Source organism: Delftia sp. WSY_16 (assembly GCF_043104415.1).
GTDB lineage: Bacteria > Pseudomonadota > Gammaproteobacteria > Burkholderiales > Burkholderiaceae_C > Comamonas > Comamonas tsuruhatensis.
In genome coordinates this window covers 1-54,845 of sequence record NZ_JBICKS010000005.1, presented here as the reverse complement: position 1 = coordinate 54,845, position 54,845 = coordinate 1, and the positions used below count along the sequence as shown (strand labels likewise).

At 63.9% G+C, this 54,845-nt stretch carries 59 protein-coding genes and 2 tRNA genes (1 of these 61 running past the window's edge); 21 read left to right on the top strand and 40 right to left on the bottom strand.

The annotated features are described in order from the left end of the window. The 4 genes from ACF8O7_RS03370 to ACF8O7_RS03355 all read left to right on the top strand — a co-directional run. Positions 1-161, top strand: partial view of a DUF3334 family protein gene (locus ACF8O7_RS03370; RefSeq protein WP_016445168.1) — the 3' portion only. It extends 526 nt beyond the left edge of the window; the window shows 161 of its 687 coding nt (coding positions 527-687); its start codon lies off the left edge, out of view; it ends in the stop codon at positions 159-161. Positions 162-277: 116 nt separating this feature from the next. Continuing rightward, positions 278-787: a MarR family winged helix-turn-helix transcriptional regulator gene (locus tag ACF8O7_RS03365; RefSeq protein ID WP_016453094.1), complete on the top strand. Its 510-nt coding sequence runs from the start codon at positions 278-280 to the stop codon at positions 785-787. A 1-nt stretch (position 788) separates the two neighbouring features. After that, the gene (locus ACF8O7_RS03360) at positions 789-2,015 is read left to right on the top strand and encodes a multidrug effflux MFS transporter (protein ID WP_016445166.1); all 1,227 of its coding nucleotides are present in this window, start codon (positions 789-791) and stop codon (positions 2,013-2,015) included. Positions 2,016-2,146: 131 nt separating this feature from the next. After that, entirely contained in the window at positions 2,147-3,046 is a 900-nt protein-coding gene (locus tag ACF8O7_RS03355; RefSeq protein ID WP_043789617.1) for an alpha/beta hydrolase family protein, read from the top strand. A 64-nt stretch (positions 3,047-3,110) separates the two neighbouring features. Here the strand turns inward: ACF8O7_RS03355 and fumC are convergent, their stop codons facing one another. Then, positions 3,111-4,502, bottom strand: a complete 1,392-nt coding sequence (gene fumC / locus ACF8O7_RS03350; protein WP_016445164.1) for a class II fumarate hydratase — start codon at positions 4,500-4,502, stop codon at positions 3,111-3,113. Between the two features lie 313 nt (positions 4,503-4,815). Here fumC and ACF8O7_RS03345 point away from each other — a divergent pair, with 313 nt between their 5' ends. From ACF8O7_RS03345 to murI, 4 genes are all read left to right on the top strand, one after another. Further along, on the top strand, positions 4,816-6,369 hold the full coding sequence (locus ACF8O7_RS03345) for a fumarate hydratase (RefSeq protein WP_013803260.1): 1,554 nt from the start codon (positions 4,816-4,818) through the stop codon (positions 6,367-6,369). A 100-nt stretch (positions 6,370-6,469) separates the two neighbouring features. Then, on the top strand, positions 6,470-7,102 hold the full coding sequence (locus ACF8O7_RS03340) for a class I SAM-dependent methyltransferase (RefSeq protein ID WP_126311845.1): 633 nt from the start codon (positions 6,470-6,472) through the stop codon (positions 7,100-7,102). Further along, entirely contained in the window at positions 7,099-7,686 is a 588-nt protein-coding gene (locus ACF8O7_RS03335; RefSeq protein ID WP_126311846.1) for a GNAT family N-acetyltransferase, read from the top strand. Before ACF8O7_RS03340 ends, ACF8O7_RS03335 begins: the two co-directional genes overlap by 4 nt. A 58-nt stretch (positions 7,687-7,744) precedes the next feature. Further along, positions 7,745-8,635: a glutamate racemase gene (gene murI, locus ACF8O7_RS03330; RefSeq protein ID WP_061287684.1), complete on the top strand. Its 891-nt coding sequence runs from the start codon at positions 7,745-7,747 to the stop codon at positions 8,633-8,635. A 1-nt stretch (position 8,636) separates the two neighbouring features. Here the strand turns inward: murI and ACF8O7_RS03325 are convergent, their stop codons facing one another. The 20 genes from ACF8O7_RS03325 to ACF8O7_RS03230 all read right to left on the bottom strand — a co-directional run bounded on the left by ACF8O7_RS03325 (position 8,637) and on the right by ACF8O7_RS03230 (position 30,280). Beyond that, positions 8,637-9,248 (bottom strand): M48 family metallopeptidase, encoded by a 612-nt coding sequence (locus tag ACF8O7_RS03325; protein WP_126311847.1) that lies wholly within the window; start codon positions 9,246-9,248, stop codon positions 8,637-8,639. A gap of 32 nt (positions 9,249-9,280) precedes the next feature. Beyond that, entirely contained in the window at positions 9,281-9,907 is a 627-nt protein-coding gene (locus ACF8O7_RS03320) for a DUF6806 family protein (RefSeq protein WP_013803265.1), read from the bottom strand. Between the two features lie 328 nt (positions 9,908-10,235). After that, positions 10,236-10,326, bottom strand: a tRNA-Leu gene (locus ACF8O7_RS03315). Positions 10,327-10,425: 99 nt separating this feature from the next. Then, positions 10,426-10,501 (bottom strand) — tRNA-Gly (locus ACF8O7_RS03310). 139 nt (positions 10,502-10,640) lie between these two features. Continuing rightward, on the bottom strand, positions 10,641-11,405 hold the full coding sequence (locus ACF8O7_RS03305; RefSeq protein WP_016445158.1) for a M48 family metalloprotease: 765 nt from the start codon (positions 11,403-11,405) through the stop codon (positions 10,641-10,643). Between the two features lie 482 nt (positions 11,406-11,887). After that, entirely contained in the window at positions 11,888-12,850 is a 963-nt protein-coding gene (locus ACF8O7_RS03300) for a Bro-N domain-containing protein (protein WP_392442347.1), read from the bottom strand. Beyond that, positions 12,843-13,127 carry a hypothetical protein gene (locus ACF8O7_RS03295; protein ID WP_392442344.1) on the bottom strand — a complete coding sequence of 95 codons (285 nt, stop codon included), beginning with the start codon at positions 13,125-13,127 and terminating at the stop codon, positions 12,843-12,845. Before ACF8O7_RS03295 ends, ACF8O7_RS03300 begins: the two co-directional genes overlap by 8 nt. A 1,064-nt stretch (positions 13,128-14,191) precedes the next feature. After that, complete coding sequence (locus tag ACF8O7_RS03290; RefSeq protein ID WP_392442342.1) at positions 14,192-15,040, bottom strand: hypothetical protein; 849 nt, start codon at positions 15,038-15,040, stop codon at positions 14,192-14,194. Beyond that, positions 15,030-16,100: a DGQHR domain-containing protein gene (locus ACF8O7_RS03285; RefSeq protein ID WP_392442340.1), complete on the bottom strand. Its 1,071-nt coding sequence runs from the start codon at positions 16,098-16,100 to the stop codon at positions 15,030-15,032. The genes ACF8O7_RS03290 and ACF8O7_RS03285 overlap by 11 nt, the downstream gene beginning before the upstream one ends. Positions 16,101-16,438: 338 nt before the next feature. Further along, positions 16,439-16,957, bottom strand: coding sequence for a hypothetical protein (locus ACF8O7_RS03280; protein WP_392442338.1), 519 nt, complete (start codon positions 16,955-16,957; stop codon positions 16,439-16,441). Positions 16,958-16,959: 2 nt separating this feature from the next. After that, positions 16,960-17,955 (bottom strand): hypothetical protein, encoded by a 996-nt coding sequence (locus ACF8O7_RS03275; RefSeq protein ID WP_392442336.1) that lies wholly within the window; start codon positions 17,953-17,955, stop codon positions 16,960-16,962. Positions 17,956-18,033: 78 nt separating this feature from the next. Continuing rightward, positions 18,034-18,264, bottom strand: coding sequence for a hypothetical protein (locus tag ACF8O7_RS03270; protein WP_392442333.1), 231 nt, complete (start codon positions 18,262-18,264; stop codon positions 18,034-18,036). Next, positions 18,261-20,156, bottom strand: coding sequence for a hypothetical protein (locus ACF8O7_RS03265; protein ID WP_392442330.1), 1,896 nt, complete (start codon positions 20,154-20,156; stop codon positions 18,261-18,263). Before ACF8O7_RS03265 ends, ACF8O7_RS03270 begins: the two co-directional genes overlap by 4 nt. Before the next feature lie 3 nt (positions 20,157-20,159). Beyond that, positions 20,160-20,579, bottom strand: coding sequence for a hypothetical protein (locus ACF8O7_RS03260; RefSeq protein WP_392442328.1), 420 nt, complete (start codon positions 20,577-20,579; stop codon positions 20,160-20,162). Continuing rightward, positions 20,576-20,971, bottom strand: a complete 396-nt coding sequence (locus ACF8O7_RS03255) for a hypothetical protein (RefSeq protein ID WP_392442326.1) — start codon at positions 20,969-20,971, stop codon at positions 20,576-20,578. Before ACF8O7_RS03255 ends, ACF8O7_RS03260 begins: the two co-directional genes overlap by 4 nt. Positions 20,972-20,976: 5 nt before the next feature. Beyond that, complete coding sequence (locus ACF8O7_RS03250; RefSeq protein WP_392442323.1) at positions 20,977-22,161, bottom strand: hypothetical protein; 1,185 nt, start codon at positions 22,159-22,161, stop codon at positions 20,977-20,979. A gap of 17 nt (positions 22,162-22,178) precedes the next feature. Next, positions 22,179-24,068 carry a hypothetical protein gene (locus ACF8O7_RS03245; protein WP_392442321.1) on the bottom strand — a complete coding sequence of 630 codons (1,890 nt, stop codon included), beginning with the start codon at positions 24,066-24,068 and terminating at the stop codon, positions 22,179-22,181. Positions 24,069-24,088: 20 nt separating this feature from the next. Next, positions 24,089-25,951, bottom strand: coding sequence for a hypothetical protein (locus ACF8O7_RS03240; RefSeq protein ID WP_392442318.1), 1,863 nt, complete (start codon positions 25,949-25,951; stop codon positions 24,089-24,091). After that, positions 25,948-26,367, bottom strand: coding sequence for a hypothetical protein (locus ACF8O7_RS03235; protein ID WP_392442316.1), 420 nt, complete (start codon positions 26,365-26,367; stop codon positions 25,948-25,950). Before ACF8O7_RS03235 ends, ACF8O7_RS03240 begins: the two co-directional genes overlap by 4 nt. Positions 26,368-26,371: 4 nt before the next feature. Then, positions 26,372-30,280 (bottom strand): tape measure protein, encoded by a 3,909-nt coding sequence (locus ACF8O7_RS03230; protein WP_392442313.1) that lies wholly within the window; start codon positions 30,278-30,280, stop codon positions 26,372-26,374. Positions 30,281-30,303: 23 nt separating this feature from the next. Here ACF8O7_RS03230 and ACF8O7_RS03225 point away from each other — a divergent pair, with 23 nt between their 5' ends. Next, positions 30,304-30,486 carry a hypothetical protein gene (locus tag ACF8O7_RS03225; RefSeq protein ID WP_016445138.1) on the top strand — a complete coding sequence of 61 codons (183 nt, stop codon included), beginning with the start codon at positions 30,304-30,306 and terminating at the stop codon, positions 30,484-30,486. On the opposite strand, the gene ACF8O7_RS03220 is transcribed toward ACF8O7_RS03225, so the two are convergent. The 18 genes from ACF8O7_RS03220 to ACF8O7_RS03135 form a co-directional block, all read right to left on the bottom strand. Next, entirely contained in the window at positions 30,487-31,263 is a 777-nt protein-coding gene (locus ACF8O7_RS03220; protein ID WP_392442311.1) for a hypothetical protein, read from the bottom strand. Positions 31,264-31,328: 65 nt separating this feature from the next. Then, positions 31,329-31,790: a hypothetical protein gene (locus ACF8O7_RS03215; protein ID WP_016445136.1), complete on the bottom strand. Its 462-nt coding sequence runs from the start codon at positions 31,788-31,790 to the stop codon at positions 31,329-31,331. Next, positions 31,787-32,122 carry a hypothetical protein gene (locus ACF8O7_RS03210; protein WP_392442308.1) on the bottom strand — a complete coding sequence of 112 codons (336 nt, stop codon included), beginning with the start codon at positions 32,120-32,122 and terminating at the stop codon, positions 31,787-31,789. Before ACF8O7_RS03210 ends, ACF8O7_RS03215 begins: the two co-directional genes overlap by 4 nt. Before the next feature lie 2 nt (positions 32,123-32,124). Further along, entirely contained in the window at positions 32,125-32,514 is a 390-nt protein-coding gene (locus tag ACF8O7_RS03205) for a hypothetical protein (RefSeq protein ID WP_392442306.1), read from the bottom strand. A 5-nt stretch (positions 32,515-32,519) separates the two neighbouring features. After that, entirely contained in the window at positions 32,520-33,458 is a 939-nt protein-coding gene (locus ACF8O7_RS03200) for a hypothetical protein (protein WP_392442304.1), read from the bottom strand. A gap of 36 nt (positions 33,459-33,494) precedes the next feature. After that, positions 33,495-33,866, bottom strand: a complete 372-nt coding sequence (locus ACF8O7_RS03195; RefSeq protein WP_392442302.1) for a capsid cement protein — start codon at positions 33,864-33,866, stop codon at positions 33,495-33,497. Between the two features lie 37 nt (positions 33,867-33,903). After that, a complete protein-coding gene (locus ACF8O7_RS03190; protein ID WP_392442299.1) occupies positions 33,904-35,256 on the bottom strand; it encodes a S49 family peptidase in 1,353 nt (450 codons plus the stop codon). 4 nt (positions 35,257-35,260) lie between these two features. Beyond that, the gene (locus tag ACF8O7_RS03185) at positions 35,261-35,575 is read right to left on the bottom strand and encodes a hypothetical protein (protein WP_128422739.1); all 315 of its coding nucleotides are present in this window, start codon (positions 35,573-35,575) and stop codon (positions 35,261-35,263) included. Further along, on the bottom strand, positions 35,572-37,173 hold the full coding sequence (locus ACF8O7_RS03180; RefSeq protein WP_392442296.1) for a phage portal protein: 1,602 nt from the start codon (positions 37,171-37,173) through the stop codon (positions 35,572-35,574). Before ACF8O7_RS03180 ends, ACF8O7_RS03185 begins: the two co-directional genes overlap by 4 nt. 6 nt (positions 37,174-37,179) lie before the next feature. After that, on the bottom strand, positions 37,180-37,422 hold the full coding sequence (locus ACF8O7_RS03175) for a DUF6148 family protein (RefSeq protein WP_392442293.1): 243 nt from the start codon (positions 37,420-37,422) through the stop codon (positions 37,180-37,182). Next, on the bottom strand, positions 37,422-38,174 hold the full coding sequence (locus ACF8O7_RS03170) for a hypothetical protein (RefSeq protein ID WP_392442291.1): 753 nt from the start codon (positions 38,172-38,174) through the stop codon (positions 37,422-37,424). The genes ACF8O7_RS03175 and ACF8O7_RS03170 overlap by 1 nt, the downstream gene beginning before the upstream one ends. Before the next feature lie 254 nt (positions 38,175-38,428). Then, positions 38,429-38,869, bottom strand: coding sequence for a DUF4124 domain-containing protein (locus ACF8O7_RS03165; protein WP_392442288.1), 441 nt, complete (start codon positions 38,867-38,869; stop codon positions 38,429-38,431). A 22-nt stretch (positions 38,870-38,891) separates the two neighbouring features. Continuing rightward, the gene (locus ACF8O7_RS03160; RefSeq protein ID WP_392442285.1) at positions 38,892-39,362 is read right to left on the bottom strand and encodes a hypothetical protein; all 471 of its coding nucleotides are present in this window, start codon (positions 39,360-39,362) and stop codon (positions 38,892-38,894) included. Continuing rightward, positions 39,359-41,443, bottom strand: coding sequence for a phage terminase large subunit family protein (locus tag ACF8O7_RS03155; RefSeq protein ID WP_392442283.1), 2,085 nt, complete (start codon positions 41,441-41,443; stop codon positions 39,359-39,361). The genes ACF8O7_RS03160 and ACF8O7_RS03155 overlap by 4 nt, the downstream gene beginning before the upstream one ends. Continuing rightward, entirely contained in the window at positions 41,440-42,003 is a 564-nt protein-coding gene (locus ACF8O7_RS03150) for a hypothetical protein (protein ID WP_392442280.1), read from the bottom strand. The genes ACF8O7_RS03155 and ACF8O7_RS03150 overlap by 4 nt, the downstream gene beginning before the upstream one ends. A 437-nt stretch (positions 42,004-42,440) precedes the next feature. Further along, positions 42,441-43,811, bottom strand: a complete 1,371-nt coding sequence (locus ACF8O7_RS03145) for a primase-helicase family protein (protein WP_392442277.1) — start codon at positions 43,809-43,811, stop codon at positions 42,441-42,443. Positions 43,812-44,082: 271 nt separating this feature from the next. Next, positions 44,083-45,153: a toprim domain-containing protein gene (locus tag ACF8O7_RS03140; RefSeq protein WP_392442274.1), complete on the bottom strand. Its 1,071-nt coding sequence runs from the start codon at positions 45,151-45,153 to the stop codon at positions 44,083-44,085. After that, complete coding sequence (locus ACF8O7_RS03135) at positions 45,153-45,536, bottom strand: hypothetical protein (protein ID WP_071954906.1); 384 nt, start codon at positions 45,534-45,536, stop codon at positions 45,153-45,155. Before ACF8O7_RS03135 ends, ACF8O7_RS03140 begins: the two co-directional genes overlap by 1 nt. Positions 45,537-45,904: 368 nt before the next feature. Here ACF8O7_RS03135 and ACF8O7_RS03130 point away from each other — a divergent pair, with 368 nt between their 5' ends. After that, complete coding sequence (locus ACF8O7_RS03130) at positions 45,905-46,132, top strand: hypothetical protein (RefSeq protein ID WP_349613023.1); 228 nt, start codon at positions 45,905-45,907, stop codon at positions 46,130-46,132. Positions 46,133-46,182: 50 nt separating this feature from the next. Here ACF8O7_RS03130 and ACF8O7_RS03125 read toward each other — a convergent pair whose 3' ends face one another. After that, on the bottom strand, positions 46,183-46,422 hold the full coding sequence (locus ACF8O7_RS03125; protein WP_392442270.1) for a hypothetical protein: 240 nt from the start codon (positions 46,420-46,422) through the stop codon (positions 46,183-46,185). A 462-nt stretch (positions 46,423-46,884) separates the two neighbouring features. On the opposite strand from ACF8O7_RS03125, the gene ACF8O7_RS03120 reads away from it, so the two are divergent. The 11 genes from ACF8O7_RS03120 to ACF8O7_RS03070 all read left to right on the top strand — a co-directional run bounded on the left by ACF8O7_RS03120 (position 46,885) and on the right by ACF8O7_RS03070 (position 54,820). Further along, positions 46,885-47,367, top strand: coding sequence for a helix-turn-helix domain-containing protein (locus tag ACF8O7_RS03120; protein ID WP_392442268.1), 483 nt, complete (start codon positions 46,885-46,887; stop codon positions 47,365-47,367). A gap of 501 nt (positions 47,368-47,868) precedes the next feature. Beyond that, entirely contained in the window at positions 47,869-48,099 is a 231-nt protein-coding gene (locus ACF8O7_RS03115) for a hypothetical protein (RefSeq protein ID WP_244386457.1), read from the top strand. Beyond that, positions 48,096-49,133, top strand: a complete 1,038-nt coding sequence (locus ACF8O7_RS03110) for a DUF5906 domain-containing protein (protein ID WP_392442266.1) — start codon at positions 48,096-48,098, stop codon at positions 49,131-49,133. The genes ACF8O7_RS03115 and ACF8O7_RS03110 overlap by 4 nt, the downstream gene beginning before the upstream one ends. After that, positions 49,124-49,261 (top strand): hypothetical protein, encoded by a 138-nt coding sequence (locus ACF8O7_RS03105; protein WP_156897949.1) that lies wholly within the window; start codon positions 49,124-49,126, stop codon positions 49,259-49,261. The genes ACF8O7_RS03110 and ACF8O7_RS03105 overlap by 10 nt, the downstream gene beginning before the upstream one ends. Continuing rightward, on the top strand, positions 49,258-49,419 hold the full coding sequence (locus tag ACF8O7_RS03100; protein WP_333907137.1) for a hypothetical protein: 162 nt from the start codon (positions 49,258-49,260) through the stop codon (positions 49,417-49,419). Before ACF8O7_RS03105 ends, ACF8O7_RS03100 begins: the two co-directional genes overlap by 4 nt. Continuing rightward, a complete protein-coding gene (locus ACF8O7_RS03095) occupies positions 49,416-49,721 on the top strand; it encodes a hypothetical protein (protein ID WP_392442262.1) in 306 nt (101 codons plus the stop codon). The genes ACF8O7_RS03100 and ACF8O7_RS03095 overlap by 4 nt, the downstream gene beginning before the upstream one ends. Beyond that, complete coding sequence (locus ACF8O7_RS03090) at positions 49,718-50,008, top strand: hypothetical protein (RefSeq protein ID WP_392442259.1); 291 nt, start codon at positions 49,718-49,720, stop codon at positions 50,006-50,008. The genes ACF8O7_RS03095 and ACF8O7_RS03090 overlap by 4 nt, the downstream gene beginning before the upstream one ends. After that, entirely contained in the window at positions 50,005-50,238 is a 234-nt protein-coding gene (locus tag ACF8O7_RS03085; protein ID WP_392442256.1) for a hypothetical protein, read from the top strand. The genes ACF8O7_RS03090 and ACF8O7_RS03085 overlap by 4 nt, the downstream gene beginning before the upstream one ends. Continuing rightward, a complete protein-coding gene (locus tag ACF8O7_RS03080) occupies positions 50,238-52,400 on the top strand; it encodes a ParB/RepB/Spo0J family partition protein (protein ID WP_392442253.1) in 2,163 nt (720 codons plus the stop codon). Before ACF8O7_RS03085 ends, ACF8O7_RS03080 begins: the two co-directional genes overlap by 1 nt. 219 nt (positions 52,401-52,619) lie before the next feature. Beyond that, positions 52,620-52,994 (top strand): helix-turn-helix domain-containing protein, encoded by a 375-nt coding sequence (locus ACF8O7_RS03075; protein WP_392442250.1) that lies wholly within the window; start codon positions 52,620-52,622, stop codon positions 52,992-52,994. Between the two features lie 119 nt (positions 52,995-53,113). Further along, a complete protein-coding gene (locus ACF8O7_RS03070; protein ID WP_392442248.1) occupies positions 53,114-54,820 on the top strand; it encodes an AIPR family protein in 1,707 nt (568 codons plus the stop codon). Positions 54,821-54,845: the final 25 nt, after the last annotated feature.

Here is a 54,845-nt window from a genome sequence, read left to right as displayed (position 1 = left end):
TGGACCGCACGGAGTTCATCAAGGTGGTGGATTTCGAACCGCAGGAGCGCCCCGACCCGGACGCCCTCATGGCGCAGGCCAACGCCAGCGCCCCCGCCGCAGCGCCTGAACCGGCCGGCAGCACGGACACCGACGAACTGCTCAAGTCGCTGGGCATGTAGGCCCCGCCTCCCCTGCGGGGGCCAAAACCCTGACGCCTGCGGATGTATCAGGCGGCTCCGGGAAACGATATCGTTGACATGCAGATAATTGGAATACCAACTATTTGAATGCCACGATGTCTTCCCTTCCCGACCAGTCCCCGCCCGCGCAAGCCGATGCCGCTAGCGTGCAGCGGCATTTCATGTTCACGCTGGGCCAGGTCAACAAGCAATGGCGCCGCACGCTGGACAGGCTGCTGGCGCCCATGGGCCTGACCCAGGCGCTATGGATGCCGCTGATGCATCTGGCGCGTTCGCCTGAAGCCATGCGCCAGAAGGATCTGGCCCATTCCCTGGCGCTGGACAGCTCCTCAGTCGTGCGCCTGGTGGACGGCCTGGCCGCCCAGGGCTGGATAGAGCGCGTGGACGACAGCGACCGCCGCGTCAGGAAAATCCAGCTCACGCCAGCCGGCCATGCCCAGGTCGAAGCCGTGCAGGGCCTGCTGCAGCAGGCCCGCGCCCAGGTGCTGGGCGCCGTGCCGCCCGAGGAACTGGGTGCGGCCTATGCCACGCTGCAGCGCCTGCTGGAGGCCATGGCCGCCGAGCCCGCCTGCGACACGGACCTGCCCGACGAGCAGGCTGCCTGAGATGGCGGCCGAGCACTCTTCGCTGCCACCCGCCCAGGACCATGCAGCGGCCAGCCGCAAGGCGCCGCTGTGGCTGCTGGTGGTCGTGACCATCGTCGGCACGCTGGCCATGCACATGTTCCTGCCCGCCCTGCCCGATGCGGCACGCCAGCTCCAGGCCGGTGCCAGCCAGATGCAGCTGACCATCACGGTCTACATCCTGGGCCTGGGCGTGGGCCAGTTGATCTATGGCCCGCTGTCGGACAGCCTGGGGCGCCGCCCCATGCTGCTGGCCGGACTCATCCTCTATGCGCTGGCCAGCCTGGCGGCCTTTCTCGCCCCGTCCGCCCCCTGGCTGATCGGCGCGCGGCTGCTCCAGGCGCTGGGCGGCTGCGCGGGCCTGGCCCTGGGCCGCGCCATTGCGCGCGATTCGAGCACGCCCGAGAACGCCGTGGGCAGCCTGGCGCTGCTCAACCTGATGATGATGATCGGCCCCGGCATCGCGCCGGCCATCGGCTCGGCCATCGACGACGCCCTGGGCTGGCGTGCCATCTTCGGCACGCTGGCCGTGGTCGGCAGCGTGACGGCCTTCGCCATCTGGAAGCTGCTGCCCGAAACCGGCCAGCCCACGGGCCGCCTGCACCTGGGCACCATCCGCGACGACTACCGCAGCCTGCTGCGCTCGCCGGCCTTCGTGGGCTTTGCCGTGGGCGGCGGCTGCGCCACCACGTCCATCTATGCCTTCCTGGCGGCGGCGCCCTTCGTGTTCATCGAGCAGCTGCATTCCACCAAGCATGAGGTGGCCATCTACCTGGGCCTGCTCATGGGCGGCATGGCCGTGGGCAATGCGCTGGCCCGCCAGCTGATACGCCACTGGCCCCTGGAGCGGCTGATGCTCAACGGCAATCTGCTGAGCCTGGCCAGCGCGGCCATGCTGCTGTTGCTGGCCCTGTTCAACCAGCTCACGCCGGCCATCGTGGTGGGGCTGATGGTGCTGTTCGCGCTGGGTTCGGGCCTGACCAGCCCTGCGGCGCTGGCCAGCGCGCTGAGCGTGCATCCGCGCCTCACGGGCTCGGCCGCCGGTGTCTACGGCAGCACGCAAATGGCCGTGGGCGGCCTGTGCACCTTGGGCGCCAGCCTGGGCAGCAACCCGGCGCTGTCGGCCGCGCTGGCCCTGGTCGTGGCGTGCGTGGTGGGGCAGTTGGGCTTTCGCAGCGCTCTGCGCCACGCGCAGCGTGCGCCCGGCTGAGGGCCGCCCCGGCTGAGGGCCACAGTCCCCCAGGCGACGGTCCGGCCACACGCGGGCGCGAGGCGCACAGGCCCTCGATTACATTGGCGCAGCCGTGGCCAGCCGCCACGGCCCACAGGAGACAAAAAACCATGCGCCAACTTTCCTTTTCCATCGTCCTGCGCCAGGCCGCCTTCGGCACGCTGGCGGCCGCCGCGCTGCTGGCCGGCCCGGCCGCCCAGGCCGGCTCCATCGAGGCCGCCGAGTTCAAGAGCGCCACGCTGCAGCGCAGCTGGACCTACAACGTCTACCTGCCCACGGGCTACGACGCCCAGTCCAGGCTGCGCTATCCCGTCATGTACCTGCTGCACGGCAACGACGGCCAGCGCAACGACTGGCCCGTCAAGGGCAATCTGCTGCGCACGGTGGACCAGCTGATCCAGAACGGGGAGATCCCGCCCGCCATCATCGTCATGCCCGACGCGGGAACGACCTGGTACGTGGACCTCAAGGAGCCCATGGAGACGGCCTTCTTCCAGGACCTCGTCCCCCATGTCGAGAAGAAGTACCGCACCCTCACCAGCCGCGATGGCCGCGTCATCGGCGGCCTGTCCATGGGCGGCTACGGCGCGCTGCGCTACGTGCTCAAGTACCCCGAGAAATTCCAGGCCGCCGCCCTGCTCAGCCCCGCCATCTACAACCCCGAGCCGCCCGCCGATTCCTCGGCACGCTCGGTCAAGGTCTTTGCCGAACCCAACACGGGCGGCCAGTACAGCACCACGGTCTGGAAGAGCTACAACTACCCTGTGCTGTGGGACAGCTTTCTGGCCCGCAAGATCAGCGTGCCCATGTACATCAATTCGGGCGACGACGATGAATTCATGATCGAGTCCGACGCCGCCCAGCTCTACGCCCAGCTGCGCAGGAACAAGCAGCCTGCCGAGCTGCGCATCGTCAACGGCAAGCATGAATGGCCGGTCTGGGAAAGCACCATCGGCGACGCGCTCAAGTACGTGTTCCGCACCGTGCGCCGCCCGCAGGCGGACAACTGAGCCAGGCCATGAAGCAAAAAAAGGGGAGCCGGCCGGCTCCCCTTTTTGATGGCATCAGCAGGTCCTACAGATTGCCGACCATCTTGGCAGGGATCACCCAGGCGTCGAACTGTTCGCCGGTCAGGTGGCCGGAAGCCACGGCCGCTTCGCGCAGGCTGGAGCCTTCCTTGTGCGCCTTCTTGGCGATGTAGGCCGCCTTGTCGTAGCCGATGTGCGGGTTCAGCGCCGTCACCAGCATCAGCGAGCGCTGCACCAGCTCGGTGATGCGCTCGCGGTTGGGCTCGATGCCCACGGCGCAGTGGTCGTTGAAGCTCTTCATGCCATCGGCCAGCAGGCGCACGCTCTGCAGGAAGTTGTGCGAAACCATGGGGCGGAACACGTTCAGCTCGAAGTTGCCCGAGGCGCCGCCGAAGTTGATCGCCACGTCGTTGCCGAAGACCTGGGCCGCCAGCATGGTCACGGCTTCGCTCTGCGTGGGGTTGACCTTGCCGGGCATGATGGACGAGCCGGGCTCGTTCTCGGGGATGGAGATCTCGCCCAGGCCGCTGCGCGGGCCGGAGGCCAGCCAGCGCACGTCGTTGGCGATCTTCATCATGCTGGCGGCCAGCGTCTTGAGCGCGCCGTGGGCGTGGACCAGCCCGTCGCACGAGGCCAGGGCCTCGAACTTGCTGGGCGCCGTCACGAACGGGTAGCCGGTGAGCTGGGACAGCTCGGCCGCCACGCCCTCGGCATAGCCCTTGGGTGCATTCAGGCCCGTGCCCACGGCCGTGCCGCCCAGCGCCAGCTCGTACAGGTGCGGTAGCGCGGCGCGCACATGCTTTTCGCCATGGGCCAGCTGGGCCACCCAGCCCGAGATTTCCTGGCCCAGCGTCAGCGGCGTGGCGTCCTGCAGATGGGTGCGGCCGATCTTGACGATGTCGGCATAGGCCTCGCTCTTGGCCTGCAGCGTATTGCGCAGCAGGGCAATGGCGGGCAGCAGCTTTTGCTCGATGGCCGTGACGGCAGCCACGTGCATGGCGGTCGGGAATACGTCGTTGCTCGACTGGCTCTTGTTCACGTCGTCATTGGGGTGGACCAGGCGCGATTCGCCCCGCTCGCCACCGAGGATTTCGCTGGCGCGGTTGGCCAGCACCTCGTTGACGTTCATGTTGGTCTGCGTGCCCGAGCCCGTCTGCCAGACCACCAGCGGGAACTCGTCCGGGTGCTTGCCGGCGATCACCTCGTCGGCGGCAGCCAGGATGGCCCGGGTCTTCTTCTCGTCGAGCAGGCCCAGCTTGTGGTTGACGGTGGCCGAGGCCTTCTTGACCTGGGCCAGCGCGTGGATGATCTCGCGCGGCTGCTGCTCGCCGCTGATGTCGAAGTTCTGCAGCGAACGCTGCGTCTGCGCGCCCCAAAGCTTGTCTGCGGGGACGGCTATGGGTCCGAAAGTGTCTTTTTCCTGGCGGGTCGCGGTCATTGGTGTGGACTCCTTGGTGAAAACAACGCGGCGCAGTTGGCTGGAGGCAGGTCGGCGGGCCGCGCGCTGCGTGGCTCGGGGATGTCTGGCTGGCGGGGCCGCAATGGCAAAAACCCGCCCATGGTAACTCCGCAAATGGGAACCTCTCGCATCCATCCCCCACTGAGGTGTCGCCGAGGCGGGCTTGTCCAGGCAAACCCCTCGACTCTTGTACAAGACTGCACCCCTTGCGTGCACTTTCCGCCGCGCAGCGCCGATAATCGCCCCCGGGATTCCCCTCCCCTGTTCCCCCGATCAAAAAGACACCCCACCGATGACCACCACGATCCGCCAGCAGGACCTGATCGATTCGATCGCAGGCGCCCTGCAGTACATCAGCTACTACCACCCCGCCGACTACATCGCCCACCTGGCCCGCGCCTACGAGCGCGAGCAGAGCCCGGCGGCCAAGGACGCGATGGCCCAGATCCTGACCAACTCCAAGATGTCGGCCACCGGCCACCGCCCGATCTGCCAGGACACCGGCATCGTCAACGTGTTCCTGAAGGTGGGCATGGACGTGCGCTGGGAAGGCTTCACGGGCGGTCTGGAAGACGCCATCAACGAAGGCGTGCGCCGCGGCTACAACCACCCCGACAACACGCTGCGCGCCTCCGTCGTGGCCGATCCGCTGTTCGCGCGCAAGAACACCAAGGACAACACGCCTGCCGTCATCAACGTGCAGATCGTGCCCGGCGACAAGCTGGACGTGACCGTGGCGGCCAAGGGCGGCGGCTCGGAGAACAAGTCCAAGATGATCATGATGAACCCCAGCGACAACCTGGTGGACTGGGTTCTCAAGACCGTTCCGACCATGGGCGCGGGCTGGTGCCCGCCGGGCATGCTGGGCATCGGCATCGGCGGCACCGCCGAGAAGGCCGTGCTGCTGGCCAAGGAAAGCCTGATGGAAGACCTGGACATGTACGAGCTGCAGGCCAAGGCCGCGCGCGGCGAAAAGCTCGACCAGGTCGAGGAACTGCGCCTGGAGCTGTACGAGAAGGTCAACGCCCTGGGCATTGGCGCGCAAGGCCTGGGCGGCCTGGCCACCGTGCTGGACATCAAGATCAAGATGTACCCCACGCATGCGGCCTCCAAGCCCGTGGCCATGATCCCCAACTGCGCGGCCACGCGCCACGCGCACTTCGTGATGGACGGCTCCGGCGCGGTCTACATGGACGCGCCCTCGCTGGACCTGTGGCCCAAGATCGACTGGGAGCCCGACTACAACAAGTCGCGCCGCGTGGACCTCAACGCCCTGACCAAGGAAGAAGTGGCCAGCTGGAAGCCCGGCGACACACTGCTGCTCAACGGCAAGATGCTCACGGGCCGCGATGCCGCCCACAAGCGCATCCAGGACATGCTGGCCAAGGGCGAGAAGCTGCCCGTGGACTTCACCAACCGCGTGATCTACTACGTCGGCCCGGTGGACCCGGTCAAGGACGAAGCCGTGGGCCCCGCAGGCCCGACCACGGCCACCCGCATGGACAAGTTCACCGACATGATGCTGGAGCAGACCGGCCTGATCGCCATGATCGGCAAGGCCGAGCGCGGCCCGGTGGCCATCGAGTCCATCAAGAACCACAAGTCGGCCTACCTGATGGCCGTGGGCGGCGCCGCCTACCTGGTGTCCAAGGCCATCAAGAACGCCAAGGTCGTGGGCTTCGAGGACCTGGGCATGGAAGCCATCTACGAATTCGACGTGGTGGACATGCCCGTGACCGTGGCCGTGGATGCCGGCGGCACCAGCGCCCACATCACCGGCCCTGCCGAATGGCAAAAGCGCATCGCATCCGGCGAGTTCAAGACCATTGAGATTGCCTCGGCCTGACGCCGGCACCAAGCGCAAAGAGGCCGCCTTCGGGCGGTCTTTTCATTGGCGCGGGCATTTGTGACAGACTGCCCGCTGCCTGCAACACTGCCCATTCAACATGACCATCGCGCTCGTCCTCATCGCCCTGCTGGCCGTGACCAGCCTAGCGTGGCGCCTGTCCTCCCGCCGCCATGTCCTGCCCTGCCCGTCCTGGCTGCGCTGGATGGTCGAGCTTGACAACCCCTTCGCGGCCAGCAACAAGGCCGCCTTCATCGTCGGGCAACTGCAGATCCAGCCGGGCATGAAGGTGCTGGACGCGGGCTGCGGCCCGGGCCGCGTCACCCTGCCACTGGCGCGTGCCGTTGGCGCGCCGGGACAGGTGCTGGCCGTGGACCTGCAGCCGGCCATGCTCGAACAGGTGGCGGCCAAGGCGCGCGCGCAGGGGCTGGAGAATGTGCGCACCCAGGCGGCGGCGCTGGGCCAGGGGCAGCTGGCAGCCGAGCAGCACGACCGCGCCGTGATGGCCGCCGTGCTGGGAGAGATCCCGGACCGCCAGGCCGCGCTGGCCGACGTGTTCCAGAGCCTGCGCCCCGGCGGCCTGCTGGCCGTGGCCGAGCTGGTCTTCGACCCGCATTTCCAGCGCCGCACCAGCGTGGAAAAGCTGGCAGGCAAGGCAGGCTTCATCCCCCACTCCTTCCACGGCCATGCGGCCGCCTATCTGCTGGTGCTGCAGCGCCCTCTCCAACTATGACCACCACACATTCTCCTGTAGCGACCCTGCGGACACCGCGCCTGATACTGCGCCAGTGGCAGGCCGGCGACCGGCAGCCCTTTGCCGCGCTGAATGCCGACCCACAGGTCATGGAGCACTTTCCGGCACTGCTCAGCCGTGAACAAAGCGATGCCATGGCAGACAGGATCCAGGCACTGATCGAGGAACGCGGCTGGGGCTTCTGGGCGGCAGAGCACCTTGCCAGTGGCGAGTTCATGGGCTTCATCGGGCTGCACACTCCCGCCGCGTCTTTGCCGTTCTCGCCCTGCGTGGAAATCGGCTGGCGGCTCGCCCGGCCTTTCTGGGGCCAGGGCCTGGCCAGCGAAGGCGCGCGGGCGGCGCTGGCGCACGGCTTCGGCGCGTTGCATCTGGAGTCCATCGTCTCGTTCACCGCGCTATCCAACCTGCGTTCGCAGGCCGTGATGCAGCGCCTGGGCATGGAGCGCGAAGCCCATGACTTCGACCATCCGGAGGTGCCGGCAGGCCATGCGCTGCGCAGGCATTGCCTGTACCGCCTGACACATGCCCAATGGCTGCAGCAGCAAGCCATGGCCCGAGCATGAACGCGCCCGAGCGGGCATACTGGGCGCCGCCTCCAAAAGCCTTAATCCGCATCTCCACATGACCTCCCCGGCCTCTCCCATCGGCGTCTTCGACAGCGGCATCGGCGGCCTCAGCGTGCTGCAGGCGCTGCGCCATGAGCTGCCGCATGAGCGCTTCATCTACCTGGCCGACAGCGGCTATGCACCGTATGGCGATGCACGCGGCGACGCCTTCGTGCAGCAGCGCACGCGCACCATTGCGCGCCACCTGTGCGAGCAGCACCAGATCAAGGTACTGGTGATCGCCTGCAATACGGCCACGGCCGCTGCCGTGGACATGCTGCGCGCTGAAATGCCCGAACTGCCCCTGATCGGTGTGGAGCCCGCCATCAAGCCCGCTTCGCTATCGAGCCAGACCGGCCACGTGGGCGTTATGGCCACGCGCGGCACGGTGAGCAGTGCGCGCTTTGCCCGGTTGGTGGCCGACCATGGCCAGCGCTTGCAATTCCATGTCCAGCCCTGCGACGGTCTGGCCAAGGCCATCGAGGAAAGCACGGAGCAGCCCGTTCCCGCCGACCCCATGGCCACCGAGGTCGCGCGCCTGTGCGCCAGGTATGTGAATGCCCTGGGCAGCTTCGGACAGAAGACGGGCGAGATGGATTCCCTGGTGCTGGGCTGCACCCACTACATATTCGCCCGCGAGCAGTTGCGCACGCTGCTGGGGCCGGACATCCAGTTCATCGACACCGGTGCCCCAGTGGCCCGCCAGACGCGGCGCGTGCTGGACCGCCTGGGCACCCTGGCCAGCGAAACAGGACCCTTGCCCGCGGCGGAGGGCCAGGTCCGGTTGATGACCACGGGATCGCTGCAGGCCCTGCAGTCCGCCGCATCGCGCTGGCTGGATCTGCCCGCGCAATGCTGCTCGTCCGTTCAGGTCGGCGAATCCAGCGCCATCCCCACGGCCGCTTGAATCACGGCTGCGCCTGCCACAGGCGCCGGCCCGAGTGGTCCATCCAGCTCAGGTACAGCCGCAACTCGAACTCCAGCTGGTGGTATTCGGGCTCCATGTGGGTGCACAACTGGTAGAAGGCCTTGTCGTGATCGGGCTCGCGCAGGTGGGCCAGCTCGTGGACGACGATCATGCGCAAAAAAGCCTCGGGCGCTTGCTTGAACAGTGCACCGATGCGGATCTCATGCCGGGCATTGAGGCGGCTTCCCTGCACCACGGTGCGGCGCGTGTGCAGGCCCAGGGCGTTGTGGACCACATGGATGCGGCCGTCGTAGGCCACCTTGTTCAGCGTGCCGGCATTGCGCATGTGCCGGCCCTTGAGGGCATCCACGTAGTCATAGAGGCTCTTGTCCGTGCGCACGGCATGGGCCTCGGGATGCTTGCGCAGCAGCCAGGCCTCGGCCTTGTCATCGGCCAGCCAGCCACGCACCTGTGACTGCAGCGCGGCCGGGTAGGCGGACAGGTAGGGAAGCGGCAGCGCGCCACCGGCCACCTCGCGCCGCTGCTCGCGCTGGCGGCGCACGGTCTCGGTGACTGCTCCGGAATACTTGGGCGTGCTGGCCTGTGCCGCCATGGCTGTACGCTGCGCGGGGCAGCGCCTTGCGCTCAATGCAGGTGGCGGGGGCGGCGGTTGCCGCCGTGGCCCGAACCCGATCCACCCATGCCGCGCGGCGGCTTGCCGATCTCCAGCGAGCTGACCAGGGCGTCGAAGCGCTGGGAGAACAGCTTGTCGATCTCCTGCACCACGCCACCCAGCTCGGAGCCGTCGAAATGGCGCTCCATCAGGTTGACCACGTCCTGCACCAGCAGGTCGCGCTGCACTTGCATGATGGCCGCGGGCGTCGGGCCCACGAAGAGCATGACGAAGTCGTCGCGCGACTCGGCCTCTTCGGACTCCTCTTCCTCGTCGAACTCGGTGTCGTAGAAGGTCACCTCGATGGCAGCGCCCTGCTCGGCCAGCTCGTTGATGCCCATGCACATGTCGTCCAGCGACTGGCGGAAGTCCTCATCGCCGCGCACCGTCCAGCACACCTGGAGCAGGCGCTCCTTGGTATCGAACTGGATGCCGGGCTCTTCTTCGTAGACGCTGCCAGCGCCATCGGCCAGGGAGCGGGCACCCGCATACTTCCACAGCGGGCCCAGCGCTTCCTGCAACTGCTCGTAGGTCGTGTCGGGGCGCAGCAGCACCTGGCCGTGCACGTGGATTTCAAATGGAGCGTTGTAATTCGACATGTTCTCGTCTGGGATGAGTTTGGCCACACCTGTCACGCCGCACCATGTGCCACGATCAATGTCAACGGAACGCATGCAGGCATCGCCATCACTGTCTGCCCGAGCCGCGCCATCCAGGCAAGCAGCCCGGGGCCTGATTAAGGGATTCTCGCACGTAATGCAGCCGGCAAGGACTTGGCGGCGCATGGCCACAATGCGGTGCTGCAAGAGCACGAAGCCAGCAACATGCACTGCGCAGCGCCGCGAAACATTGCGCAACCGCAGCATTCGCCTTAACGCAAAATTGCTACAAAGATTGCAGCATCAGAACGTTGCTGCACATAGCTCATGGTGCCCCGAGCCGGGATCGAACCGGCACGCCCCTGTTCGGAAGCGGCGGATTTTAAGTCCGCAGTGTCTACCAATTTCACCATCGGGGCCCTGCGCCGCAACGTCACAGGCCAACGCAAGCTGCTCATGCCTGCGAACTGCAGCACCAACGAAAAAGGGAAGCGTTACCGCTTCCCTTTTTTCTGAATTGGAGCGGGAAAACGGGTTCGAACCGTCGACCTCAACCTTGGCAAGGTTGCGCTCTACCAACTGAGCTATTCCCGCATATCTGTCAAGCTGTGCGCCTCACAGAGCAGACTTGAATTCTAGCGCAGATTTCCGGCACTCCGGACCAAGTCCGGAAAAAATCCACGTCGAAGCGGATCGATGCCCACCCGCACAGCAGCCCGCTCCATGCCTTCGCTTACTTGCCGTCGATGCGGTCCTGCATGCGCTTGGCGCGCTGTTCAGACGGGGGGTGAGAGCTCAGGATGGAGCTGCCGCCACTGCCACCGCTGAGCTTGGCCAGCTTCTGGAACGATGTGACCAGGCCCTGGCGACTCATCTTCTTTTCCGTGAGCAGGTCAAAGGAATAGTCATCAGCCGCCGACTCCTGGGACTGGGAGAACTGGGCGTTGATGAACTTCTCACCCAGATCTCCGGCCTGCGAGCGCGACAGCGAGGCCAGCGCCGAATTGCCGCTATTGGCTGCAATCGAGCGCGCAGCCGATGCCGCATAGGCCGTTTGCATGCGCTTCTTGCTATGACCCAGCGCCACATGCCCGATCTCATGGCCAATCACGCCACGCAATTCATCGTCGTTCATCAGATCCATCAGGCCGCTGTAGACGCGAATGCAGCCATTGGCCATGGCCCAGGCATTCACGTCCTGCGTCATATAGACCTTGTAGACGGCTTTTTTCCCATTGACGGCCTGCGGCATGCTGGCAATGACCTTGTTCAGCCGCACCGTATACTTGCTCTTGGCATCGGCCACCTTGTTCTGCGCATCCATGGCAGCGCAGGAGTCGTTGGACAGCGTGACCACATCGTCATCCGTGAGCGTCATGGCCTTCATGGCCGTGGAGCCTGAATCCAGCAGCCCGCCCACATCAGCGGACTCCATGGTTTTACAACCCGCCAGCACCACGCCGCTGGCAACAATCGCCGTCAATAGCTTGATCTTCATAATCCCTCCCGATGAATGAAGCGCGCATCATATCCACGACCGGCCAATTGAATCCACTGCCAATGGCAAGCCATTTGCACTTTTTTGCAATTTTCCAATCAACTTCCAATAAGCATGCTCGCGGCGAGGATCCAGGCAGAACAATTGGAAACAAAATAATTCACCGAACTGGCAATGAATTACAGAATGGAATTCTCTTCATGTCACAGAAGAACAAGCCCTGAACCACTCGCAGAGTGCCGAAGCTTTAGAGAGAGGGAGAGATGGAGCTTGACCGGGCACGGGGCTGGCTCGAACCAGACAGCAAGGACAAGCAATGATCCTGACGCAGAAAAAGAAAAAGGCCCCGAAGGGCCTTTTGAACTGTTTTCTCAATGAATTTTTGGAGGCGCGAACCAGAGTCGAACTGGTCTAACCGGATTTGCAATCCAAGCAACATCTTAAAAATCAACAGGTTACAACGCAACCAGCCGAAACCCGCCTCAGATGGGCCTTACGCCTTGCCGACGCTGGGCGAGGTAGGCACGCAGGCGCTCATCGAAGGACTGCACCAGGGCAGTCGCCCAGGCACCCTGCCCTTCATGCGGAGGCTCGGACACCAGCAGCACCCGGTCGGCGCGAGCCTGAGGGCCGTCGCCGATGCGCATGACTTTCACCCGCAGGCGCTGGCCGACCTGGGCGGCAGCGGCGATCACGCTGGCGGTGAAGACTTCGCGCCGGGCCGTTTCCGGCTCCCGGCTCAGGGAGCACCAGTGGGCATAGGCCTGGTATGCCTGAGCAGCAAGGCACGTCTGATATGGCAAGCCGTCGATACCGCCCGCCATCCACTCCTGCCAGAAGCGGGCCGCGCTCGCATGCTGGCGCGCTGGTGCGACGCTGGTGTGCGCCTCCAGCGCGCGCAGATGGTCGTCGGCGTTAAGCATGGCGAGCACGTCCATGCCCGTCTGGGCCTGGGTGACGGCATTGGCCCGCCGCAGCGCCTGTGACAGCGGCAGGCCCGCGCTGCGGGCACTTCGCAGCACGGCGCGGAAGACGCGGTCCGCCGCCACATGGAAGTCGGCCATGTGACTGAGGTACGGCAGCGGCTGCACACAAGCGCCCAGCGCGCCAGGCGCCTGCGGATCGACGTAGCTGCCGGTTTTGCGGATGCTGGGCAGGACTTCCTCGAACACCCAGCGCTCGAACCGCTCAGCCGCAGGCAACTTGCTGCCCACGATCAGGCGCAGCATGTCGGGCTCGCTGATGATGCGCACGTCCTGCATGCCGCCTGCCGTTTGAAGGGGGCGCCGTTTTGGCGCCCCCTTGCAGTGATCGCGCACGGCTTTGTTCGCGTCAGCGTATCCCAGAACTTCGGCAACATCCTTGCCGACGAACCAAGGCTCGCCGGACTCCATCACCACGCGCACCGCCTGGCTGTCGAAAGCGAAGACATTCATATCAGCCATCGCGTGCCTCCGCCTTGCGCAGGGTGACCAAGCCAACCATGGTCGCCTCGATTCCCATGCGGTCACCATCGTTGAGATGGTTGAAGTCCTGGCGACTGACCTTCAAGAAAGGCCACGCACCACGGCCAGTGGGCCAGGGGTGAGATACGGGGATGGGTTTGTTGAGCCTTGCAGCCTCTCGAGCCTCATGCTCGCGCTGCTTGCGAAGAAAGCGCCCCTTCCAGATGCTGATGACATTCTTGGGCGGGCGGCCAGGGCCACGCTTGGGGTTGACCACGGGCGCAGCGGCAGCGCCGGGCAAGGGAATGATCTGCGCAGAAGTGCGCACAGATGCGGGTTGGGCCATAGCGGGCCTCCAAAGGTTCCGGTTTTGCAACAACCGTCGCCCTTGTCGCCAAACAAGGGCGGTGGCTCGATGGGTTGGCGAACCGGGGAACCTCGCGGAAACCGGCAGGCCCTTGCGGACCTCCCACCGAGCCACCAAAACTGTGGAGGCGTAAATAGAGAGAGCCACAGAACTGTGCGGGTTCATGCGGCTCTTGCCGCGACATTCCAGATGGGTCGCCAAACCCAGCCGCGCTTACGGGCGCGACGTACGCAGTGTACCTGCTATCTTTCGTATCGTGCACAAAACGGAGGGAAGGCTATGGGAACGTTCTGGTTTCTACTGCTTGCGGCAGGCGTCGCGGTTGCTGTGCTGGTGGTCTCACTCGCACTTGCGCAAGCGCGCGAGCGGCATAAGCAGGAAATGAGGGATCTGGTTCGGGGTCGCAAGCCCTCGCATCCGCTGGCTCCATTAGAAGACAACGGGAAGGCAGAAGCGGCAGCTACTCCAGCACGACGTGCATACCCTCCCCTTTCAAATGCGAGCCCACTAGCGCCTGTCGATGAGTCCATGGCAACCAGGGCAGAACAACTGCATCTGGAACTTCTCGCCGATGTGGATGCAGCCAATCGAGTCCCAGGGACAAGGTCACGAAAACCTGGGCCATGTACGCTACGGATTGACTATGTGGATGCTGATGGTGTGATGACGAAGCGCAACGTGAGCCCGTACAAGTCAGGCCATACCAACGAGAAGATGGAGGCGTGGTGCGAACTGCGGCAGGAGCGGCGTACGTTCTTTTTTAGCCGGATTCGCCATGCCTCATCCATCACTACGGGTCAACACATGGACCGTGCCGATGTATTCCATCTCATACACCCCTCCAAACGGCTTCCGCAAAACTTCCGGATAACCTAGCTTATCGGCCGTCGACATTCTAATAAAAAATCTTTATGCTCCAGCTTTTTAACTCCCAACCAAATAGAAATTTACCAAAATAAAATCAGTATCGATATTTAACTATCTGCCGAAGCGAGCACAAGATCATGAAAATCATTTGAACCCGAGAATATTGAATTCAGCCTAGACCCCAAAAACTCAGCTTGATCACTTTCGATCGGCCGCCGATTAAATCGACCGATATAACCAGAAAGAACATCTCGCGCCAGCACCAAAGGAGTAGCCAAACAACAATGATCCCTCAAGAAACAATGAACAAGAGTTGGATCACGTAAATATTTATTAACCCAATAAGCCAAACCTTCACTTGAGAAAAGCGCTTTATCAAAGTGCCCAAGCAGAGGCTCAACAAAATCCGGACTCCGGTAATTTATCTCCTCTCGCGCGCTCATCATCCATTCAAAAACACTGATCTGCTCAATAGTATTAGAAAGCAAAATATCATTGGGAGCGAAGTTATTCACATAAGTTGCTATGATAGTTTTATGATCCCCCCTAATATCACTGCCTCTAAATTTACCTTTACTGCGTAGCACGGGAGTTGAGTTTTTCACCAACTCAACCGAGTAAATATTTCCAGCGCACTTGAAAAATACGTGATTAAATCCAGCCATTCGGCAACGCAGAAGATAAAAAGCCGAATAATATAGCTTCACTATCGCCCACGAATGTCCTCCACGCGCAATACTATCAAGCGCTTCAACAATACTTAATAATGCTTTAAAAAAAGTATCGGCTGCATCTGATGCAGTTGCTTCTTCCAACCTCACTATCAAGGCATCACTGACTTGCAAAGATTCAATCTTCTTCTTAAACAGGACCTTATCTACTGCAAGTTGCGCTGGATCTGAACAACCAATTTCCTGCTCTATAAGAATCTGCGCCTTAAATCTTTTAGAACTCATACTCAGAATGATCGGGGAGTGAATTTAAAAGATTGCTTTCCAAGAGGTCTTTAATTGACTTCCTGGCGGTTTTACCATCTTTACCTTTCAGATCCTCCCAAGTTATAAGACCTTCTTTTTCAAGACCAATGAAATTCTTCATCGTAGAAACGGAGAATGAACCGTGCTCCGCGCATCTCTTTATCAACGAGTCCACAAAGAAATCCAACGCCCCATTAAATCCTGCGGCTCGAATAAATGGGTTCTTCGCAGTACTTTCCCATATTCCAGCACTTGAATAGTACTCACGTATTGCAAGGAAGAAGTTTGCTATAGCGGCCCGCTGTTTATCAAAGTCTCTGAGCTTATAAGTATGAAATGTTCCAGTTTTCGGCTTCAAATGATCTTTAAGAGCCGAGACAAAAGTAGACAATTCAATATTCCCTTGACCTCTTGGCGCTCCAGGGAATTTTATTAAACGATATAGTGGAGAATCAGTCTCATCATTGAGCGAGCGAGCAAGATCTGTAGCCCGATTTATAGAGTGATCTTCATCGTTTTCAACCTCTCCAAACAGATCAAAAACAAGGCTTTTCGGCACTGGGCGCTGCTCTGTATTTATGTTAAGAAAAATCCGCGCTGCTTCTTGCGTCGTCAATCCGACGCACAAGGTCGCCAGCAAGTCAGTCTCTCCGATCTCAGGCCTTTGCTCTATTGCTTCAGCCAAGCCTGTAAGCCTGTGCTGGCCATCCAAGACCTGGGCAGCGGACGGAACCAAGGGTATAGAAATCTTCTGCTTCCCAAAATCTGGAGTGTACGTCTCTTCAGTCCAATTTAAAATAAATGAATTGAAAAAAGTATTTCCTTCAAGGACATAATTTTTAATGTCATTGATTCTACGAGTACTCAGTGGTCTTTGAACGGCACCCTCTTCTTTATCTCGCCCTCTAACCGCAACGTAATGTATTGCAAGCAAGTCCTTTGCTTTAATAGCAAAAGTGTAGGCAGGAATAACCCCAAACTTAGTTTCAAGGTGAGTTACACTTATTTTTTTATATTCTATTTTCTTCTTAGTCGCCATATTAACCTCACTAGAAATTACGCAACAAACTGGCCACACCGATTATGACTCTCGTTGAGCCGATAGGCAAGCCCCAAGAGTTCATCATCAACAACAACTTCACGGACAGAAAAATCTTCAACTTAGCCTTGTGCTCTACAGAGAGACCAACGCGATAGGTTTAGGAAACGTATGAAGATGGTCAACGCCCCCGATTTCAACAACTAATACGTGCCGCATTCGAGTTCCTACGCATAGCGTCAGAGTTCTGATAATACATGTCACAGCCTATAAATGGACGAGCCGCTGTGCTAGCCAACCTGATGCTAAAGCATCCACCTAGCTTCCTCATAGTTTTGTCAATGAGCAAGAAGGCGCCGGTCAACATCAATCTGCGTGCGCAGCAGCACTACCTCGTCGTCTCGCCTTGCAAGATTCTCTCGGAGTCCTGCAACCACTGCTGCCCCGCTTGCAACGTGCTGAGCGAGGGCGCCGTATCGATCTGCAAGATCGCGGCCGGCAGTGGCGTGGGCCTGGGCTTGCGCCCGGGCAGTGGCTGCGCTGCGTTCGGCTGCGAGGCGCAGCCGCTCAACGCGATCAAGATCAGCGCGCACAACAGCGTCGCGCGCAGGGCGGGCCTGGGTGAATGCATCGGATGCCTCCTGGGTTTGTGTTGCGTGGGTGGATTCGGCGGTGGCGAGCTTTCGCTCCAGGGTCAGGCCCGCGACGGCCTGGCCGGCCACTTGCTGGGCCTGGGCCGCGATCAGTCGCTGATGGGCGAGCTGCTCGGTGTGCAGACGCCACGTCTGCAGGGCCAGCAGCACGGCCAGCACCAGGGCGCCCGCCTGCCAGGCCTTGGACTTGATGGCTTCGAGCATGGCTACACCCCCAGCCACGGCAAGTACTTCAGACGCCTGGACTGCAGCGGCACGGTGTTGCGTACGTGCTCGCGGTTGATGTCGTAGGCGCTTTGGCCGTAGCCCTGCCACTTCTCTCGGCTCTTGACGCTGTGCAGCTCGACGTGGCCGAACCACTGGTCGGCGTCGCAGCCTGCCCGCAACGTGCACAGCTGGCGGTCCTGCTGGAGGTGGCTCCAGCCGCCGTTGTAGGCTGCGTCGCAGAAGGCCACGCGCACCAGTGCATCAAGGTCTGGCGACAGCGCCTGCAGGCGCGCATCGCAGCCGCGCAGCTTGATGATCGCCGCGCGCACACTCAGTTCGGGCCGCTCATAGACCGACTGCCAATCCAGATCCTCGAGGGCGGATGGGGCCATGCGCCGCACTTCGTCCAGGCTGTCAAAGCGCAGGGCGCCGCTCTTGGTCCATGCGCGCGTGAGCTGGGCCAGGCCGCCACCCTCTTCCCGCGAGGTCTTGAGGCGCGCGGTCGAGGACCAGCACATGGAGTGCGAAAGCGATCGGCAGGACTCCTGCTCGAACAGCGCGCCCAGGTAGCTGCGGCGAGGGATCTTGGGCCAATGGGCGTTGATCTCGTCGACGATCATTGGCGCCATGGCCTCGGCGCGGGCCAGGCCGGCGAGCTGGCGCGCCTGCACCTCACCCGCCTGGGCAAACTGCGTCATCGATGCCCAGACGATGGCCACGACCATGGCGCCACGCAGCACACATAGCGCCAGGAAGGCCAGGCCGGCGCCGATGGGGTGCTCGAGGGCCTTGATCCATGCATCGCGGCCGTGGGCATAGTCGGCCATGGCCTTGGACGCGCTGAGCGCCACGGCCACAGCCACTGCCGTCCACGACAGCCACAGCAGCCGCACCACGGGCTCGCGCCAGCCGTTGGGACCAAGGGAGTTGATGACGATCACAGCCAGAGGCAAGGCCAGCACGGCCCACCACCGCCAACGCTTGAGGGGATTCACAGGGGACTCCATTTCTTCAGGACACAAAAAAGCCCGCCGGTGTTGCCACGCGGCGGGCGCTGAAAAGCGGGTGCGAATCTAGACGTCGATCCGGGTGTAGACGAGGTCCGGGGCCGGCCCCGTCACGGCGCCGTTGCGCACGAATACAGGCGTGCCAGCCTCTATCTCGAGGGGGTTGTTGACGATGGATGTGCCACCGCCCGGGTACTCGACGCGGGCCGTGGCGCCGAGGCGAGCAACCAGGGTGGCATAGAGCACTGGTGGCTCGGTTTGCAGCCGCTGCAGGCGGCGGAACAGATTGATGATCATGCGATGGACCTTTCGACTTCGAGGGCCTGACGAATGGATGGCGCGTCGACCGAGACTGTGATGCCGCGCACCAGGCCCCGCCAGGTCTCATCAGGCTCCTGCACTTCGATCAGGTAGCCAGGCAGGATCAGCCCAGGCCTGGTGCCGCCTGTGAGCAGGGGCACAGTGATGGGCTGCTGGTGCGTGATAGCCGACGCGGCCAGCACGGATTGCCCGCGCATCCGGGCCGCGGCGACCTCGGTGATCAGCGCATCCGTGATCTGCGGGGCGAGTCGGTCGCCTGCAGAGCCTGCACGCGTGACATGGCCCAACGGGCGACCCGGCCCCGTGCCAGCGATGTAGACGGCATTGAAGTGGGCCGCCTGGACCGGCTCCAGGCTGTCGGCGGTGATGATCTGCCCAGCCATGACAACGTCTGCAGGCGCGCCGGCCCAGGCCCATGGAAGATGGGGGAAACGGGGTGCGATCTGCAGCCGGGGCTCCGACCTGTGGCTGCGAACCACCGCACCGGCCGCCTCGGCGACGCGCTGGGCCACTGACAACGGCGTGCCGCTGTGGCTCCACACGTTCTCGGGCACCAGCCAGTCGTCGATCTGCCAATCCAGGCCGATGCCTGTGAGATCGAGCGCATCGAGCACCAGCTGCTGGGCAGTGCGCGGCACGGCGCTGGTCCAGTCCGTATCCGCAAACGCAGGCGCGGACAGCAGCGAGGTGATGCTGCGGCCGGTGAGCTGCACAGCGTGCTCGCCGAACTTGCGCGTGCGCGATGGCGGGTCAACCAGAAACACCCATTGGATGCCATCTATGGTGACGCGGATCTGCTGCGGAACGCCCTGCCGGGGCGCCAGTTGGTCCAGCAGCGAAAGCTTGCCCGAGGCCGTCATGGTCCAGCCGTATTCGTCGTCGTTCGTGGTGATGTTGATGGTCTGCAGCGGCACGCGCTCCAAGCTGGGCAGCAGCACCGCATCAATGGTGTGGACAGTCATGTAGACCCTCAATAGCGGAATGACATAGCGCGGCGGCTCGGGGTTGACGCCGCCCTTGCAGCAGAAAAAGACCAGCTCGGTGCTGCCCGTCCAGGCCTGCGAAAACACCAGCTCCACGGCGCCCCCGGGCGGCGGCACGTAGCACGGCGGCGGCTTGGGCGGATCGACCGGCCGGCCCGGCGTGATGCCCGGCGGCGGCACCATGGCGTCCTGATACCGCGCACCGCCCATGACCACGGCCATCTGCAGGGCGTCGCCCATGCTGCTGGTGTGCCAGGCACCCCGCTGCATGCCGTCGCCGAAGGCCTGCGCGGTGGCGCGGCGCACGCGGATGGCTTCCTGGAATCGCTGCAGCACAGCCGCCTGGGCGGCCAGGGCGTTGTCCATGCCCTGGCGCGTGGCCAGGTGGACGCAGATGGCTTCCTGCCAGGCCTGGGCGGTGATGCCAGCCACGGCCAAGGCGTTGCCCATTCCCTGGCGTGTGTCCAGTCGCAGGCGCTGCGAGTCCTGCCAGCGGTGCACGGTGGCCGCGCCGGCAGCCATGGCCTGCCCCCCACCGATGCGCGTGGTGCTGCTGGCCGCGGCCGACTGCTGGTAGACCGACACAAGGACGCCACGCGCAGCTGCGGCCTCTTGGAAGGCAGACAGCGTGCCGCCCACAGCCGGCCGGTCGGTGCGCGTCTGGTAGGCCGCGCCGAGCACAACCCGTGCGCCCGGCAGCCGGATGACAGTGGCCGCTGTCTTGCGCCGCAGGGCACGAATACCCACGCGGGCACCAGGCAGGCGAATGGCTGCCCGCGCGACCGCGTCCTGCCCCGAGCCCGAATCGTCCTCATTGCCGAACACCAGCTCGTTGGGCGAACCACCGGCCAGCGGACGACGGAAGATCAGCTCGATGATCGCCATGGGCTACTCGATGTAGCTGGTCGGGGCCAGCGTGAGGTAGCCGCCGGCATAAAGCTGCGTGCTGTCGGGGATCTGGATCTGGCCGTCGCCGCCTTCGGCCGACACATCCACGTCCATCACCAGCGCGCCCGCCGCAGACACGATGCGGCCCCAGGTCGCAATGCCGGATTCGAGGATCATGGCGCCTGCTGCATCGCGGGCCAGCAGCCGCAGCCGGCCGGCCACGATCTCGCCGCAGGGCCTGGCCAGCGGCAGCTCTACAAGCATGGGCAGGCCCGAGGCCTCTCCGAAGGCGGGCCGCTCGGCGTCTGCGAAGAACCGAACGCAGGCCGTGCCCGAGCCCACGTCCAGCAGCAGGTCGCGCAGGCCCTGCAGGCGGGCCTCGTTCGCGGCCATGGTGATTTCAACGCCGCGCTGTGTCATGGCATGGCCTCCGGCGTGACGCGGTCGGCGACCACGGCGCGGAAGTCGCCCTCATGGTCGTAGCTGAGTACGGTGTACGCGGTGGTGCTGTCGATGCGCGCGAATTCGTAGTCGCCCTGGGCGTTGCTCCAGGCTTCGCGGATCAGCAGGCCGTCGCGGTCGCGGTACAGCCGCACGCGGCGAGAGACAGGCACCTTGGGACTGTTCTTGTCCTCTTGCTCGACGGTACGGCCGCGCACTCGGCCAAGGCCGTTGCCGCCCAGCACATAATCCAGTTGCCCGGCCGTTCGGACCCGCAGCGGCCTGGCGATGTTGGAAGAGATCTCCCGGCCGCCAACGCCGACCACGGCGTTCAGCCCCAACACACTGACGGGGTAAGTGACTTGCGCCATGGTCATCAACGCCAGGGGCCTGTGATGTCGACGAATCCGTAGCCGGAGGGCGCGCCAGTAGACGTCGAGTGGGGCAATGCCAGCAGGCGTTTGTCAGTGCCATCTTCCAACAAATAGGTGTCTCGTTCAAAGTACGGTGCGGTATTTGCCTGGGGCACATATCGGAAGCCAGGTATGAGCGCCCGAGGAACAGCCACCGAGACCGGACTGTTATCCACGTAGGTGCGTGTGAACTTGAGTTCGCCATCCACATCGCTGGGGAAGTTCCCCAAAAAGCTGTCTGCCCCAGACGAGGCCGGCCCAATAAAACTGATGTAACGCGGAGCCACAGCGCTACCCAACCCCGTTATTGCCCTCGGCAGATAGAGTCTGGAATTCGTTGTGTTCTGCTCAAGCGAACCAGAGGATGGGGTTGCGTATCCATCGGTAAGGTTTGTCGACCCCATGAGCACCGTGGCGAATGCATCGCCTGCACGACGCAACGCCAGCAAGTCACCGAATGCGCGACTCCCGCCGGCAGTCGCCGTCGTTGAACTTGATGAACCCGGCGCCACGTTTTCGAGAAAGAACCTCGTGTCTCCGACCAGGCACCAGCGAACCGCTGTCGAGCTTGCGACTGTGCTTTTGCCCCAATACAGCCCCACAGGCTGCTGGATGGCTGTCGGAAACGGGCCCTGCCCCACATCGATGGCCGACATGCTCTCGTAGCCGCGCATGGCGGTCGTGCGGGTGTCTCGGTCATCCACATAGAGGTACATGCCGTAGCTTTGCGGATCGGTGGACCGATACACAGCCTGGTTGGTCCCAGAGAACGGCTTGGCCCAGCCCAGCGGCGCGTACTTGAAAGTGATGCCCGCGCCGGTGTCCACGCTGTCAGGCGCGGCAGTGCGAAACCGGAACAAGCCGCTGGCAGACTCGGACACCCGCTGCTCGCCGTTGAGCATGGCCTGCGCGGCGCCATCAATCAGCAGCACGCTGTCCGGCGGCGGCGGCAGTGCCGCGCCCGCTGTGAATTCCACTGTGGCCACGCCGGCTGCCACGGTGATGCGGGTGGCCGCGCGCAGGCCGAAGCCTGTGACCAGACAGGCATCGAGCACAGCAATTTTGCTGCCCACCTGGCCGGCCTGCACGGGCGCCCCATACATGGTTGAGAGAAAGTGCTTGACGCTGGTATCGACAAGGGATGCCATGGGTGATCTCCAAAAAATCAGGGCCGGTCGACGCTGCCGCGCACCAGGTGCTCGAACTGGTAGTCATCGACCACAGCCTCGCTGGGCTGCACGGTGCGGATGAGGGCATGGGGGGCAATGCCGCCCTCGGTGTTGATGCGCAGCACGTTGCCCGCGCTCCAACCCTGGCCCCAGCCGAGGGCGCGGATCGTGATGTAGGGCACGCCGCTGATCGGGTTGATGGGCGCGAAATCCACGTTGGTGGAGCCCGTGCCCAGGTTGCCGACGTGCTCGCCGATGAACTCGAAGGTTGTCGCGCTGGTGAAGCGGCACATCCAGCGCTCGGGCAGCGCGCCGGCATTGGTGACGAGCAGGGGCGCGATGGTGTCGTTGTAGCTGGCGAGGGCCTCGGGACCATCGACCGTGTCCTGCCAGATGTTGGTCCAGGTGGCCTGGTCAAACATCTGGCTGACACGGGCGCGCAGCGTACCTGCCATCAGCGCGCTGGAGACCACGCTGCCAACAGGAAACTCATGACTGAGCTGCTTGGTGATCGCCAGCATGCCGTTGATCTGCACATCGCTGACCCGCGCCATCTCTTCGATGCGGTGCTGGAAGGTCACGGGCTGGGACCAGCCCGTGATGTCGCTGACGGTGATCTTGCCGGCCTCCAGATCCACGCTCCAGCCCTGCTGGATACGCTGGCCATCGGCGCCGATGACATAGGCCCGCGAGAGCCGCACGCGGCCGCAGTTGATGACCTGGCCGTTGGCCACGGTGACGGGGCCGACCGTGCCTGTGTGGCCGATCACGATGTAGCTGCCCACGCGGTAGATGGGCACGCGGCCATCGGGCGGCAGGCGCACGGGGTCCAGGCCGATGACGTCCGCGTCCAGCGGCAAGTAGAAATAGCTGACGCTGTTGTAGCGCAGCGTGGTCGGGTCCACGGGCCAGGGGCGCCAGATACGGTTGGGCTGCACGGCGCCAATGTCATCGGCCGAGTACCACCACTCGGTCTTCTGGGCAGCGGTCAGCGCGGTGTCCAGCACATAGTCACCGAACTGCAGCTCGACCACACCGCTCTGGTAGTCGATCTTGCCGCGCAGGTGCGTGCCCGAGATGACGCCATCGATGCCGGCCGATGCCGTGATCTGCTCGCCGGTGGCGTCAGACAGGTTCATCACGAAGCCGCTGGGCTTGATGGGCGCGGCGGCCGTGCGCATGAATATGCTGGCCGTGGTCCAGTTCTGGCGCACTGTCCACAGGCTCTCGACCGCCAGGTCCGTCGCCGGGCCATCGACCAGATAGTCGAAGATCCGCGCCACGCCGCTGGAATAGTCCAGCGCGCCAGCCACGATGCCCAGGGCCGTGGACGTACGGTCGCGCACCAGCACGCCGTCGTAGTCCTCGTAGACGTGGCCCATCCAGCGGAAGCGCACGCTGCCCGGCACGATGTAGTCGGTGGTGTAGGGGCACAGGTCCAGCACCACCGGCTCGGGCGTGAAGTTCATGACGTGGTGCTGGGCACTGGCGAAGTCCTCGGCATAGGTCACCGTCACCGTGCTGGCCGCCAGCAGCTCCTCACTGACCGTGGTGTCGCTGCGGTCGCCGCCCTTGGACACCGTGGAGAGGCTGGGGTCGCTGCCGCCGCCACCCATGGTGGTTTCTTCGAAGCTCTGGGCGTTCTCGTAATCGCTGTTGTAGCCCTCGGTCTTGCTATCCAACTGGACGAACTTGATGTTCAGGAATTTGCCCGGGTAGTTGATGGTGCCGTCCGGGCCGAACGTGCCCTGGCCGTCATCGGTCAACAGGTGGCGCACTGTGTCCTGCGTCTTGCTGGTCTGGTAGCTGGACCGGCTGTGCGTGGACGACGAGCTGGCCGAGGTCTTGGTGGTCTGCAAGACGATGCCAGAGGAAACTCCTGCCATGGTTTTTCTCCCTTGATTGATCAGGCGCCCCAGCGCCGGTATTCCACGCCGCCGATGGACTTGACGCCCGCCGTGTACTCGGCATCCGTCCAGACCACGCCATCGACATCGGGCGGCACGTACTGATTGCCCGTGGGCGAGCTGGTGGCGCCGACCTCGATGTAGACGGACCCGCCGCTGGCGCGCGCCCCGCCCTGGGCCATGTACTTGCCCGTGGTCGAGCCATCGGACAGGGGCACGCGCGAGGTGATGACGGGCGCAGGCGCCGGGGGCACCTGAGGCAGGTAGCTGAATTTGCCGCTGCCGCCGTTTTTGGAGGCCGAGGTGCCACCGGATGAGGCGCCGGAGCTGGCCGAGAGATTGCGCACTGTGATCCATCCCACGGACACGGTGCCGGGCGCAGGGATGGTGTCCAAGGTGATCGCACCGTAGCCGCCTGCGTCGAGGACGACCGTGACGTTCTTGCTCACTGTCACGGCATAGTCGTACTCAATGGCGAACTGCCCACCTGCGTCGATCATGAATTGCGGGCGCAGCAGCAGCGCGGCCGAGGCGTAGTTGATCTCGCCCGTGGCGGCGCCCTGCAGGTCGCCCTGGCCGTTGTCCGTGGCCGTGCGCAGCACGCCGCCCGAGGTCCACTTGATGACCAGAGAGCCCGGTTTGATGCCCTGGTGCGGCAGGCGCATGGCGTGCTCGGGCAGCCGCCAGCCCGTGGCGCTGGAGCGGTTGACGAAGGCCGAGGCCTCGCCCCACTGGAAAATAATGGAACTGCCCACATCAGGCAGCGCAGGCAGCGTCACGGACACCGAGCCGTTCGCATAGTTGACAGTGCCCACGGCCGAGCCGGTCAGTTCGCCCTGACCGTTGTCGGATGCGGTGTACCAGACGCCCATCACCTGAAACGACACGACGAGTGTGTTCGGGGCCGGGAACGGCTTGAGGATGGCCACCCAGCTGAAACTGCGGTTTTCCTGGCCGACCTTGATTCGCCTGGTGTGCGGCGCGTTGGGCACACGGATCTCGCGCGGCGAGGTGGCGAGCACTAATTCCCGCACGCCGGCCGGGCGCTGGTCCAGCGCCGCAGTCTCTGTGCGCGAGTTGGGCACCAGCTGTGTGTAGATGCTGGCCACCCGCAGCATGCTCTCGCCCAGTTGCACAGCCGCTGTCACCGGCTGGGCGCCGTAGAAGCTGGCCGCATCCGCGACGGTGGTGTCCCGAATGCGAGTCTTGCTGGCGTCCATCGCGTAGCCCCGGTTCGGCGGTGATCCGGGGAAGGCGCTGCGCAGCCTGGGGGTGATTTCGCACGTAGTGACACTGGCCGTGTAGTCGGTGTAGCCACCGCTGGACGAATAGCTGAACTGCAGGGTCTCGGTCTCGGCGCGCAGCACGCGCACGTACTGCAGCACTTGGCTGGCCAGCCCCTCGTTGTAGACGAGGATCAGGGTGCGGCCGATGGTCGGCGCGGGCGTGCCGGGGCGGTGGAAGATCTTGATCGAGGCCTGGCCCTGGACGTGGTTCTCCAGCAGGTAGCCGCCCCACTCCGTGCCAGGGATCAGGTAGGCCGCAATGGCCGCCGCGATTTCCGAGCGGCGCGCAAACACGCTGCAAGGGGCGATGGTGATGGACACATTGGGGTCGTTCGGCACCGCCGAGACGATGATATTGGTGTCCATCAGCGGCTCGGTGGTGGGCGTCTGCACAGCCGCGTGCACCTGGCGGATGGACACGTCGCCGCCGGCGCGGTCGACCTCGGTGATGTCCTCGAAGACGCCATTGCTCTTGCCCCAGGGGATGACGTTGCCAGTGGGGCCGCCGCCGCCGTTGGCGTCATCGGTCATCACCTTGGATTCGAGCAGGCGGATGTCGCCGTCTTTGATGGTCATAGGGTTTCGCTCGCTTCGATAAAGCGCAGCACAAGGCTGCAGTAGTAGTCCTCGTCTTCGGGATCGCTGTATTCGATGACCGACTGCATCGCCATGGCGCGGGTCTGCTCGGCATCACCGTGGTCGAAGACGACCTCAAATTCATCGGCCAGGATGCGCAGCGTCATGCGCAGCCCGGGAATGCCGGACCAGGCCTTTAGCGTGCGCAACGTGGCGCGCGAGATCCACGCGCTATTGCCGTCGCCCTGCAGCGTGATCGGCTGGCCCCCGTTGCGGGCCATGGCATCGATGACCAGCGTGCCGAAGATGCCGCGCTCGGTCTTCTGGGTGACCTTCGACCAGGTCAGTTCGTCCACCCAGATCAGGTCACGCGGCAGCTCCAGCACCTGGGCGCCGTTGGACAAAAAAATGCTCATGAGGTCAGGCTCCCAGCTGAATCTTTTGCTGCTCGATCACGCGCAGCACCTCGCGGGCCAGCGCCTCGATTGACTGTTGGCCCGTCAGGTTTGTGGGAACGGGGTAGGCCATGCTGTTGCCGATATAGATGTTCACGATGCGGTCGATGCGCCCACCGCCGCCGCCACCAGTACCGCCACCGCCTTCGCCACCACCACCACCACCGCCCTCGGCCTTCTTCTTGGCGGTCTCCATGGCTTCGCGGATCTTCAGCGCGTCAAGTTCCCGGTCGAACTCGAACATGGTGAGATCGCGCATGTAGTTGCCCAACTGCCCGGCCGTTGTACGGAACGGGTTGTCACGCTCGTACTGCTCCAGCCATGCCTGTTTCCAGGCTTCGGCCTCCTCCCGGCTGTTGAACGTGGGCACAAGATCCTGGGCAGCGGTCGTGCCCCTGTTCATGTACTTGGAGTCGTCGACCTCGCGGTTGCGGTTGTCCTGACGCTGCTGGAAGGCTGCGCTCAGCATCTGCCCCTGCTTGACCAGTTGCTGGACCTTGTCGGAGACCTTGTCTGCCTCGATGCCCATGCTGCGCAGCACCTCGGCCGCCGTGCGGCCCAGCTTCTTGAAGGAGTCGCCCGCGTCATCCGTGGAGCGGCGCAAGTCCCCCATGGCCCTGAGCGTGGCCCGTCCTGTCTCGTCAACCTCGATCTTGAAGCCGCGCACCGCAGCCATGGACTTGACCCATTCAGGCGCAATGCCCTTGTTGGCGGCGATCGCGTCTTCGGCCGCCTTCTTGAAGCCTTCGCTCAATTCCCGGGCACTGGCCTTGCCGGAGGCCACCATGAATTCATAGGCAGAGCGCGAGCTGCTCGCCACTTGCTTGAGCGCCTCATCTGAGGTGATGCCCAGCGCCTTCATGGCTTCGCGCAGGCTGTTGATGCCTGGCTTGGCCTTGTCCAGGGCATCGGACAATTCCAGCGCCTTGGTCTTCGCCTGGTCGAGGAGTCCGTCCGCCACCTTGTCGCCCAGGACCTTGCGCAGCTGCTCGACGCGCACGCGCACCTCGTCGAGGGCCTTCTGGCTGTCGGCGGTGTTGATGGCCTTGACCAGGCTGGCCTCGAGCACGCGGCCGGTGTCAATGCCCTGCTGCTTGAGACGATCGAGGCCCCGGATCACGACATCAAGATCATTCAGCGCGCTGCGCGACGCCTTGCCAATGCCGCCCTCCAGGGCGGTGAACTCCAGCCCCGTGCGCTGCACGGCGGCGCGCAGGACGTTGTCCATCATCTCGGCCACGCGCTCACCCTCGCGCGTGGCCGCCGCCAGGGCGCCCTGCAGGCGTTGGCGCAGGGCATTGACCACTTCCTCGGAGGCACCGGCCTGAATGGCCTCCTCGATCTGCTTGCCCAGCTTCCTGGCATCGCTCCCCGCACTGGCGAAGGCCTGGCGCGCCAGGATCTCGAACTTCATGAGATCCTGGCCTTCGAGTGCCTTGGCCCAGGCGCCCTGGAACTCGCTCGCACTGAGCTTGCCGTCCGCGACCAGCTTGTCGAGCACGGCCGAAGCATTGCGGATGCCCGGCGCCGACCCCAGATCGAAATCCTTGCCGATCTTGGAGATGGCCTCGGCCGCCGTATCGCCCTCCTTGCGCAGCTTGTCGAACTGGCCAATCAGGCCCGTCGACTCCTTGTTCAGATCGAAGCTGCGATTGCGCACCTCCTCCAGGGCCACGGCTTGGCGGCGCAGGGCCTCGGCATGCTGTCTGGCAGCCTCTTCGGCCAGGCGGGTCTGCGCTTCGTTTTCCTTGAGCGCATCGCTGTGCCCCATTACCTTGGCGGCCGTTTCGCCCATCCATGTGCCGAGCTTCTTCAGCTCAGGCAAGAAAGCGACGACGGAAACGGCCAATCCCACAGGACCGCCCAGAAACCCCGTGACAGCCCCTATGCCTCGTCCGAGCAGACCGACCTTGCCAGTGGCGGCCGTTGCGGCGGCCCCCAGGGCACCCTTCGCGGCCGTGGCCGTGGTCAATGCGGCAGTGCTGCGGACGGTCTGGCGCTGCAGCTCGCCCTGCGACACGGTGACACCCTTGAGGGCATCGCCGAACCCTGCCCAGGACTTGGCATTCGCAGCCTGTGCCGCCGTACTGGCAGCCGAGGCCGTGGCGTTTGCCGCCTGGGCCGCCGCACTGGCGTTCACCGCAATGGCATTGGCACGGTGCGCAGCCGTGTTCGCGGTTGTGGCCACGCTGTTGGCCTCAACCGCCTGCGTGGCTGCCAGCGTCTTGGTCGCCCAGCCCGCGAACCATTCGGCGATCTTGGCGATCTGCATGGCGCCCCAGACCTTGCCAGCCGCCGTCAGCGTGTTGACCAGGATGTCAAGATTGCCGGCCAGGGCGTCGATGACCTTGGCCGCGTTCGCGCTGCTGATCAGGCCCTTGTCGGCCGCGCCGACATACAGGGTCCACTGCGTGGAGAGGTTCTGCAGGGCACGGCCCACGGTGGGCGGAAGCTTGCCGTACTCGCGCGCCACCACATCTGCCTGGCCCTCCAGGGCCTTCATGACGGTTTCCGCCGTCAGGGCGCCCTGCCCGGCCATCTCCCGCAGCTCGGCCGTGGTGACATTCAGGCCCTTTGCCAGCGCCTCGGCCAGGCGGGGGGCCTGCTCCATCACGCTGTTGAATTCTTCGCCGCGCAGTACACCCGACTGCAGGCCCTGGATCAGCTGCGTCAGCGCGGCCCTGGCGGACTCGGCCGCGCCGCCCGACAGTTGCGTGGCCTGGTTGATGGTGGTGGTCAGCCGCAGCGCCCGCTCCTGCGCGGCGGCTGCAGCCATGCCGCCCTCCTGCGAGGCTTTGGTCAGGCGCGCGAACAGGTTGCCGGTTTCCTCCAGCGAGCTGTTGGTCGCCAGGGCAACGCGCTGCACACCGCCGAATGACTTCTCGAACAGTGGGCCTTCGCCCGTGGCGAGCTTGACACGGGCCTCGAGGTTCTTGAATTCGTCGGCCGTCGCGCCCACGTCCTTGATCAGACCACCGAAGTAGCCCCCGCCAATCGCCAGCGTGGCAATCTGCTGGATGCGCTGCAGCTGCGCGCTGATCGATGACATGCCCTCGCGCAGCGTGCGCTGGTTCGCTGCCTGCACCTGGGTGGACTGCGAGGATGCTGCAGCGGCCTGCTGGTAAGCCGGCGCCATGGCCGCCACGGCCTCTCGGACTTGCTGCACGGCGCCCTGCAGGTTGCGCTCCTGCGCCGTCAGGTTCGTGGTGCTCAGGCCCACGGCCTGCATCTGGTCGCGAACGGCGGCCAGTGTGCCGTTCTTGACGCGCAGCTCGCTCGACAGCTTCGCGGCGCTGCCGATGGCCAAGTCATATTCCTTGCGCAGGGCAGCCTCGGCGTTCTGCGCCGTAGTCGCCGCCTGGGCCGCTTCGCGCTGGCCGGCCTGCTGAGACTTCAGCTCGGCGGTCGCAGCCTTGATGCCCTCCTTCAGGCCCGCAACAGTATTGCGGTAGTCGTCCGTGCGCCTGGCTGTTCCCGTGGTCTCATCGCGCACGGCCTTGAGGGCGTCTTTCTTGCGCTGCAGTTCGGCCTGGGCCTGCTGGGTGGCAGTCGTCGCTGTCTTCTCGGCGGTGGCGAGTGTCTGCGTTTTGCCGCCCGCTTCCTGCAGCTCGTTGCCCAGGCGATCGACGGTGGAGACGGCTTTTTCAAACTCCTGCGACAGAGACTGCGTCTGCAGCTTCAGTGCCCCGAATTCGTTGAGCGCCCGCTGCTTGGCGCCCAGCGCCTCGAGGGCCTGGGCTGCGTCCTGGGCGCTTTTCTGCAGATCGCCCTCGAGCACATCCCCGACATCCCGCAGCGTCTTCGCCAGTTGCTCGGCATCGGCCTCGCCCTTGACGGCGGCTTCGATGTCGTATTTGATCTTTGGGTCTGCCATGTTGGGCGCTCAGAGGTCAGGTAATGAAGGGATTGATCTGGTGCATCGCACTGGTGTGCGCGGGTTTGCCGCTGGCCCTGCTGGGCCTGTGGCTGGATTCCGAGCGCCTGATGGCGATCGGCGCCGGGGCCATCGCCACCGTGGTGGTGGGATGGCCGGTGCTGCTGCTGATGGGCGCGGTACAGACGTCTGCACCGCGCCGCTGATCAGTCGCCTGCAGTCGGGAGACGGACCTCGTAGCCCTCGGTCTTTCCGGGCGGCGTGACGATCTTTCCGGTCAGCGTGATGGCCGAGTAGTCCGAGCCCAGGAAGTCGAAACCGTTGTTGGCGCCCAGCACGCATTCGTGGACGTCCGCTTCGATAGGCGACCCGTCGACCATGTTCTTTCCATCGAAGCGCGCCTGGCAACGCACCTGGGTGACACGCCCGCCCAGGATCTTCTTGCCGTCGACAGCCTGGTACGTCGCGGACAGCTTCACCACATCGTTCTTGGCAGGCGCGCCGGCGGCCGCAAGTACACGGATCTCCCCGCGCAGCCAGTTGACCTCGTAGTGGGTGCCAAGGACAAAAGGATCGCCTGCGCCATCAGGAGCGAGAGAGAAGCCCTGCTCCACCAGGTTGCGCTTACCCACTGCCAACCAGACGCCCACGGCGCTGATCGTCATTTCCTGAGCGGTGATCGTGCCGGCGCCCTGGGTGAGCTTCGCGACCAAGCCCTGGAACTGCATCGCCATGGCGGTCGTGCTGGCGGCCGACAGCTCGATGGTGATCTCGGTGGGCTTGGGCAGCACCACCGAGGCCCGGGCCTGGCCATAGTCGAGGTGCGACCGGGATTCCGAGACCTTCTCCTCGAAATTGGGCTTGATCTCGAACTTGTCGGCATCCAGTGGTGGCCCGAAACCGTCATAGGCCAGTGTGGCCGTGTTCCAGGGGTTCAGCGAGACAAGGCCGCCGGCCAGGATGGCACGTGCTGTGGTGGACATGGTGATTTCCTTCCAAAAAAACAAAACCCGCGCGAGGCGGGCAATCTGCTGAGTCGATCCGACGCCTATGTCGGATCGCGGTAGGCGAGCGTGAACAGGCCCAGAACCAGGGCGCCGCCCACGTCGATGTTTTCGAGCTGGTAGCGCACCTCGCCCTCGGCCATGCCGCCGCCCTCGATCTCGATGCCCATCTGCGTGAGCAGCGGCATGCACTCGAGCACGGCACGCTTGGCGACGCGGTAGTCGGCATGGGCCTGCTCGCGTGCGGCTTCCACCCGGCTGATGACACCGAGGGAGAATCCGTAGGAGCGTCGGGGACGCTGGCCGGGCTGGTCGCCCCTGGGCTTGTCCGCCTGGTCCTCCACGAACAGCACCCGCCCGCCTGTCTTCAGGTCGGCAGCGGCCAAGGGGTTGTCGCGCAACACAGCACCCTGCAGACCTGGTGCAGCCTGCAGCGCCTGGTAGACGGTGCGCCCGATCACGAAAGGCGCGCCGTAGCGCAGCACGTCAGGATGGGGCTGGCTCATGGCTGCACGCTGCCCAGCAGCGCCTCCATCTCAGATCCATCGTTAACGCGCTTCGGCTCGGCCAGAACACGAAAACGGTCGCCGACCCGCACGCCGATGGTGGGCTCATCGGCCAGCATGATCAGCACATCGCGCTCATGCAGGTCGTGGATGGAGGGCAGCCGCAGCGTGCGCTCTGCAGCGAAGACCCGGCCATCCAGAGCCTCGTCATCCATGACGCCGAGAATCCCTGCGGCCGAGCCCACGACAGCGCCCTGGCGCTCGATGGAGAACGCAAGGGCGAAGTCGTCGCCGTAGAACACTTCGCGCAGGTCGCGGTCGAGGTCCAGCATGGTCAGGCCTTCTCGCCCTTGGCCTTGTCGTCAGCCAGGCGCTCGGCTTCGGCCTTCTCCGCAGCAGCCTTCTCGGCAGCCAGGCGCTCGGCTTCGGCCCTCTCCGTAGCAGCCTTCTCGGCTGCCAGGCGCTCGGCTTCGGCCTTCTCCGTAGCAGCCTTCTCGGCCACCAGGCGCGCGGCTTCGGCCTTCTCCGTAGCAGCCTTCTCGGCCACCAGGCGCGCGGCTTCGGCCTTCTCGGCTGCAGCACGGGCTGCGTCGATCGCTGGGTCCTCCAGCACGCCCAGCGCGACCAGAGCCGCGCCCTCGTCGGCCTTGAGCGTGATGGGGCTGCCCACGCTGTGGCGCTTCCCGTCATGCTTGACGGGCGACAGTACGGTGTACTTCGGCATGGCCGTTACGCTGCCGCGCCCTGGAACAGGAAGCCCGCCGTGGCGCCGACCAGCTCGGGGCTGTAGGCGTCGCAGACAGGGTAGTACCAGGTCTGCTCGTTCTTGCCGAAGTACGGCTCTTCGACCTGGGGGCGGTCCTTGAGCTGGTAGGTGTAGCCGTAGTTGGGAGATCCGCGCTGTTGCATGGAGGCCGGCGTGGTGTAAGCCAGGATGGCGTCCAGGCCCCACATGTCCTTGAAGCCACCGTCCTCGTAGTAGGTGGCTTCGCCTTCGACGATGCGATCGATCTCCAGCAGACGCTGCAGCTGCTCGATGGTCGCCGGCACACGGTCCACCGTCACGCTGATGCGGTCCAGGATCTTGGGGTGGTTGCGCAGCGCCGACAACACCCGGGGGCCAACGGTCATGACATTCGGCTTTTTGCCGATCTTTTTGCGTATCACTTCCTTGGCCTCGTTGACATCCTCGGCCGGGTTGCTGTTGGGATCGGTCCACTTGCTGGAGCCGGACAAGGCCGTCTTGTTTTCCGTGGGGTAGTTGGCAGGGTTGCGAGCCAAATCGGCGGCGAGCTTCTCGCGCTCATTGGCCATCACGTCCTGCACCGTGTTGACCGCCATGGCGCCCATGTCGATGCCGGGAACGGCCTGTGCTTCCTCTTCATTCTCGATGGGGACCTGGCCTTCCAGGCGGTGATCCACCAGCGAGTACTTGCCCTTGGCATAGCCCAGCTGGATGCGCTTGGTGTTCGCACCGGGCGCACGGGCCGTGTTCACCAGGCGAAAGCTCTCAGGGCCGAAAACCAGGATAGTGCCGGCGCGCTGCCCGACCTGCACGATGGGGAACAGGATGCTGGCGATCTTGGCATTCGGCGAGCCGTAGCCCCGCGCCACCTCGGTGAGGATGGGATCGACGACGCGGAGATCGGAAAGGTTGGGTTGCGGCATGAGTTTCTCCAGAGAGGGATTCAGGGATGGGATGGATCAGGCGGCAGCGCTGACCAGGCCGGCGGACGGAACCAGCAGCACCTCGATGCGCTCGCCCGCTGCGGCAGCTGCGCCGAGCGCTCGGGCCACGGGGCTCTTGCTGCCCACGGTCAATGGCACGACGCGGCCCTGCGCGTCCACCATCAGTGCTGCGTCCAGGGTGACGGCAGCGCCCGCCTCGACGATGGAAGTGCCCTGCACATCGACGGGCAGCAGATCGCCGGCCTGGGCCGCGCTGGTGCGCGTGACGCCGAAGGCAACGCCGCCGGCGGTGGGATAGCCGCCGGACTGCGTGATGAAGCGTTCGGCCGAGACGGCGGCGCTCGCCACCACGGTGAGGGTCAGAGTGGAAATGTTCCCGGAGGGCATGTTGTGCTCCTAGTAAGGGGGTTGACGATCCGGGCGCTCAGCTGGCGTAGCCCAGTTCCTTGAGCGCGGCGACGAGGCTGATGCCCTGCTCCTTCGCCACGGCCTTGGCCTCTTCGACCTGCTGCGCCTTGGTCTTTTCGCCCTTGTCGGCCGGGGCGGCGCTGCCCTTGGCGGCGGGCGGCGCATCCTGCTTGTGGGCCTCGATGGCAGCAGCGCGCAGCGCCTTCTCAGCGCCCAGCACCGCCAGGCTGGCGTCGGCGGCCGAGGTCTTGCCGTCGAAGGCCAAGCCCTGCAGCAGTTCCTCGTGGCCTGGCAGGCCCTCGCCCACGGCGAGGACCGCCTTGATGCGGTCGCGCTCCTGGGTGGCACCCAGGACGGTGAACTCGGCCTGGATGGCCGCGAAGAGAGAGGCGTGGTCCTGCTCGAAAGACGCACGCGTGATGGAATCGGACATTGCTGTTTCCTTTGGATCACGGGTTGAGGATTTGTCTTTGGGCGCAGCACCGGCGCTTGCTGACGGGGCCACCGGCTTGATCACGGCCTTGCGGCGCGATGCGAACTCGGTGGGATCTGCGGCCATGCGGTCCAGCAATGCGTCGAGGGTGGAGACACCGTCCACCAACCCCGCATCGACGGCCTGCTGGCCACGGAACACGCGGCCATCGGCCATGTGCTCCAGAACTTGCTCGGCGCTGACGCCCCGGTAACGCGCAACGTCGTCCACGAACAGCGTGTAGACGTAGTCGACGTCCGCCTGGACAACGGCCCGGGCCTCATCGGACAGGGGCTCGTTCGGCTTGGACAAGCGCTTGTATTTGCCGGCGGTGATGCTTTCCTGCTGCACGCGAGACGAGGGGTCGAACTCCCGGTCCACCACCACGCCGATGCTGCCCACGCTGACGACAGAGCCGCTGACAAAGATCGCGTTGGCGCCGCTGCCGGACCACATGCCCGCGCTCAGCAGCATCTCGCTGGCGTGCAAGACCAGCGGCTTGATGGCACCGGCGTCGTGGATGGCCTGGGCAAACTCCGGTACGCCGATCACGTTGCCGCCAGGCGTGTCCATCGCCACCACGATGCTGCGCACCCGCGCGTCTGCCAGGGCGCTTTCGATCTGCAGCGTGGCCTGCCGGGTGCTGATACCGCCCGAGACGCGCATGAACAGGTTGGCCTTGGGGGCCATCACACCGGACAGCTTCAACAGCGCCACACCGCCGGGCAAGACCTCGTACTCCTGCTGTTCGTGCGCCAGCGGCCGGCCCAGCCGGGCCTCGATGGCGTCAAGGTCCAGCTTCTCGCCGCGCAAGTGCATGGCGTAGATGCCCTGGATCTCCCGCAGCATGCCCGGCTCGATGGCCCAGGCGCCAAGAATCATGTCGTGCAGCGTCATGGTGTCAGCCTCCCCTGCTCGGCCCGCTGCTCAGGTAGCGGTTCACGTCGTTCATGGACTTCTGCAGATCCTTGACGTCGCGCCGGATGTCCGTCAGCGTTTCTTTCATGCGCGAGTCCTGCTCGCGCATGCGCTCGATGGCGACGGTGGCCTGGATCTCGGTGACGCTGACGCGCTTGTCCAGCGTGCTGTACGCGGAAAAGCCGGCCACCAGAAAGCCGACGAAAGTCAGCATGTGACCGAGGTTGATCGTCGGGTCGAACACCATGCGGCGGCGGTGGTGGTGGGACTCGGTCAAGGGGGCGAGATCAGTGCTCATGCCTGCTCCTGGGGGGCTTGTTTCGGAGGGGTTGCTTTGGGTTGCTGGGGCGCCGCTGCGCCGGCCTTGGGGATGGGCAGCATTCCGTCCTTGACCAGGCGCTCGTACTCGGCCAGCTTCTGGTCGTAGGTCTCGTCCCAGCCGCTGCCGAACAGCTCCCACTCCGCGCGCTCGCGCGTCATCAGCCGCGCGTCGATGGCCTCGACGTAGGCCTCCACTTCAGCCTTGGGATCGATGCTGCCCATGCTGTCGCCTGGCCAGGCGGCACGCGTGTAGGCCCAGCGCAGCAGCGGGTCGGCAAAGAAACCCGGCGCGGGCACGCGGCCGCGCGCAACCGCCTCGGTCAGCCAGGTCTCGAACACCGGCTGGCAAAAGCTCAGCGACAGCCAATAGCGCACGCTGCGGAAATACACCCAGGCATCCAGCAGCGCAGCCTTGCTGGCGGAATAGCTGGAGTTGAACTGCTTGACCAGCAGCTCGAAGGGGATACCCAAAGCGACGCCCATCTGCTTGATGACCGCCTGGATGAAGGGCTCGAAATTCGGGTTGGGCCGCACCGGGTTGACGAAGCTGGCTTTTTCACCCGGCGCCAGGCCCACCACGGCGCCCATGCCCAGGGCGATATCCGCGGGCGCCTCGCTCTGAGTCGCGCTGGAGCCATCGAACACCGGCGCCACGCTGCCACCAGGCGCCTCGATGAACACGGTGAGGTAGGCCGTCAGCACTGCGGCCATGATCTCGGCCTCGGTGTAGCGCGAGATCTGCTTGATGCAATCGATAATCGGCGCCAGGTAAGGCACGCCCCGGGGCATGCCCGGGCGAAGGCAGCGGAAGTGGTGCAGCATGCGGCGGCGACCGCTGCGGCCCAAGCGTTCGATCCATTCGCCCTTGTACGCACCGCCCTGCGTCGGCAAGCCGCTGCCAGGGTGCTTGTCGTACAGGTGGTAGGCCTCTGGGGCACCGTGGGCGTTTAGGCGCACGCCGCCGGAAACGGTGTCACTGTCGGCCTTGCCGCCGGGGTTGCCGACGCGGTCGGCTTCCAGCACCTGGATGCGCAGCTCGTAGGGCTGGGTGGCCGTGCGCTCGCCATCAGGCAGCAGCGAGAAGCAGTCGCCACTTTCGAGCGCCGACCGCAGCACCAGAGCCTGCAGCTGGTAGAAATTCTGCTTGCCCTCGATATCGCACTCGGTGCTGTCGGCCCACAGGCTGAATTCCTGCTGTACCTTGGCTTTCCAGGCAAGGGCGCGATCGCGGGACCAACCCAGCACGGCGAGGTTCGGCTGCGCGCTGAGCGCCAGGCCCGTGCCCACGACACGGTCGATGTTGGTGTTGATGGCACCCACCGCGATGGGGCTGGTGCGCGCCAGCTCGCGCGAGGCGCCGCGCTGGAAAGGCAGTTGGCGCATCGTGTCCGACCGGGCATCCCGGGGACGCGGATTCCAGAAGCGGCGCGGTGAGGCAGAGCCGGCGGTGGGCATCTCGCCGCCCATGGCCTGCATTGCTCCCAGCGCCTGGACCTTGGCGCGGGACAGCGCCCTATCGGCCGCCCAGCCGGGAGCCACCGCTGCAATCGCGCGGTCAAGCAGATTGAGTTCCATGGCGGTTTACCGGGGGGACAGGTAAGCGACGCGGCGCACGCGGCCGGCCAGGCCCTGCAGGCGCTCGATGTTGGCGCGGCACTGCTGGATGCCTGCGCGGACCTGCTCGAGATCGGCGCGGCGATTGCGCCTGGCGGTCTGTCCGTTGCCGATCATGTACTCCTGCGAGTTCAGGATGCGTTGCTCGGCGTCGAGATAGGACTGCAGGCGCTCCCGCTCCTGCGTCAGCTCGGTGGCGGCATCGGTCATTACCAAGATCCTTTTGATTGGAGGTCAGCGATCGCACGCTCGAACTCGGGGCGGAAGCGCTCCAGCGCCACACGCTGCACGGTGCCACTGAAGTCGAGCCGGACCGAATAGTCCGGCGCGTCGCTGGTGAAGACGAACAGGGCGCGCAGGCGCTTGCCCTCGCGCCGCCAGATGCCGTCAGGCCGACCACCGCCCTGCGGCTGGCCTACGAACATGTCGTTGGCCAGGCGCCGGCCCTTGCGCAGCTTGGCCCCCGTGGCACGGTCGCGCGTGGAGCTGGGGGCGCGGATGCCCTTGAGGGCGTTGAGGATGGTGCGAACCTGGGCGCCGCTGACGTTCCCGTACGCATCCAGCTTGGCCGCCGCGCCCGGCATGGCGTACTGCGTGGGCGACAGCACGCCCTGGTAGCGCAGTGCCATCTCCAGACCCTTGTGCTTGCGCACGCCGCCCTCGACCTCGGGGAACAGGAAGTTTTCCGGGGCGACGCCCGGGGCATGCGCGCCCGTCTTGACCATGACGCGCGCCATCAGGTTGTCCTTGGTGGCCGGCTCGATGCGCAGCGCGTTCAGCGTGTAGGGCACCGGGTTGGAGAACACCTTGCGCATCTCGGCCGGCAGATCCTCGGTCTGCGCCTGTTTGGCGCAGCGGGTCAGCGCCGTGGCCGCCGCATAGGGGATCATGCGCGACGGCACGCCGCGCACGGACGCGATCACGTCGGCGATCGAGGCGCCCGTGCGGTGGATGGAAAGCATGGATGGAGGCTCCAAAACAAAGCCCCCGACTCCTTTCGGAGACCGGGGGCTGATACCGACTTTCGCTGCTGCGGTGGGATGTCGGGAGGGTGTTTTCTACGTCAGGCGGATTTTTTAGACCTACCTGAATTACTGCGAATTTTGGGGTGTTTTGTCACCTGCCGTCCACGGAAAAAGTGTCACCTCTGGAGGTGACAAAACAGGCTTTGACACTTCGGTCGACTGCAGCTAAAGGAACGAGGAATTGCCAGCACTCACTGCGGCGATTGAATGGACGTGACCACGCCATTCTCGAGATAGACGTACTGGGATACACCGCCGCCACGGCGATAGACCCACTGCTCATTCACACCATTGCTGCCAATGGTCTTGTTGATCTTGGTCGGACTGCCCCAAGAATTCTTGACCTGCGATTCAGACATCCCGCGCATGACCTTGCCGGAGATCATGGCGTCGAACTTCTCGTTGTCATCCCGCATCTTTGCCAAACGCGCTTGCGCACTGGCCTGATCAGCCCCCGTGTCCATGGCAGGGGCTGCATTGATGACTTCCGCTGACTTGGAGTCGTTGGTACAGGCGTGCTCCTGGTAGGTGACCTTGCCATTGGCATCCTTGCACTTGTTGATGGCCAAAGCTTGACCGCCAATGGCCAAAAGACAAGCCGCCAACGCAACGGCATGACGAGTACTGCGCATTACCTCTCTCCTGAATAGATTCCTATGGGCCCATTCGTTCCGCAAGAATGGACTGCGCTGCGCAATATAAGCGCTTTCTGAAATCCCCCAGCACTGAATAGAAGTGTTTTCGACTGATTTTCAAGGCTGAGGCCGCCACCTTCACAGGTGCAACCCGGTGCACGTAGTACAGGTCGAAGACCTGCTTGTCGAGTGCGTCCGGCTGGCAGGTATAGGCCAGATGAAAGGCCGCCAGCTCGGCGCTGCAGGCCGCGTTCGGCCCGTCGGTGCGCAGTGGCCTGGTGCGCGTGCCGCTGAGCTGCCCCAGGATCGAGCCCATGTTTGGCGATGGTCCGTAGAAGCGCCGCGTGGCCTTCCACGCTACCCAGCGTTCGCACAGCTGGTCCAGATCACGCTGCTCGTCGCTGGCTTCCGGGTCGACGTCATCGTCCGGGGTCGGTGCAGTGGCGGCCAGGCGCAGAGCCTCGGGGTCATACAGTTCGGGGCGGATCATCGGATTCCCTTTGAATAGATGCGGCGGCCGGCCGGCGCAGAGGGCGCAATCGGCGGCAGGAGGATGGACGGTGCGGCCGGTGGCGGCGCCAGCGGCTGGGCTGCGGGTGCGGCGTTTGCCCTCTCGGCAGGTACAGACGTCTGTACGGGCAGATCGGTTGGTGCAGCGGGCGGCTGGGTTGCGGTATCCATGGCAGGCACAGGCGCGAACAGATCGCCGATGGGCGGGATCAGTTTGTCGCGCAGCCGCTGCCAGTCCAGCGGGGTCCATTTGTGCAGGCCCAGCTGGTGGGCGATGGCCAAGTTGTAGACGCTGACGTCCCAGGCCTCATTGCGCTTGCCGTTGGGCTTGATCCATTCGCGGATGGCGCGGCCCTTGTGCCAGCGCACCCGGGGCTGCTCGACCACCATCTGGTCAAACCACTCGATCGGCAGCGCCTGGTTGAAGTGCATGGCGCCCGCGCCTTCGGCGAGATGCATGCGGTTGGACAGCCAATCCTTGGCAACGTCGGTACCTACGGTCCACAACTCCACGCCGCCCGGCGTCTTGCTGCCGCCCCAATCGATGTCCACGCGGCTGGGCGAACTGCCCATGATGGGCTTGTTGGGGCGCGACGAGCCGTGCAACACGGTGCAGTTCAAGGGCCTTCGGGCCGAGCCGTAGTTGTATACGTCCTGCGTGTTGGCGCCACCGGCGTCGATGCCGTAGGCGCTGATCATGATGGGCCGGCCCGAGGCGTGCAGCAGCGGTGTGCGCCGGATCTCGTCCAGCCGCTGCCAGACACTGCCCGGCGCCTCGGGGGGCTCCGAGGGTGAGCCTTGCAGCACGATGTAGTCGATCACCCAATGCTCCAGGCCCGGACCCCAGGCCTCGATCTGCACTTCCAGACGGTCGGGCTGGGTGTCGGCCGTCATGGTCGCAACCAGCGCCGGATCGGGCAGCACGCGCAGCGGGTACTTCTCGGCGCGGTCGCGCAGCTGCGTGGCCGTGGTGATGGTCTCGGCATTCTTGTACGACAGGCCCAGCCGCGTGTTGTAGAACACCTGCATGGCGTTGTGATCGCCCCGCTGCAGCTGCGCCTTGGCGTGCGAGTAGTCCCGCGCCAGCGTCAGCCAGGTGATGGCGCCGACCGGCATGTAGAACGCCGACAGTGTGAAGCTGACGGTCTCGCCATCGCCCTTGGATGTGGCAACCCAGCGCGCCTGCCCACCGGCGGCCACGTCGCGCAGCATGGCGGTCTTGTGGCGTTCGTCGATCTCGCAGCCGCAGGCTGGGCACACGAACCAGGCGCGGTCCATGAAGCCGGTCTGCTCATCGCGGGCGAACCTGAAGTTCTCCAGCGCCAGCACATGCAGGTGCTCGCAGTGCGGGCAAGGCACGTGGTAGTACTCCTGCGTGCCCCGGGCAAACAGCTCGTCGATCTTCGAGAAGCCCTCGATGGCCGGGCTGGATGTGTAGAAGAACTTGCAGTCGTTCTCGTACTGCGAGGCCCGTGCCTCGGCCAGGCGCACCGGATCGCCCTCGCCATCGATATTCAGCAGCAGCCGGTCTATCTCGTCGACATAGATGTAGGGCGCCGAGACTTCGGCCAGGTTGGCGGCAGAGCCAGCCGTGTTCATGAACAGCGTGGCATCGCCCAGGAAATCCTTGGCCTGCACCGTGTTGCGGGAGTCGCGGCTCTTCGAGGCGGCCACGCGCTCGGCCAGCACCGGCACGTTGCGGATCATCGTCGTGACGCGCGCCGAGAAGCGCTTGACCAGGGTGTCCGTGGGCTGCAGGGCCAGGATGTTGCGCGGGCGGCAGTGGATCAGCGAGGCGATCCAGTTGAGCGCTGTCTGCGTCTTGAACATCTGGGACGCCACCTTCGCCACCACGCGCTTGCAAGGGTGGCCGGGCGAAAGCACCTGGTGCACGCGCCGCGCCGGATAGCTGCGGTCGAAACGGAAAGGCCCAGGCTTGGGACCGCTCTGCGGCAACTGCATGAACTTCTCTGCCCAGACATCGCACTGCAGTTCGGGATCAGGGCGCATGCCCTCGATCGCTGCGGCCACCATCAGGCCGTATCCATCTGCCAGGTTCATGATGCCGCTCCCTCGGGCAAGGCCCGCTGCAGGCGCTGCTCTGCAATGGCAAAAGCCTTGCGCAGCTCCTCGTTGATCAAGCGCTCGATCTCGCGCGAATCGGCCAGGCCCACCAGCAGGGGCGCCGCCCGCTGGCCCACGCCCATGGCTTCGTCACGCAGCGCGCGGAAGGCATCGAACACGCCGCGCCAGGCGGCCTCGCGCTCCACCAGGCGACCGGCCTCGCGGGCGTTCTCGCGCTCCTCCCGCTCCACGGACGCGCGCTCCCGGCGCACGCGCAGGGCCTGGTAGTCGTCGCTGGCCGCAGGCTGGGCCGAATCCGGGGCCTGTGGCGGGTTTTTCGCATCGCCATCGCTTGCCCCTTGCTCGATGGGCAACAACGCGCCAGCGCGCCCGCTGTCGGCCCTGGCGCGCGTGTTCTGGGCCCACTGCAGGTCCGCGAGCGCGGCATGGATCTTTCCGTCGATCAGCGCGATCCGGCCTTCCTTCACGGCCTTGGCCACGGCGGACTTCGCCACGCCACGGCGCCGCGCGTACTCGGCCTGCGTGATCAGGTCCATTCGCCCGTTCACTTCGACCCCCGGCGTTCACCGCTTTGTTCACTTTTCCCCAAACCAGCCACTGGCGCCTCCGCGGGGGCCGAATTACCCCCGTGATTCCATGCGCCGGGAGTACCTATGCCGGGGGTGGTGGTGCCGCCGGCCGTCAACAGATCCAGCCCTTCCATTTCTTCTTTCCTCTCTCTATACAAACAAAGAAGTGATTACGTGGTTACGAGCGCGCGTAACAGCGAAACCCGCGCCAGGCTTGGCGCGTTACACGATTACGCCGTTACACGCCTCACGCATGTGCATGCACGCGCCCACACACACCCGCCCACCCGCCTGCATGCACACACACATACGCGAGGCTGCTGTAACGCTGTAATCGTGTAACGACCCGCGCCAGTGCTGGATTCCAGCGTTACGCGTCGGTGTAATGGCGTAACGGCGCTGCACTACTGACCTCCCTGTGGTTCTTGCTCGTTGGGGGCCGGGGCACCGCTGCCATAGCCCGAGTACTTGCGCAGCGCATCCGCGAAGTCGCGCACGGCCGAGGTGGCCCAATCGCCCTCGGTCATGCGCTGCGCGCCCTCGCCCAGGATCGGCTCGGTCACCAGGAACATGCGCTCGGTCTTCTTGGCCTGCCCGGGCCGGGTCACGTTCATGGGCTTGGTGCGCACCGGGCAGCCCTGCCCTTCGGCAAAGCGCACCACCGTGGGCGTGAAGCGGGTCTGGGGGAAGGGGTAGCGGTCGCCCGTGCGCTGGCACCATTTCAGGTAGGCGGCATAGGCCTGGGTGATGGCGCAGGAGTGGTAGGGCAGATCCAGCTCGCCCGCCTGCCACTCGGACCAGAACAGCTCGGGGCTCTTGCGGTTGATCGCAATCAGCGCCGACTTGGCTTCCGTCATCGGGGCCGGGGCAAAGGGGTGGAAATCGCCCAGGGGGTAGTTGAGCAGGTAGTGGTAGAACGCCTCCACCCCGCCGCTGTCGCGCCAGTCGCCAAGTGCCTTGTAGTACTCGAAGCCCTTGGCCCGGGGCGTGTAGACCACCAGGTAGCGCCGGTCGGAGTTGTCCAGCGCCAGCGGCTGCAGCTCGTTGGAGAGGAACACGATGTTCATGTGGTTCTTCTCCTCGCGCCGCGTGAGGTGCTTGGGGTTGATCTGCACCGTGGGCGAGGTGATCAGCGCCTTCAGCCGGTTCTTGTTGTGGACCAGCTCGGCCCGGCTGGACACCTCGTCGCCCACCACGAACAGCTTGCAGCTGCGCCAATCGTTGTGCTTGTCCTCCAGCTCGTCCTGCCCCACCAGGGCGCCGTACTTGCCGTAGATCGCCACCATGATGTCGAACAGGAAGTTCTTGCCCGCGCCCTCGTCGCCATGCATCACCACCGCCGTGCGCAGCTTGGTGCCGGGGTGCTGCAGCGGGTAGGCCAGCCAGCACAGCAGCCAATGCATGATGTCGCCGGTATCGCCCTCATCGGGCGTGGCTCGGCTGGTCAGGAACGAAACCAGTTCCAGCATGGGCTGCACATCGCCCTCTTTCGGCACCATGGCCATGCCGTCGAACAGGTTCACGGTGGTAGCCGGGTCAGCCTGCAAGGTGGGATCGAACACCACGTCTTCCAGCCGCACCGTGCGCCGCTTCTCGCTGGCCTTCCACATGCGCACCATGTCGGCGCCGTGGGCGTGACCCATGTTGGCGATCTTCATGATCAGCCGCTCCGAGCCGTCCCACACCGTGTCCGTGCCGTAGATCAGCGCGAAGTTCTCGATCAGGTGGTTGAACCGGCCCCAATCGATGGTCTTCTCCTTCTTTCGCCCCTGCACCGGCTGGCTAGCCGCAGGGCTCTTGCCGCCCCCATCCCCACAGTCGCGCGCAGCTGCGCTTTTTTTGGGGGACGGGGGGCGTTGGGCGAGATCCGGCGCTGGCCGCGCCTCGCCCGCGATGCGCACACCCGACTGAAAGTCGACATGCACAACAGCCCCGTCCAGCGGCGCTGGCGCGCCGTGAGTGGACGAAGCATGCGACTCTCCGGTCGCATGCGGTGGCGCCGTTAACGGCAATGGCGCCGCGCTGGCGTTCAGGTTGTCGGTGTTCTCAGCCATACCGCCTCGCCATCGCATCGACCACCGCCACCAGCTGCCGGCGGACCACGTCCAGGCCCTCGAGGACGTGCAGATCGTTGAAGTCCGTATCCTTCGGCCCCCGTGTCGAGGCCTTGAAGATGGGCCAGACCAGATCGCAGCCGTCCGTGGCCTTGGCGGCGCGGGCAGCGGCCGTGCGGCCCGGGTTGATCAGCGCGCCCGTGCGCTTGTCCCGGGTCATGTAGTCGTCATCTGCAAGGATCAGGATGCGCGTGGCCGGGTACAGCGCCCGCAGCACTCGCACCACCTCGGCCAGGTTGCCGGCGTCCAGGGCCACAAACACAGGGTGCTGGTGGTCCACCGCCATGCGGGCTGTCAGGCCTGTGGCATAGCCCTCGACCACCATCAGCAGCGCGGTGCTGCCGGCGTCGATCTCGCCCAGGCGGATGCAGCAGACCGGCTTGTCGAAGGCCCGCAGGTAGATCTTCATGCCGTCCGGCTTGATGAACTGCAGGCCGCGCAGCGCCTGGTGGCGCGGCAGATCAGGCCGCACCAGGGGCAGCAGCGTGGTGCCGGCCGGCAGGCGCACCACCACGTCTTCATCACCACGCTTGCGGGCAGGCCAGCGCAGCGACAGCTGGCGGTCCAGCGCGCGGAAGGCCTCGCCCTGTACCTGCTTGCGGTCCAGATAGGGTGTGGTGGCCGCGCGCACACCCTTGCGCCAGATATCGATGGCTTCGGCCGCAGCGTTGGCAATCTCCTGTGCGCGCTCAAGTGCTGCAGCCTCGGCCAACGCCTTACGGTGGGCGGCCTGGCGGGCGCGCTCGGCCTCGGACAGCGGCGCCAGGTCAATCTCAACCTTCTGCCAATCGCCGCCGTGCCGATAGGTGCCGAACGAGCCGACCACATACGTGCCGCCGGCGTCCGGCTGCCACAGGTGCAGCTTGTACCAATCCTTGCCGCCGGCACCACAGGTCGTCTTGCGCCCTGCCCTGATCCTGTCGGGCAGATCACGCCGATCCCGGTCGCGCAGCGCGATGCCGAAATGCTCCATCTGGTGCAGCACGTTCTGGTAGTTGTCCATCACGCCCTGCCCTCTTTCAGCCGCTCCAGGCGTGCCACCAGCAGCGACGCATGGCCCACCGTGCGCTCAAGCTCGCGCGTCAGCTTCGTGGCCTCGGTCACGGGGTCCAGCGGCATGGGCGGCGCGTAGCCTGCCTCATGCAGCAGATAGGCGGTCAGGCCGTGAAAGCCGATCTCGCAGCACTTGCGCATCAGCAGCAGCAACTGGCCCGGGCTCAGCCGCTCGGCCCGGGCCGGGTTCAGCGCATCCAGCAGATAGCGCGCCGCCGCGTCGGGCTGCTTTTCGGGGAACAGCAGTTCGCCCACCTTCTTCGGGCCACCGAGGTACTTCACAGCATCCTTGGCAGCCTCCAGCTCATCGTCGTAATTGAGTGCTGGGTCCATATTCAGACCTCCAAAATCAGGGAAAACCCTTTCCGACGCGTTCCGAATTTGTCGGAACGCGTCGGAATGCCTGTATGGACAGGCTCTACAGAGGAGAAAGTGGCTTGCGCCGGCCCAAAGCCACGCAGCGGCCTGACGGACATCAAGGCCCTGTCCCCTCTTCTCCATAGGCAAACCGTTCCGACGCGTTCCGAAAAATTCGGAACGCGTCGGAATGACTCAGCCAGGCAATACCGGGAGACTTCGATGCATGAACCAACGCACCGAACCCTCGCAAGAAAAAGCCGCCACGGTCCGCATGGAACGTGTGGCGGAAAATGAGACCGGCGCACCGCATGCACCGATCACACAACCAACCGGAGATACCGATGAGCGAACAGAACACCATCCCGCTGAATGCAGACTCGCTGAATGCCATCGTCAATGCACTCGGCTCGCTTGTCTTCGCCACCGTGCGACAACTGCCTGCAGACAAGCAAGAAGCCTTTGCCACAGACTTGGCACGCTTGGCCCGCAACGAAGAGAGGCACGGAAACCTGATCGCCGAGACGCTGCTTCTCGACATGCACCGAGCCGCCCGCGCTGCAGCGGGCTGACTGCTGGCATGGGCAAGCGAAAGTGCGGGCCCACCTATCAACCCCGTCACCTATTCGCCCTCGGCCAACACCGCGCTGGCTCGCTGACCGCCAGCAGCGGCGCTGATGTAGTCGTTCAGGCTGTCGCGCAGAAACTGCGCGTGTTCCAGCGTGATCGCCACGCGCACCGTCGGCTGGCCCGGGATATCCAGTCCCAGGCCCAGGCGCTTGCGCCCTGGACAGACGGGGGTAACGTTGCGCACGTCCGCATCGAGGTAGATGGCGGGCAGCAGATTGACGGACGGGGTCATCGCTTTGCACCTCCTGCAGGGTGGAACTGCCGCGTGGCGCACCATTCGCGCCAACGTGTCTCCAAGCCATCCAGGGAGACTTGCTCGTCGCTTTGCGCAAACCGCAGCCGCTGCAGCTCGCTTGACAGAAAAACCTGGGGTTGGATTGACGCCTGCGGCGCGGCCTTGCTGCCCCCAAGCCACGGAAAGACCAACACGCCCATCAACAGGCGGCGGCGGGTGGGGCTGTTACGCATGAGCCCTCCTCACATCGCATCCCTTGGGATTTGCAAGCTCCCGCAGCCCGACCTCTCCATGCGTGAGCGACTCAATCTGCAGAGCCTCCTCAAGACTCACACGTCGCGTTCCACGCAACCAATGATTGACTTTTCCAGGGCTCACGGGTGGGTCAAGGCGCTGCCCGAAGGAGGCCATGGTGATCCCGTGCTTCTGAAGATAGTGTTTGAGTTCCATTAATCCATTATGGATCAATCCACTATGGATCAACAAGTGATCGCGTCCATTTTGTGTATTCCGCAAGCGCACCATGCTTGGGACACTTCCTTCATGGAAACATGGAGAGACAGGGCTAAGACCCGCATGCGCGAACTCGGCATCTCACAGGAGCGCTTGGCCGAGCACTTCAGCATGACCCCCGCAGGTATGCAGAAGTGGCTGGCAGGTGCCCGCCAGCCGACATTCGAGGAAATAAATCAGATTGCCGATCACCTAGAGGTGGCGCAAACATGGCTTACCTACGGCGTAGATCCGAACGACTCGACCGATGGCCTCCCCCCGTCATCCAAGGCCGTGATTCGCAGGTTGATAAAGCTCGAGAGATCTGGCGCGATGACACAGAAACTCTGGGATGCCATCGAATCAATCGCAAATTTGACACCTCAGCTACCCGAAGAAACAGCGCAGGTCAAAAGTTCTGCCGAAACGAAGAACGGCACGACAGACTAGAGCGCCGCCCAATTCGACCGGAGCCAGGATCTACCAGTTCACTCGCCCGAGCGGGGCAAGAGGCCCGACAGACCCACCGTGAACACACAGCCAGAGATGCAGTCGAGGTGACATAAACACCTCTCGTAGAGCGGTACGCACTCACCTAGCACAGACCACCAACCCATGCCAAACCCGACTTTCACCCATCGAGCGGTTGCAAATTTGCTACCTTGGGTTGGCCTTCTCTCGGCCGCGCTGATCCTGGTTGGAGGCCTGTGGCTTGCCCAAAGCGTAGGATTCATCGCAGTAATCGGCGGCGTGTTCGGTGCGGTTCTCATCATTGCCCTCGCCCGGCTGGCACAAGAAATGACGTTGACTCACACCAAACGCAACAACGCACGCAGAAAGTCATAGCCGCAACACAGCATCGAAACATAAGTTAAAAATCCAAAATGGATTGACACAAATGATCCATTTTGGATAATTACCTCCACACCCATCCCGGGTGTTGGAGGTTCCATGTCCCTTGCCCCTCTTCTGGCGCTTCATGAAGCGCTGCAGGAAGCCGAGCAGTTCATCGCCGGCTTCGAGAACGATCCCCATCAAGAAACCGACGTCGGCCGCCTGCTGAATAAGCTGCGCGGCCAGCTCGACGTCACCCGCCTGGTCGTCGATGTCACGCGCGCCCAGGCTGCGGCCGATGCTGCCGGCGCCACGCTGGCGAGCGCGGAAATGCGGGGTGCGGCATGAGCGCGCAGCCCATCCTCGATCTGGTGGCCCACCTCACGGGCGGCGCTCGCAGCCCCGACCACGACCTGTTGCTGTCATGGCTGGCCTACCCGCTGCAGCATCCCACTGGCAGATTGACCAAGGCTCTGGTGCTGCATGGGCCGCAAGGCAACGGCCAAGGCACCCTGCTGGAAACCATGGCCCGCATCCATGGAAGCGCCTACCTCTCGCTGGGCAGTGCGCAAAGGCTGCTGGACAGCGGCAACGCAGTGCTGGCCGGCAAGCGCCTGGTGGTGTTCGACAAGGCTCCGCAGGGTGAGGTCACCCATGACGCCATGGCGCAGCTGCTTGATTCACTCACCCTGCACATCACACGCAAGGGCCACGCCCCTCGCACCGAGCCCAATCGCCTGAACCTGCTGTTCGCGTGCCGCGACAAGTCCACTCAGGGCTGGTCACCGGCCCGATTTCTCACCATAGAAACCGCGCCGCCGCGCGAGCCTGAGTTCTACCGCGCCCTGATCAACTGGCGGGCGACCGACGGCCATTTGGAGTTCGCTCAATACCTGCGCGAGTACCCCATCAGTGCAGCCTTCCTGGCCAGCTGCACGCTGGCAGAAGGCGCTGCCGCAGCGATGACCGAGCCAGCACCCATCCGCACAGCCACGCTGGCCGAAGTGCTGGACCGCGCCAGCGCCACGATCTGGGACGCCGAGCGCACTCTGGACAGGCTCTCCGAAGGTTCTCCGCTGTGGAACCATTGGTATGGCCGCATGTGCGGTCTGTACACGCTGCTGCAGTGCTGTGGCGCCCTGCCCGTCGGGCCGTTCGGCCGGTCGGCCCATGAGCTGCAGGGCCTGCTCAAGGCTGCCCGCCCCCAGCTTCCCGGTGGCTTTGAACGCTTCCCGGTCGTTGAGGCGCAGCAGTGGCTTGGCGAGCATGGAATCCAGGCGACCGTCGACGAGATCCCGCACCTGCAGCGCCACCTCGTCGCGGGGTTGGCCAAGCGAGCACCGACCGAAACCACAGCCCATGGAGACCAGCCATGGAACTGAAAACCTTCCGCGTGCGCGTGGCCGGCCGCAGCTTCACCGGCGCCTACCTGAGCGGTGCCCTGGCCGTGGCCCTGGCGCAGTGCTTCTACCGCGTGCACAACGCATCGGCCATCCGGGTGCAGCCATGAACACGCGCCGCATTGAACTGGACGGCCCGCACCGCAGCCGCCTGCACCAGCGCCGCGTGCGCCGGCAACTGCTGGCCCTGGGCATCCTGGCCGCAGCGCTGATCTGCAGCCCCTGCATCGCCCTGCTGATCCACAGCCTGACCGGAGGCGCGCCATGACCATGGAGCTGCGCATCCACGGTCAGATCACCGCCTGCATCTGCCGCACCACCACCGATGGCCGGCCGCTGCTGGAGGTGGAGTTGAAGACGCCAGACGGCCAGACCGTGCATGCGCGGCACATCTACCCCGACAGCACCGCCGCCAGCAGCCATGCGGCCATGACGCTGGCGCGCCAGCTCAAGGGTCAACAGGCCGAGCTGTACACCACCAACCCGCGTTTCACCTGGCAGCGCATGGACTGCCTGGCGCAGCACATCCGCGCCACGTCCACGCCCTGCCCTCGCAAGGATCTCGCATGAAACCCGCCCTGACCTCCATCGCTCACGGCAACGGCTTTGGCACACTCAGCAGCCGTGGCTCGGACCTGCAGCAGCCCGCCCCCACGCCCAAGGCGCTGCGCCAACGCAGCATGCGCGAGCGCGTGGTCACGCCCGCCAACGACCTGCCCATCCGCAACAGCACGGTCACCACTGCGGCCTACAAATTTCCCGAGCTGAATGCATCAGTCCGCCCCGGCGCCATGGACGCCTTTGCCCTGCCCAGCGTTGTCATGGGCGAGCGCATCTACCGCAAGGCACGGCCATGACCAGCGCCGCCGCATGCAAGGCTTGTACGCACTGGCTGCCCGACACCAGTGATCCACGCATGGTGCGCCTGGGCTTCGCCCAATGCGCCAGGCACCTGATGCCAGGTCGCACCTTCAACGCCGATTCGCGCTGCGACCAGTTCAGCGCCATGCCCGCCGACCAGCTCGCCGCGCGCCGTGAGGTTGCCGTTCAGCGTGTGCGCCAGCTCAAGCACAAGGAGGTGCGCTGATGGCACCCAAGACCAAAGACCCATTGATCCAGCGCGAGGTGGTGATCAGCGCCGAGGCCACAAGCAAGGGCGGCAAGCCGCATCCCCAGGCCGGCCAGCGCGGCAAGGTGATCGGCAAGACGCCCGGCGGGCGCCAGTACCAGGTCGCCGTGGGCGACAGCCTGGTCAACCTGCCCATGGATGCCTTCGAGGTCGTGCAGGCCGAGCGCCAGGACAGCGCTGACGCCGGCGCGATCGTGCACCCCACGCTGCCCCTCGCCCAGATCGCGCCCAGCCGCACGAACCGCAGGGTAATCGAGGACGACGCGCTGCACGACATGGCCGCCACCATGAAGCTGTACGGCGTGCTGCAGCCCCTGCTGCTGCGCCGCCTGCCGGCCGAGCGCCTGCAGGACACCTTCGAGGACGAAGCCACGCGCCGCGCCACGCACGAAATCATTGCGGGCGAGCGCCGGTACCGCGCTGCCCAGATCGCGGGCCTGCGCGCCGTGCCGTACATCGAGCGCGACGCGGACAACATGCACGCGCTGCTGATGCAGCTGATCGAGAACCTGCACCGCAGCGACCTCACGCCGCTGCAGGAAGCCCTCGGCGTGCAGCGCCTGACCCTGGACCATGGCCTCTCGATCGACGGCGCTGCCGAAGCCCTGCACAAGAGCCGCACCCACGTGTTTGAATCGCTGCGCCTGCTCACGCTGTGCCCCGAAGCCACAGCCGCCCTGGCCGCGCGCACGTTGACACGCAGCGTGGCCCTGCTGGTGGCCCAGCGCCCTACCGAGGCCATCCAGACCGAATACACCAAGCGCGTGCTCACGGGCGGCCCTGACGGCGGCCCCATGAGCTATCGCAGTGCCCTGGACCTGGCCCGGCGCAGCTACATGCTCAAGCTGGACCAAGCCCCCTTTGCGCTGGACGATGCCACGCTGTGCCCGGCCGCCGGCGCCTGCTCGGTCTGCCCCAAACACACCGGCGCGTCGCCCGAGCTGTGGGACAAGAACGATGCAGACGTCTGTACCGATACCGCCTGCTTCGCAGAAAAGAAGGACGCCCACTTCGAGCGCATGAAGGCCCAGGCCCAGCAGCGCGGCCAGCAGATCATCACCGGCCGCCAGGCCCGCGACATCATGCCCAGCGAGAACGGCGCGCCCCGTGGCTACCTGCTGCTGGACAAGCCCAGCCAAGGCAGCAGCGCGCCCGTTCGCCAGGTTCTGGGCCAAGACGTGCCGGCGGCCAGCGTGGTGCTGATCGAGGCGCCCAGCGGCAACATGGTGGAGGCCGTGCCCACGCACACCGCCAGCGCGGCGGTGAAGGTCAAGGGCGAGCGCCAGGCGGCTGCCAAAGCCCAGGCCGAGAAGCCTGCTGAGCCCACGCGAGAAGCGCTGCAGCGCGAGTACGAGATCCGCTGGCGTGAGCGCGCGGCCGAGGCAACGATCGATGGGCTCCTGCGCTGCCCACCCGAAGGGCTGGATCACATCCCCAACCGCATTGCCCTGCAGATCCTGAAACTGCTGGCCGTCCAGACGCCCCCTCGCCTCCTGCACCGCATGTTCCAGATCGACGGCAAAGATGACAGGCCAGGAATGGACCTGGAGAACGCCCTGGAGAATCTGGCCGAGCAAGATCTGCCCGCGCAGATCCAGTACATGCTCATGATGGGCTGCACCATCGGCCTGGACCACGGCCAGGCACACCTCGAGGACTTGGTGGACCTGGCGAATGTGGATCTCGAGTCGATCCAAAGCCAAGTGCAAGACGAGATGAAAGCCGAGGCCGCTACGCGCTCCGGCAAGGCAGCCCCCACAGACAAGGCAACGCCCAAGTTCAAGAAGGGTAAGGCCACGGCCGCAGAGGCCAGCCGCGCGATCGCCGACGCGATGGCCGCCGCCGAGGTCACCACGCCCAACTCCATCGAACCGCTGCAGCAGGTCCGCATCCGCGTCGACCTGCGCGGCCCGGGCAAGAAGCTCCTGCCCACCAAAGGCCGCCTGGCCATGGTCACCGAGCGCCTCGGCGATCGCGCGTGGCTGATCGAGCTGCCCATCGACCCCGAGGTCGACCTGCTCGACGAGGACGCCCTGGACGCAGCCGAGCGCTGGAACCTGAGCGCCGACTACACCGAGCTGGAATTGATCAACTCAGCCGTACAAAAGACTGCTACATGATCCGCGTTTTCCGCACTCGACCTTTCCCGGCGATCTTCACTTCCTACCAAGCAATAACGTCGGGAGGCCGCGCACGTTCTCGAGGCTGGTGTTGGCCAACTCTTCTCTGGTACAGCACGATCGGTCGCTTGAGTGGGGTAGCTGGCCCCCCCCGAGTTAACACTACGCGGAGACAAGACGTCCCAGCTGCTCCAACGTACGCGCAGTAGAAAGACTTTCATGCAGTGCAATGAATCGGAAATACTAACTGTCGCTGACCTTGCTGCGCTCTTTTCGTGCGATACGGAAACAGTGGCGACACGCCTGATAGCTGGCGACCTCCCTGGGGTAAAAGTTGGGCGCGGGTGGATCATCCCCAAGCAAGCACTCTTCGAGAGGCTAAACCAAAAAGCTCACGAAGAGGCCGCCGCTCGCAGAGAGGCCTTGAAGACAGCTCAAACACCCTCTAGCTCTTCTAGAGCATCTTCAATAGCAACTATTTATCAGTCTTCAGCAGCGAGCGCAATGCTCCCATCTTCAATGCCCTTGAGGAGTGGACGAAAGAGGAGACAGCCACCGGCATTACCCAACCTATCAAGCCAAGAATCATGCTAGCATGTTACATAGCGAAACAAAGCAGGAGATTCTCATATAAATCGATATCCAAATCCAATTAAAAATACACAAACAAGCGCATCTAAAGATTAAACCTTAAATTATAAAATTGAATCGCAATGGACAGAATCACAACATCTCTACTATCCGAATTTATTGCAGAAGAAGGTTTGAAAAAACTACCTGAAGACAAACAGTTTGAGCATTTCTCAGCATTTCTCACTATCGGAAGATCACTACCAGAGGCATTTAAGACTACGGATGTTGTAATAGGCTCTGGCGGAGACACGGGGATAGATGCAATAGCCATAATTGTAAACGGCTCTCTAATTGAAGACGAAGCTGCTGTAGATGATCTTCTTGAACGGAATGGATACCTTGATGTTACATTTATTTTTGTTCAAGCAGAAAGATCTTCTTCCTTTGAAACCACCAAAATAGGCCAATTCCACTACGGAGTGCAAGATTTCTTTAAGGAAAAACCCACCTTACCCCGTGGAGATGAAGTAAAAAAATTCGCTAAAATTATGTCGGCGATTTACAAACACAGTAGCAAGTTCAAACGCGGCAATCCAATATGTCGCTTGTACTACGTCACTACTGGTGTCTGGAAGAACGACAAAGCACTTGAAGCACGCCGTTCAGCAGCAATAGATGACCTAAAGACACTCCACATATTTCGAAGTGTGGAGTTCTTGCCAATAGGGGCGGAAGGAATCCAACGACTTCATAGAGAAAGTAGAAATTCTGTTTCTCGAGAATTCGAATTCTCTCTCAAAGCAGTCGTGCCAAGTATCGAAGGAGTGACCGAAGCATATGTGGGACTTTTGCCTGCTCCAGAGTTCTTAAGAATTGTAGAAGATGAAAATCATGAAATACTAAAAGGAATATTTTACGACAACGTACGCGACTGGCAAGACTTTAATGTTGTCAACACCGAAATGCGAGACACCATTGCCTCCAATGAAACAAAGTCTAGGTTTGCACTAATGAACAATGGCGTTACTCTAATAACCAAAACAATTCGTACCACAGCAAATAAATTTTATATAGAAGATTATCAAATTGTGAATGGCTGTCAAACAAGCCACGTACTTCACCATCAAAGAGAACAACTAGACGATAGTGTAATGGTACCTCTCAGATTGATTGCCACCAGAGATGATGAGGTAATCGCATCAATTGTCAAGGCGACAAATAGGCAAACAGAAGTTCGCGAAGAGCAGTTACTCGCACTTTCTGATTTCCAGAAAAAATTGGAAACTTACTTTGCCGCCTTTGAAGAAGAGCAACGACTTTATTACGAACGACGCTCGCGCCAATACAATAGCGTGGGAGGTATGGAAAAAACCAGAATCATTACGCCAGGCAATCTAATCAAGGCTTTTGCTTCAATGTTTTTAGAGGAACCGCATCGAGCAACTAGAAGTTATCGACGGATTTTGAGCCGTGTCGGAGTTGACCTATTCGAACCCGACGACAAGCTTGAACCATACTACGTCGCAGCACTTGCCTCGTATCGGCTAGAGTATCTTTTTAGAAATCAGATTCTCCCGGGTGCCTTCAGATCTGCTAGGTACGAAGTTCTTTTTGCATTGCGACTCCAACAAATACCAGCCCCTCTTCCCAAAATGAACTCAAATGCAATTGAGCGACTGTGTAAGCCTTTAATAGAAAAACTATGGAGCGCAAGCGAATCAGAGGCAATTTTTAAAGATGCAGCAGATTTAGTTCTCAAGACTGCCAAGGACGATCTTGACTCCTCGGCTCTTAGAACAGAACCATTCACCGACGCGCTGAAGTCTGCATCTAACAAAAAGAGATAGCCAACGGTTAGCAGTTCAATTAACT

Excerpts from the sequence above, each read along its gene's own strand:
- ACF8O7_RS03140 (WP_392442274.1), bottom strand. The coding sequence starts at position 45,153 with ATGGACAACTACCAGAACGTGCTGCACCAGATGGAGCATTTCGGCATC.
- ACF8O7_RS03305 (WP_016445158.1), bottom strand. The coding sequence starts at position 11,405 with ATGAAGATCAAGCTATTGACGGCGATTGTTGCCAGCGGCGTGGTGCTG.
- ACF8O7_RS03115 (WP_244386457.1), top strand. The coding sequence starts at position 47,869 with ATGTCCCTTGCCCCTCTTCTGGCGCTTCATGAAGCGCTGCAGGAAGCC.
- ACF8O7_RS03225 (WP_016445138.1), top strand. The coding sequence starts at position 30,304 with ATGAAGGGATTGATCTGGTGCATCGCACTGGTGTGCGCGGGTTTGCCG.
- ACF8O7_RS03195 (WP_392442302.1), bottom strand. The coding sequence starts at position 33,866 with ATGCCCTCCGGGAACATTTCCACTCTGACCCTCACCGTGGTGGCGAGC.
- ACF8O7_RS03365 (WP_016453094.1), top strand. The coding sequence starts at position 278 with ATGTCTTCCCTTCCCGACCAGTCCCCGCCCGCGCAAGCCGATGCCGCT.
- ACF8O7_RS03070 (WP_392442248.1), top strand. The coding sequence starts at position 53,114 with ATGGACAGAATCACAACATCTCTACTATCCGAATTTATTGCAGAAGAA.
- ACF8O7_RS03345 (WP_013803260.1), top strand. The coding sequence starts at position 4,816 with ATGACCACCACGATCCGCCAGCAGGACCTGATCGATTCGATCGCAGGC.
- ACF8O7_RS03180 (WP_392442296.1), bottom strand. The coding sequence starts at position 37,173 with ATGGAACTCAATCTGCTTGACCGCGCGATTGCAGCGGTGGCTCCCGGC.
- ACF8O7_RS03215 (WP_016445136.1), bottom strand. The coding sequence starts at position 31,790 with ATGAGCCAGCCCCATCCTGACGTGCTGCGCTACGGCGCGCCTTTCGTG.
- murI (WP_061287684.1), top strand. The coding sequence starts at position 7,745 with ATGACCTCCCCGGCCTCTCCCATCGGCGTCTTCGACAGCGGCATCGGC.
- ACF8O7_RS03075 (WP_392442250.1), top strand. The coding sequence starts at position 52,620 with ATGCAGTGCAATGAATCGGAAATACTAACTGTCGCTGACCTTGCTGCG.
- ACF8O7_RS03105 (WP_156897949.1), top strand. The coding sequence starts at position 49,124 with ATGGAACTGAAAACCTTCCGCGTGCGCGTGGCCGGCCGCAGCTTCACC.
- ACF8O7_RS03160 (WP_392442285.1), bottom strand. The coding sequence starts at position 39,362 with ATGATCCGCCCCGAACTGTATGACCCCGAGGCTCTGCGCCTGGCCGCC.
- ACF8O7_RS03165 (WP_392442288.1), bottom strand. The coding sequence starts at position 38,869 with ATGCGCAGTACTCGTCATGCCGTTGCGTTGGCGGCTTGTCTTTTGGCC.
- ACF8O7_RS03250 (WP_392442323.1), bottom strand. The coding sequence starts at position 22,161 with ATGGCATCCCTTGTCGATACCAGCGTCAAGCACTTTCTCTCAACCATG.
- ACF8O7_RS03130 (WP_349613023.1), top strand. The coding sequence starts at position 45,905 with ATGAGCGAACAGAACACCATCCCGCTGAATGCAGACTCGCTGAATGCC.
- ACF8O7_RS03090 (WP_392442259.1), top strand. The coding sequence starts at position 49,718 with ATGAAACCCGCCCTGACCTCCATCGCTCACGGCAACGGCTTTGGCACA.
- ACF8O7_RS03220 (WP_392442311.1), bottom strand. The coding sequence starts at position 31,263 with ATGTCCACCACAGCACGTGCCATCCTGGCCGGCGGCCTTGTCTCGCTG.
- ACF8O7_RS03245 (WP_392442321.1), bottom strand. The coding sequence starts at position 24,068 with ATGGCAGGAGTTTCCTCTGGCATCGTCTTGCAGACCACCAAGACCTCG.
- ACF8O7_RS03235 (WP_392442316.1), bottom strand. The coding sequence starts at position 26,367 with ATGAGCATTTTTTTGTCCAACGGCGCCCAGGTGCTGGAGCTGCCGCGT.
- ACF8O7_RS03340 (WP_126311845.1), top strand. The coding sequence starts at position 6,470 with ATGACCATCGCGCTCGTCCTCATCGCCCTGCTGGCCGTGACCAGCCTA.
- ACF8O7_RS03080 (WP_392442253.1), top strand. The coding sequence starts at position 50,238 with ATGGCACCCAAGACCAAAGACCCATTGATCCAGCGCGAGGTGGTGATC.
- ACF8O7_RS03135 (WP_071954906.1), bottom strand. The coding sequence starts at position 45,536 with ATGGACCCAGCACTCAATTACGACGATGAGCTGGAGGCTGCCAAGGAT.
- ACF8O7_RS03095 (WP_392442262.1), top strand. The coding sequence starts at position 49,416 with ATGACCATGGAGCTGCGCATCCACGGTCAGATCACCGCCTGCATCTGC.
- ACF8O7_RS03360 (WP_016445166.1), top strand. The coding sequence starts at position 789 with ATGGCGGCCGAGCACTCTTCGCTGCCACCCGCCCAGGACCATGCAGCG.
- fumC (WP_016445164.1), bottom strand. The coding sequence starts at position 4,502 with ATGACCGCGACCCGCCAGGAAAAAGACACTTTCGGACCCATAGCCGTC.
- ACF8O7_RS03355 (WP_043789617.1), top strand. The coding sequence starts at position 2,147 with ATGCGCCAACTTTCCTTTTCCATCGTCCTGCGCCAGGCCGCCTTCGGC.
- ACF8O7_RS03170 (WP_392442291.1), bottom strand. The coding sequence starts at position 38,174 with ATGCTTTCCATCCACCGCACGGGCGCCTCGATCGCCGACGTGATCGCG.
- ACF8O7_RS03210 (WP_392442308.1), bottom strand. The coding sequence starts at position 32,122 with ATGCTGGACCTCGACCGCGACCTGCGCGAAGTGTTCTACGGCGACGAC.
- ACF8O7_RS03325 (WP_126311847.1), bottom strand. The coding sequence starts at position 9,248 with ATGGCGGCACAGGCCAGCACGCCCAAGTATTCCGGAGCAGTCACCGAG.
- ACF8O7_RS03100 (WP_333907137.1), top strand. The coding sequence starts at position 49,258 with ATGAACACGCGCCGCATTGAACTGGACGGCCCGCACCGCAGCCGCCTG.
- ACF8O7_RS03280 (WP_392442338.1), bottom strand. The coding sequence starts at position 16,957 with ATGCTCGAAGCCATCAAGTCCAAGGCCTGGCAGGCGGGCGCCCTGGTG.
- ACF8O7_RS03240 (WP_392442318.1), bottom strand. The coding sequence starts at position 25,951 with ATGACCATCAAAGACGGCGACATCCGCCTGCTCGAATCCAAGGTGATG.
- ACF8O7_RS03125 (WP_392442270.1), bottom strand. The coding sequence starts at position 46,422 with ATGACCCCGTCCGTCAATCTGCTGCCCGCCATCTACCTCGATGCGGAC.
- ACF8O7_RS03290 (WP_392442342.1), bottom strand. The coding sequence starts at position 15,040 with ATGAGTTCTAAAAGATTTAAGGCGCAGATTCTTATAGAGCAGGAAATT.
- ACF8O7_RS03205 (WP_392442306.1), bottom strand. The coding sequence starts at position 32,514 with ATGCCGAAGTACACCGTACTGTCGCCCGTCAAGCATGACGGGAAGCGC.
- ACF8O7_RS03285 (WP_392442340.1), bottom strand. The coding sequence starts at position 16,100 with ATGGCGACTAAGAAGAAAATAGAATATAAAAAAATAAGTGTAACTCAC.
- ACF8O7_RS03200 (WP_392442304.1), bottom strand. The coding sequence starts at position 33,458 with ATGCCGCAACCCAACCTTTCCGATCTCCGCGTCGTCGATCCCATCCTC.
- ACF8O7_RS03110 (WP_392442266.1), top strand. The coding sequence starts at position 48,096 with ATGAGCGCGCAGCCCATCCTCGATCTGGTGGCCCACCTCACGGGCGGC.
- ACF8O7_RS03265 (WP_392442330.1), bottom strand. The coding sequence starts at position 20,156 with ATGGCGATCATCGAGCTGATCTTCCGTCGTCCGCTGGCCGGTGGTTCG.
- ACF8O7_RS03230 (WP_392442313.1), bottom strand. The coding sequence starts at position 30,280 with ATGGCAGACCCAAAGATCAAATACGACATCGAAGCCGCCGTCAAGGGC.
- ACF8O7_RS03175 (WP_392442293.1), bottom strand. The coding sequence starts at position 37,422 with ATGACCGATGCCGCCACCGAGCTGACGCAGGAGCGGGAGCGCCTGCAG.
- ACF8O7_RS03190 (WP_392442299.1), bottom strand. The coding sequence starts at position 35,256 with ATGACGCTGCACGACATGATTCTTGGCGCCTGGGCCATCGAGCCGGGC.
- ACF8O7_RS03120 (WP_392442268.1), top strand. The coding sequence starts at position 46,885 with ATGGATCAATCCACTATGGATCAACAAGTGATCGCGTCCATTTTGTGT.
- ACF8O7_RS03150 (WP_392442280.1), bottom strand. The coding sequence starts at position 42,003 with ATGGACCTGATCACGCAGGCCGAGTACGCGCGGCGCCGTGGCGTGGCG.
- ACF8O7_RS03085 (WP_392442256.1), top strand. The coding sequence starts at position 50,005 with ATGACCAGCGCCGCCGCATGCAAGGCTTGTACGCACTGGCTGCCCGAC.
- ACF8O7_RS03270 (WP_392442333.1), bottom strand. The coding sequence starts at position 18,264 with ATGATCATCAATCTGTTCCGCCGCCTGCAGCGGCTGCAAACCGAGCCA.
- ACF8O7_RS03320 (WP_013803265.1), bottom strand. The coding sequence starts at position 9,907 with ATGTCGAATTACAACGCTCCATTTGAAATCCACGTGCACGGCCAGGTG.
- ACF8O7_RS03335 (WP_126311846.1), top strand. The coding sequence starts at position 7,099 with ATGACCACCACACATTCTCCTGTAGCGACCCTGCGGACACCGCGCCTG.
- ACF8O7_RS03260 (WP_392442328.1), bottom strand. The coding sequence starts at position 20,579 with ATGACACAGCGCGGCGTTGAAATCACCATGGCCGCGAACGAGGCCCGC.
- ACF8O7_RS03185 (WP_128422739.1), bottom strand. The coding sequence starts at position 35,575 with ATGAGCACTGATCTCGCCCCCTTGACCGAGTCCCACCACCACCGCCGC.
- ACF8O7_RS03155 (WP_392442283.1), bottom strand. The coding sequence starts at position 41,443 with ATGAACCTGGCAGATGGATACGGCCTGATGGTGGCCGCAGCGATCGAG.
- ACF8O7_RS03255 (WP_392442326.1), bottom strand. The coding sequence starts at position 20,971 with ATGGCGCAAGTCACTTACCCCGTCAGTGTGTTGGGGCTGAACGCCGTG.
- ACF8O7_RS03300 (WP_392442347.1), bottom strand. The coding sequence starts at position 12,850 with ATGGCTGATATGAATGTCTTCGCTTTCGACAGCCAGGCGGTGCGCGTG.